Below are 55283 nucleotides of genomic sequence, written 5' to 3' on the forward strand. Positions count from 1 at the left end.
GGAAACAGGCTGGTCTGGCTGCGAGACTCTCCTTGGATGTAAGCCATAACGAAAAATGCTCCGTATCTTTCGATACGGAGCATTTTCATTGAGCGCTGCGCAGATTGCTAGGTTTTCACACAGTCTGTTCGGGAGGCCTTTTTTATTGCCCGTGATTTCATTGGCGACGCACCACCCTGGAGCGGGCTTGCTCGCGAAGGCGTCTTGTCAGTCACCATATCCTTCAGTGACCGACCGCGCTCGCGAGCAAGCCCACTCCCACAAGGGATTTTTGGCGGGCAAATAATCTCTGGATATGTCCAGGGTTGGGCCTACCGCAGCACCTGGCCTATGCTGCAACCCATCGCGTTCATTCCCGGTCGATTTCATGGGTCGCTTCTTTCTCTCCATCCTGCTGCTGATCGCCGTTCCCGCCGCCGCGCAGATCTACAAGTACACCGATGCCAACGGCAACACGGTGTACAGCGATCATTCGCCGGACGGCGTCAAGGCACAGCCGGTTGACCTGCCGCCGCTCAACACAGTCGAGCCTCCGTCACCGAGCGCACCCGCCGCGCCCACTACCGACAACCCGAAGCCGTCGCGCAATGCCTATGACATTCTCGAACTCGCCGGCCTGCCCACCGAAGAAGCCCTGCGCGCCAACAACGGCACCTTCACCGTCAATGTGTTGATCAAGCCGCGCCTGCAGCCGCCGCACCAATTCAGGCTGGTCCTGGACGACGAGCCTTACGGCCAGCCCAGCAACGTACCCATCCTGCAACTGGTGAACATCAATCGTGGCGAGCATCGACTCGCGGTGCAGGTGATCGATGGTCAGACGATCATTCAGCAGAGCCCTCCAGTGACCTTCACCGTGCAGCGGGTGCACACGCCATGATCCGCGCATGGCTGATCGTTGTGTTGGCACTGACGGCACTGCAAGCCACGGCGGAGGTGTTCACCTACGTCGATGGCCAAGGCAATCGCGTCTACACCGACCAGCCACGCGGGAACGCCAGGAAGGTTCCATTGGCGACCAGCAATCGCATGCCCGCCAATCCGACCGGCGCAGCACCGATCACCCCCGCGAAAAAGCCCCCGGAGCAACCGCCATTTCATTACGACATGCTGCGTATTCTGGTGCCCGAGCCTGACGCAACCATCCGCAGCAGCGCCGGCGAATTGATCGTCAGTGTCACCAACGAGCCAGGCCTGCAAGCCGGCGATCGATATCGCCTGTTGCTGGATGGTCAGGCCGCCGGCGAGCCCGGCGTCAGCCCGGTTTTTCCGCTAAGCAACATCGACCGGGGCAGCCACAACCTGTCGGTGGAAATCCTGGATGCCGCGGGCCGCACCGTCGAGCGCACCGCCAACCAGCCTTTCCACATGCTGCGCATTTCGCTGGCACAGAAACGCCAGGTCAAACCCTGCACAAAAGACGATTACGGTGTGCGCCCGGAATGTCCGCTGAAAGACAAACCTGAAGAGCCGAAAAACCCCTTCCTGCGTTTCTTCTAACGCCATTGTGCTTTGCGCACTATATTGGTGCAAAAAACTGCACACTTCCCACTTTCCAACCCATTTTGGTTCGAAAGTACCCGCAAGAGCTGGCAAAGCGCCACGCAAACGAGCGTCAAACGCCCGTTTCAGGGGCTGAACGCTTCTTTTCGGAGCCTTGGTTTGGTTTTTGCATTTTCCATCCAAACACGCTTGTTTCTTGCGCACGCTCCGCCCCCAAAAGAGGCCTTGATGACTATTAGCGACGCAATCCCACGCTTGCTGCTCGACAACCTGACCACCGCCACCATTCTGCTCAATGCCCAATTGCGCCTTGAGTACATGAACCCGGCCGCGGAGATGCTGCTGGCCATCAGCGGGCAGCGCAGCCATGGCCAGTTCATCAGCGAGCTGTTCACCGAATCCACCGAGGCGCTCAATTCGTTGCGCCAGGCGGTCGAACAAGCGCACCCGTTCACCAAACGCGAAGCGATGCTCACCGCCCTCACCGGTCAGACCTTGACCGTGGATTATGCGGTGACGCCCATCCTCAGTAACGGCGCAACCCTGCTGCTGCTGGAAGTCCACCCGCGTGATCGCTTGCTGCGGATCACCAAGGAAGAGGCGCAAATTTCCAAGCAGGAAACCAGCAAGATGCTGGTGCGCGGCCTCGCCCACGAGATCAAGAACCCTCTGGGCGGCATCCGTGGCGCAGCGCAATTGCTGGCGCGCGAGCTGCCGGAAGACAGTCTGCGCGATTACACCAATGTGATCATTGAAGAGGCCGATCGCCTGCGCAATCTGGTCGACCGCATGCTCGGCTCCAACAAGCTGCCGTCGCTGGCCATGTGCAACGTCCACGAAGTCCTGGAGCGCGTCGGGCATCTGGTTGAAGCCGAAAGTCAGGGCTGCATCACGTTGGTGCGCGACTATGACCCAAGCATTCCGGACGTGTTGATCGACCGCGAACAAATGATTCAGGCGGTGCTGAACATCGTCCGCAACGCGATGCAGGCGATCAGCAGCCAGAACGAGTTGCGCCTGGGCCGCATCAGCCTGCGCACCCGTGCCATGCGCCAGTTCACCATCGGCCATATCCGCCATCGCCTGGTGACCAAGATCGAGATCATCGATAACGGCCCGGGCATTGCGGCGGAACTCCAGGAAACCATTTTCTTTCCCATGGTCAGCGGCCGCCCGGACGGTACCGGGCTGGGCCTGGCCATTACCCAGAACATCATCAGCCAGCACCAGGGCCTGATCGAGTGTGAAAGCCATCCAGGCCACACCACGTTCTCGATCTTTCTGCCACTGGAACAAGGAGCCACATCGACATGAGCCGTAGTGAAACCGTGTGGATCGTCGATGACGACCGTTCTATCCGTTGGGTTCTGGAAAAGGCCCTGCAGCAAGAAGGCATGACCACCCAGAGTTTCGACAGCGCCGACGGCGTGATGAGTCGTCTGGCCCGTCAGCAGCCGGACGTGATCATTTCCGACATCCGCATGCCGGGTGCCAGCGGCCTTGATCTGCTGGCGCGGATTCGCGAGCAGCACCCACGGTTGCCGGTCATCATCATGACCGCTCACTCCGATCTGGACAGCGCCGTTGCCTCCTATCAGGGCGGCGCGTTCGAATACTTGCCAAAGCCGTTCGACGTCGATGAAGCCGTATCGCTGGTCAAACGCGCCAATCAGCATGCGCAGGAACAACAAGGCCTTGAAGTCGTTCCTTCGCTGACCCGCACCCCGGAAATCATCGGCGAAGCGCCGGCGATGCAGGAAGTGTTTCGCGCCATCGGCCGCTTGAGCCACTCCAACATCACCGTGCTGATCAACGGCGAATCCGGCACCGGTAAAGAACTGGTGGCCCACGCCCTGCACCGTCACAGCCCGCGCGCGACCTCGCCGTTTATCGCGCTGAACATGGCGGCGATTCCCAAGGATCTGATGGAGTCCGAACTGTTCGGTCACGAGAAGGGTGCGTTCACCGGCGCGGCCAACCTTCGTCGCGGTCGTTTCGAACAGGCCGACGGCGGCACGCTGTTCCTTGATGAAATCGGCGACATGCCGGCCGACACCCAGACGCGCCTGCTGCGCGTTTTGGCCGACGGCGAGTTCTATCGCGTTGGCGGGCATGTGCCAGTCAAAGTCGACGTACGCATCATCGCCGCGACCCACCAGAATCTGGAAACCCTGGTCCACGCCGGAAAATTCCGTGAGGACTTGTTCCACCGCCTTAACGTGATCCGCATCCACATCCCGCGTCTGTCGGACCGTCGCGAAGACATCCCGACCCTGGCCAAGCACTTCCTCAGCCGCGCGGCACAGGAGTTGGCGGTCGAGCCGAAACTGCTGAAAAGCGAGACCGAGCAATACCTGAAAAACCTGCCGTGGGGCGGCAACGTGCGTCAGCTGGAAAACACCTGCCGCTGGATCACTGTCATGGCGTCCGGGCGCGAGGTGCACATCAGCGACCTGCCACCGGAACTGCTGAACTTGCCACAGGATTCGGCGCCGGTGACCAACTGGGAGCAAGCCCTGCGTCAGTGGGCCGATCAGGCGTTGGCGCGTGGCCAGTCGAACCTGCTCGACAGCGCGGTGCCGGCATTTGAGCGGATCATGATCGAGACGGCGTTGAAACATACCGCCGGGCGTCGTCGTGATGCCGCGGTGTTGCTGGGTTGGGGGCGTAATACCCTGACGCGCAAGATCAAGGAACTGGGGATGAAGGTCGATGGTGGGGATGATGATGAGGGAGACGAAGGCTGATCAGCCACGACCCAATGTGGGAGTGGGCTTGCTCCCACATTTAGCCCTCCATGCACCAACCTAATGCACTTGGACCCGTGATCGGGCATCGCAACCTGTTCAAAACACACCCAGAAAAAACTGAAAACCCCAAGCTGCAGAAGCATGAAAGCCCCGAATTACGGGGCTTTCATGCTTCTGGGGACTTTTTTTGTTTCCGAATACTGAAAACTGGCACGCCCCCTGCAATATCGCTTACAGGTGATTCGATTCACCACCCGTTTCGGGGACCTTGGTACAGGCAGGCCGGGGATTCCCCTCTTTACACCGGGCTCATACCACAACGGATGCGCCTACCCTTTTGGGATCCTTGGTACAGGCAGGCCGGGGGTTCCCTCTTTACAGCGGACCGACGCCAACAGCGAAGTCCACCTTTTTGGGAACCCTGATACAGGCAGGTCAGGGATTCCCGCTTTTACACCGCTGGCCCGGTTTCGGGGTCAATTGACCCTCGGACGCTTGGGTAAATGATGCAAGGGGTGGTTCTGCCGCCCAGGATCAAACGCCTTTAACTCCTTTTCCAGCCTGTCCAGCATCTGTCCGGGACTGACCTCCTCCTTTGCGATGCTTCTCAAGCGCGACTTTTCGACAGCGCCTGCCTTTTCGAATTGTTCAAGGAACGCCCAGACCCGGCGCTGTAACAGCTGACGCTCGACGAAGAATTCAGGCGTACGGCTCAGATTTCGAATCCGTTTGAACAGGTTGTTTTCAGAAATGGTATTCAACCTGTCCCAAAGCGCCAGCTTCTCTGGCACTTGCGCTTGCGGTACATGCCGCAGCCAGAGATCCGCCGACGTATCGACGCTCTCTACTCCCAACCAGATATCGGTGCCCGTTTGCCGACGGGCGAATATCAATCGCCTCAGGGACGCCGGGTCGGAGACAGGATTACCGGTTAAATTGAAGCCTGCTCTAAGCTCCACGGACTCGGGAATCGATCTGATTCGATTATTCGCGAGATTCAAAACTGTACGGGGAATTTCAGACGTAATGCCTTCCGGAAACGTGTCGATATCGGTGTTGGAAAGATCGAGCTCCTGCAACTTGCTCATTCCTTCCAGCGAAGGCGTTTCAAGCAGCGCGTTCTCGCCAAGTTTCAGCACTTGCAACCCTTTGGGGCCATTCTCGGCGCCGAGCCCGACAGGCAACTGGTTGATTCCGGTGTGCGTCAAATCCAATATCCGCAGCTCGGACATCCCGGTAACGTCAGGAGCATTGCGTATATAGGGATTTCGTTGAAGGTCCAGTACCTCTAACCGTGACCGCACGGCCAGTTCACTCAGTCCGCCGGGCAGGTCTAAAAGCCCTGTGTTACCTAGTTTCAACACGCGCAGTTGCGCCATACCGCGCACCGAAAAACCGTACCCGACGGTTTGACCTTCCAGGTTCAGCTCCTGCAAGCGTGGCAACTTTTTCAACTGTTCGATATCGGCTGGCGCTATGTGGCCCCATGGGTCACTCAGATCAGCGACTCGCAATGCCTTGAGCATCCCGACGCCGTCAGGTAGTCCATTCATCTGGCCTGACGCACGCAGCACTTCAACGTTGGGAAACGCTGCAAAGAAATCCTTAACGACCAGCGGCGAAGGACCTCTCAGAGTAAGAGAAACAACGGAATTGATCGGTGTGGAAAAAACTGGAGTCATTTGCATTGGCCATGCACTCAGATCGATATACGCCTTGAAGCCCACCATTCGCCCACCGCGATAGACTCGCCCCCAAGGGTCGAGAGAGTCGCCTTGCCACTTATACAGTTGAATCAGCTTGCTACTCATTAACAGTCGACTAGCGCGCTCAGCGCCGGGAGAATCCTTGAGCGCATCCGTCCAGACGCTTAATTCACGCTCCAGTTGCGGCAAACCCGATTGAATACGCTTGAGTTCCGCCTCTACCGTCTCCTTGTCACCAAACCGGGATACAAAGTCATCCGCCTGTCGATCAGACAGTTGCGCAAGGTATTGTTTGACTTGCGCTCGAAGGGTCGAGTCAACCACCTCGCGCGCATGCCAGAGGCCGCTGTCATTGTCGCGCACCAACTCCGGTCCCGAGGCATACCGTTCACGGGATAACCGGGCACGAACCGTTGCCTCGACCAGATCCATTGCGACAAGAACAGTGCCGCCCTCTGACAGATCGACGTAAGTTTGCTTGTTAAAAACCCTGATGCCTCTACTGTCGGCACCCGGAAGCATTACGCCTGCGTTGATCACGTAATTCTCCAGCAGCGGCGCGGCTGCCGGAGGACGGATGTCATCGGGAGCCATGTGTACAACGACGGCCGGCGCCGGGCGGATGGCATCAACGCTTGCATCCCCGGAAGAGCCGGCTCGCGGATGAGGATTATCGAGAGAAATACCCGAATTGGCGCCTCGGCGGCCCGATGGGCCGGGGAGCAAAGTGTCCGCCTGAACCGATCGGCTCGAGCTACCTGGATCATCCACGTGGGTACTGCCACCGCGAGGTGGTTTTACTGGCATGTTTTTCATCCTTGAAGAACTCGCCCTTGGCTTTCGCTCAAGGGACGAAGGTTCCGGCATCCTGCCGGTTTGAAAGAGAAGCGCACGATAGCGCGCACAGGGGATGAAGAAGAGCGGAAAGGCAGACTTGTGTGGTAGGAAACGGCATCAATCAGCGTGGGAGTGAACCAGCAGGACGGTAAGCCTCGGCTCAGTTCGCGTGCAGTCGAATCTCCAGCCGCCAGCGGTCATCGAACTTGCTGCCGGCCCATTCTGCTTGCAGCGGCCGCGCCGCCAGTACTGTCAGCAGCAGCCCACCGTCACTTGCTCGCGTACGCCAATTCACATCTTTGCCATTGAGCTTGAGCTGACCTTTCTGCGCGCGGCCTTCGGCCTGAAACAACAACGCCACCGCACCATCGACGATCTCGCCGTGCAACTTGGGCTCGTTGTTGAACCACACCACCAGGCCATCGTCGGTGACGTCAACCTGCTGCAGCACGCTCGGATCCGGCGTGGTCAGGCGACCGATCATCAAACCGATCATCAAACCGACAATCGCCAGCGAACCGATCACCCGCGGGAATAGTTTCGAACGCGGGTCCGCTTGCGGCGTAGAATGCGCGTCATCTTTACCTTCGGAGCCGTGCATGTTTCACGTCATCCTTTTTCAACCAGAAATTCCGCCGAATACCGGCAACGTTATCAGGCTGTGCGCCAACAGCGGCTGCCACCTGCATTTGATCGAACCGCTGGGCTTCGAGATGGACGACAAGCGCTTGCGCCGGGCCGGTCTCGACTACCACGAATATGCCACGCTGCAACGTCACGCCGACCTTGCCAGTTGCCTGGAGAGCCTGGGCAATCCACGCTTGTTCGCGTTCACCACCAAGGGTTCGCGGCCATTCCATGATGCCGCGTTCGTCCCGGGCGATGCGTTCATCTTCGGCCCGGAAAGCCGTGGCCTGCCGCCAGAGGTACTCGACGCCCTGCCCACCGAACAACGCCTGCGCCTGCCTATGCGCGAAGGCTGCCGCAGCCTGAACCTGTCCAACACCGTGGCAGTGGCCGTGTACGAAGCCTGGCGCCAGAACGGTTTCAAATAACACCGCAAAACAAATGTGGGAGCGGGCTTGCTCGCGAAGGGGCCGTATCAGCTGACATCAATGTCGCCTGACACACCGCTTTCGCGAGCAAGCCCGCTCCCACAAGGGTGTTGCTTAACCGTTTACTGAACGGTCGGGGCCTCGCCGCTTTCCTGCATGCGCTGCAGCTCTTGCGCGTACAGGGCGTCGAAGTTCACCGGAGCCAGCATCAGTGCCGGGAACGAACCACGGGTCACCAGGCTGTCCAGGGTTTCACGGGCGTACGGGAACAGGATGTTCGGGCAGAACGCACCCAGGGTGTGGCTCATCGAAGCCGGGTCCAGGTTCTTGATCAGGAAGATACCGGCCTGTTGCACTTCAGCGATGAAGGCCACTTCGTCGCCGTTTTTCACGGTCACCGACAGGGTCAGCACGACTTCAAAAAAATCGCCTTCCAGCTCTTTCTGGCGAGTGTTCAGATCCAGACCGACGCTCGGATCCCACTGCTGGCGGAAGATCGCCGGGCTTTTCGGGGCTTCGAATGACAGGTCGCGTACGTAGATGCGCTGCAAGGAAAATTGCGGTGCGGTTTCTTCTTCGCTGGCTGCAGTGTTCTGTTGGTCAGTCATCTCAGATCCTTATCGATCTTGGGTCTTTAGGGAGTGCTGTACGTGGGTGCAGCCGTTCAGGCCTTGAGCAGCGCGTCGAGCTTGCCCGCGCGTTCCAGGGCATACAAATCGTCACAACCGCCAATGTGCTTGCTGCCGATCCAGATCTGCGGCACGGACGTGCGCCCGGCCTTCTGGGTCATTTCGGCGCGCACCTGCGGCTTGCCATCGACCTTGATCTCTTTGAAGTCCACACCTTTGTTCGCCAGCAGATACTTGGCTCGCGAGCAGTAAGGGCAGTAATCGCTGGAGTAGACGATGACTTCACTCATATCACTTCACCAGCGGCAGGTTGTCGCCTTTCCAGCTGGAGATCCCGCCGGACAGCTTCGCGGCAGTGAAGCCGGATTTCATCAGCTCGCGAGCGTGGGTGCCAGCGGTCTGGCCCAGTGCGTCGACCAGAATGATGGTTTTGGCCTTGTGTTTTTCCAGCTCGCCGATGCGAGCAACCAGCTTGTCCTGGGGAATGTTGATCGCGCCAACGATATGGCCAGCGGCGTAATCTTTCGCCGGACGGATGTCCACCACCACGCCTGCATCTTTATTGACCAGCGCGGTCAGCTCGCCGGTGCTCAGGCTTTTACCGCCGCCCTGCATCGTGTGCACCAGCAGCAGAGCCAGCAGTACGACGAAGATACCGACAAGAATGTAGTGGTTAGTGGCAAATTCAATCAGGTGAGCAACCATCGAAGGAGGTTCCAGGGCGTTAAAATGTCGGCCAGTATACACAGCCACTATGGTGGGCCAAACCCCGTCCGGCGGTGACGCCGTCGGAACTTCGCTTTAAACTCCTACTCCCTTTTCCATCTCCCCCTTCTTTATTAGCCACGAGTGGATTCCATGACTACCACGCCTAAACCTTTGGTTCTGATGATTCTCGACGGCTTCGGTCACAGTGACAGCCACGAATCCAATGCCGTTTATGCGGCGAAAAAGCCTGTACTCGATCACCTGTGGGCCACCGTGCCAAACGGTTTGATCTCGGGCAGCGGCATGGACGTCGGCCTGCCGGACGGCCAGATGGGCAACTCCGAAGTCGGCCACATGAACCTCGGCGCCGGTCGCGTGGTGTATCAGGACTTCACCCGAGTGACCAAATCGATCCGCGACGGCGAGTTCTTCGAGAACCCGACCCTCTGCGCCGCTGTGGATAAAGCCGTGGCCGCCGGCAAAGCCGTGCATTTCATGGGCCTGCTGTCCGATGGCGGCGTACACAGCCATCAGGATCACCTGATCGCCATGGCCGAACTGGCCTTCAAGCGCGGCGCCGAAAAAATCTACCTGCACGCCTTCCTCGACGGCCGCGACACCCCGCCAAAAAGCGCCGCTTCGTCGATCGAACTGCTCGATGCGACGTTCAAAGCGCTCGGCAAGGGACGCATCGCCAGCATCGTCGGCCGCTACTTCGCCATGGACCGTGACAACCGCTGGGATCGTGTATCCCAGGCCTACAACCTGATCGTCGACGGCCACAGCGAATTCAACGCCGCGACCGCTCAACAAGGCCTGGAAGCGGCTTATGCGCGCGGCGAGAGCGACGAATTCGTCAAAGCCACCACCATTGGCGAGCCGGTGAAGGTCGAAGACGGCGACGCGATGGTATTCATGAACTTCCGTGCCGACCGCGCCCGCGAGCTGACCCGCGTGTTCGTGGAAGACGATTTCAAGGAATTCGAACGCGCCCGCCAACCCGAACTGGCCGGTTTCGTGATGCTGACCCAGTACGCCGCGAGCATCCCGGCACCGTCGGCTTTTGCTCCCGGCAGCCTGGAAAACGTGCTGGGCGACTACCTGGCGAAAAACGGTAAAACCCAACTGCGCATCGCTGAAACCGAAAAATACGCGCACGTGACCTTCTTCTTCTCCGGCGGTCGCGAAGAACCGTTTCCCGGCGAAGAGCGCATCCTGATTCCGTCGCCGAAAGTCGCCACATATGACCTGCAGCCGGAAATGAGTGCGCCGCAAGTCACCGATCGCATCGTCGACGCCATCGAAAACCAGCGTTACGACGTGATCGTGGTCAACTACGCCAACGGCGACATGGTCGGCCACAGCGGCGTGTTCGACGCGGCGGTGAAGGCAGTTGAATGCCTGGACACCTGCGTCGGGCGCATCGTCGAAGCGCTGGAAAAGGTCGGCGGCGAAGCATTGATCACTGCCGACCACGGCAACTGCGAAAAAATGTCCGACGAAGAAACCCACCAGGCACACACCGCGCACACCACCGAGCCGGTGCCGTTCATTTATGTCGGCAAGCGCGACCTCAAGGTCCGTGAAGGCGGCGTGCTGGCGGACGTAGCGCCGACCATGCTGAAACTGCTGGGCCTGGAAAAACCGGCTGAAATGACCGGTACTTCGATTCTGGTCTGACCCTCAACAACAAAACACCGCAAACCCCTGTGGGAGCGGGCAAGCCCGCTCCCACATTGGTTTTGCGCTATTTTCAATAGCGAATCGGCTCCAGTTATCACACAGCCCCAATTGGGCGTTTTTTTTGCAGCGTCGGGCGGGCATACTAGGCCGTCCCTTACCCTGGTACCGCCCGCCCCTATGCTTCGCGTCCTGATCGCCCTTGCTCTGACATGCCTGCTCCAAACGGCCTTCGCTGACGAGCGCGCGCAAACCCAACAGCAACTGGACGCCACGCGCCAGGACATTGCCGAGCTGAAAAAGCTGCTGGGCAAGCTCCAGGAAGAAAAATCCGGCGTGCAGAAAGAGCTCAAGGGCACCGAAACCGAGATGGGCAAGCTGCAGAAGCAGGTCGATGCCCTGCAAAAGGAACTGCGCAAGAGCGAATCCGAGCTGCAGCGGCTCGATGAGGAGAAAAAAAAACTCCAGAGCGCGCGCACTGAACAGCAGCGACTGATCGCGATCCAGGCCCGAGCGGCCTACCAGAACGGTCGCCAGGAATACCTCAAACTGCTGCTCAACCAGCAGAATCCCGAGAAATTCGCCCGTACCCTCACCTATTACGATTATCTGAGCCAGGCCCGCCTGGAGCAGTTGAAGAACTTCAACGAAACCCTGCGCCAACTGGCCAGTGTCGAAAAAGACATCGCCATGCAACAAGCGCAGTTGCTGGTACAGAAAAGCAGCCTCGACACCCAGCGCGAAGCGCTGGAAAAAGTCCGCAAGGAGCGCCAGCAAGTCCTCGCCAAACTCAACGACGACGTGAAAGCACGCGATCAGAAACTCGCCGCTCGCGAGCAAGATCAGGCAGACCTGTCTAAAGTCCTTAAAACCATTGAAGAAACCTTGGCCCGCCAGGCCCGTGAGGCAGAAGAGGCGCGACAAAAAGCGCTGATCGCCCAGCAGGAAGCGGAAAAAAAGCGTTTGCGTGAGGCGCAAGCTGAAAACAGCGATGCCCCACGCAAACCCGCCAGATCATCCTCCGGCCCTTTGGTGTCCAGCCGCGGCGAGACCTTTGGTGGCCCTTTTGCTGCAACCCGGGGAAAACTTCCTTGGCCGGTTGATGGTCGACTGCTGGCGCGCTTCGGTGAAAGCCGTGGCGATGATGCCCGCACCAAATGGGACGGCGTGATGATCAGCGCCTCCGCCGGCAGCCAGGTGCATGCCGTACATGGCGGGCGCGTGGTGTTCGCCGACTGGTTGCGCGGTGCCGGGCTGCTGGTGATCCTTGATCATGGCAACGGGTTTCTGAGTCTTTACGGTCACAACCAGACGCTGCTCAAGTCGGCCGGCGACGTGGTAAAAGCCGGTGAGTCCATCTCCACTGTGGGTAACAGTGGCGGCCAGGACACACCCGCACTGTATTTCGCAATTCGTCAGCAGGGTCACCCGAGTGATCCGGCGCAATGGTGCCGCGCGCAAGGATAGGCGTTGAGTCACCAACTTTAGGAGTTCGTTCGACATGCTGCATTTGTCCCGTCTTACCTCGCTGGCCCTGACGATCGCCCTGGTGATCGGCGCGCCTCTGGCGTTCGCCGCTCAGCCGGCCCCGGTCGTCGCTCCGGCAGGCACTGCCGCGACCTCCAAGGCACCGCTGCCGCTGGAAGAGTTGCGCACCTTTGCCGAGGTCATGGACCGGATCAAAGCTGCTTATGTCGAGCCGGTGGACGACAAGACGCTGCTGGAAAACGCCATCAAGGGCATGCTCAGCAATCTTGATCCGCACTCCGCCTATCTGGGTCCTGAAGACTTTACGGAATTGCAGGAAAGCACCAGCGGCGAATTCGGCGGTCTGGGTATCGAAGTCGGTTCCGAAGACGGTTTCATCAAAGTCGTCTCGCCTATCGACGACACGCCCGCCTCGAAGGCCGGTATCAAGGCCGGTGACTTCATCGTCAAGATCAACGGCCAGCCGACTCGCGGCCAGACCATGACCGAAGCCGTGGACAAGATGCGCGGCAAGATCGGCCAGAAAATCACCCTGACCCTGGTGCGCGACGGCGGGACGCCGTTCGACGTGACCCTGGCGCGCGCGGTGATTCAAGTGAAGAGCGTCAAGGCGCAGTTGCTGGAATCGGGCTACGGCTACATTCGCATCACCCAATTCCAGGTCAAGACCGGCGAAGAGGTTTCCAAGGCCCTGATCAAGATGCGCAAGGACAATGGCAAGAAGCTCAGCGGTATCGTTCTTGACCTGCGTAACAACCCCGGTGGCGTGCTGCAGGCGGCGGTGGAAGTGGTCGACCACTTCATCACCAAAGGCCTGATCGTCTACACCAAAGGCCGGATCGCCAACTCCGAACTGCGCTTCTCCGCCACAGGCAAGGACGAAAGCGAAGCGGTGCCGATGGTCGTGCTGATCAACGGTGGCAGCGCCTCGGCCTCGGAAATCGTCGCCGGCGCGCTGCAGGATCAGAAACGCGCCGTGATCATGGGCACCACCAGTTTCGGCAAAGGTTCGGTACAGACCGTACTGCCGCTGAACAACGACCGCGCGCTGAAGATCACCACTGCCCTGTACTACACGCCAAACGGCCGCTCGATCCAGGCTCAGGGCATCGTCCCGGACATCGAAGTGCGCAAGGCGAAGATCACCAATGAGGCGGATGGCGATTACTTCAAGGAAGCCGATCTGCAAGGCCACTTGAGCAACGGTAACGGCGGCGCCGACAAACCGACCAAATCCGGCACAAAAGCCAAGGCCATGCCGCAGGATGACGATTATCAGTTGGCCCAGGCCCTGAGCCTGCTCAAAGGCCTGAGCATTACGTCCGGCCGTTGAGGATGTCTTTGCGTTTCGTCTTCGTCCTGTTGTGCTGTCTGGCGGGCGCTGTGCAAGCAGAGCCCGCCAGCTCAACGCCTCACAAAGCCTACCTGACACTGATCATCGACGATCTGGGGCAAAACCTGCCCCGGGATCGCCGTGTGCTTGCGCTACCCGGCCCGGTGACCACCGCGATCATGCCCGACACGCCGCATGCCACCGAGTTTGCCCGCGAAGCCCATCGCGCCGGCAAGATCGTTATCCTGCACATGCCCATGGATCCCGCGACCGGACCCTACGCCTGGCTTCCGGAACTGCCTATCGAAGAACTTGAGAAACGCCTGAACGCCGCTTTCAAAAAGGTCCCTTACGCGGTCGGCATCAATAACCACATGGGTAGCCGCATGACATCCCAACCGGCGGCGATGGCGTGGTTGATGGGCGAGTTGCAGCGCCGGCACAAATTCTTCGTCGACAGTCGCACCAGCGCGCAGACAGTGGCCGCACAACAAGCACAGAAGATTGATCTGGCGAGTGTTTCGCGGGATGTATTCCTCGATGACGAACGCACTGAAGCGGCGATCTTCACGCAGTTGCAGACTGCGATCACCCTGGCCCGCAAGCAGGGCTCGGCCGTCATGATCGGCCACCCTTATCCACAGACCCTCGCTGTGCTGGAGCGCGAGCTGCCCAAACTCGCAGCTCAGGGCATCGAGTGGATCGACATCAAGCAGATGATCAGTGTGCGCAGTAACCGCGCCATGGTCGGCCATGGCAAAGACGGCATTTATCGGTAACACCCTGATACGTTGCTCAATACATAGTTACCGCCAGACACTTGACCCAATTCCCGATAGTGAGACCTGCAACAGGTCGCGACTCCGCTGAGTCGCCTTTCTACTTTCAGGATTGACTATGACGACCCACGAACCAATCCCCTCGCCCGCAGGGCAGGTTGACTCCATAAAGATCGATAACCTTCTGATCAACTTCACGACGGAGTTTCTCCGTGTCTGGGATACCGCCGGTTTGCGTACAAAACCGGCCGCGTTCTGGCACCCCACTCCGGCACCCGATCTACTGCCAGGCTATTTCCCCTTGGGCGATGTCGCCGCTGCCGGCCATGGCAACATCAACGGAAAAAGAGTGGTGGTTGTGGCTCGCGAAGCTGACACACCCAGCGCTGACCCCACCAAAGGCAAGGCACTGCGCCGCCCCGACGATTTCGAGTTGATCTGGAAAGATGCAGGTTCAAGATCGAAGAAAGACCTCTCGATTTGGCGACCGATCCCCCCCGAAGGCTACGTGGCGCTGGGTTCGGTCTGTTCAAACGACCACGAAAAACCTTCGTTCAACGCTGTTCGTTGTGTCCGCGCCGACCTGGTGATCGCGTCAGCGACCAGCGAACTGGCATGGAACGACAAGGGGAGCGGTGCACGACAAAGCATCAGCGCCTGGCATGCCGTTCCGCCAACCGCCGCAACAGGTGAAATCCACCTGGCCCCCGGCACCTTTGTGGGATTTTCCGGTTACTCAAAACCCGAGAATTTCCTCGTCTACTCGCTACGCATGCAGATCCCGATCAAGGTCAATCCGAAGCCTGTGGCGCCGCTGCTTTGCGGGGAAGTACCGACCCTGCCGGAGGCACCGGATCAGCCTACATACATCGCCGAACTTCCGTGGTTCACGATAAAAGACCCGTTGCTGTCGCCACTCGAGCAGCTAAGCAGATCGCCTTTGTATCTTCTGGAGCGCACGGATCAGTATTTGCTCGTCGGCCATGCCCACAACGCCGAAAACGAGAGCAGAACGTTCAGGTGGGTAGCGCCTCGTGCGCAGCGAGCGGGAAGCCTGCGGTCATTCACCTACAACACCTCTGTCGAATTTGGTGCTCAATGGCAAACCAACTTGCCCAACCCGTTCCTGTTTTCGGCAAGGCTGAACCATGATTTCACCCAGTGCGAAATACACTCGAACGAATGGCTCAACGCAGCCGCCATTGACGTTGTAGCGGTTGTGGACAAACAAAAGTCCGTGGCGATTTACCTGATTCAGAGCGATTACAGACTGCTGCGTACCGATGGCACACCGGTGACCAGTGGTTTCAGTTACACCGATGGCAACAGCTTGCACATCAGCCAGTACGTACCTGAAAAGCCTGAAGTCATTGTCGTTCCCGAGCAGGAACCAGAAGCGGAAATGACCATCGACACTCAGGCAACAAACGACGAACCCGCCGCCCTGTTACCCGAGCCAGAATTGCCGACGGCTACAGATACCGCGCCATGATGTCGTCCACCACGCCTTCTTTGCGCAGTTGGTCCAGTGCGGCCTGAAGCCTGGCAACGACTTCGTCCGAGACATCTTTGTTCAATGCCAGATACAACTGCGCACTGTTGAAGCGCAGCACGGTCTTGAGTCCGCTCACACCATCCTGCCGCGCCAGATAACGCCCGGCAGGATCACCCGTAGCCCACAGGTCGATCTGGCCGCTGACCAGCTTCTTGGCGTTGTCCTGATCGCGCAGTACGACCACCGGCTTCAAGCCTTGTTTGGTCAACGTCTCGGCAATCGCGTCGCCCTTGTAGGCGCCGATCTTGTACTTGCGTGCGTCATTGAGCGTTTCGAGGGTGATCTTGCTGTCAGCCTTGGCCAACAGGATCCAGTCGTCGGGGCCGATCGGGCCGACCCATTTGAAGAGCCTCTCGCGATCCGGCAGTCGCGCCATCACGAAGGCACCGTATCCGGGATTTTCCAGCGCCAGTTTGTACACTCGCTCCCAAGGGAAGCGCAGGGTCAGGCTGTAAGTAATGCCGGCACGCTGGAACATCTCGCGCACGATATCGGTAGCGATACCGTTGATGTTCTCGCCCTGGGCGAAGTTCTTGCCGTTCTTCGCCATGTTGTACGGCGGGAAGTTTTCGGTGAGAAGCACCAGATCGGTATCAGGACTGGTTTCGGCCCGGGCCGGGCTGAGCAACAACACAGAGGCACTGGCGAGAACAAGAAGCAGGCGTTTGATCATGTCGGGCTACCGGAATCCATGGCGTGCCCAAGAGTGCCTTGGGTACGCCATGGTGTCCACTGGCCTGTACCGATTTTGGCGCTTAGCGCATCACGATGGCGCGATGAGCCATATACGCCTTGGCTTCCTGCACGGTGTATTCGCCGAAGTGGAAAATACTCGCCGCCAGCACCGCGCTGGCGTGGCCTTCAATAATGCCGTCGGCCAGATGCTGCAGGTTGCCGACGCCGCCGGAAGCGATCACCGGAATACCCAGTGCATCGCTGATGGCACGGGTCACGCCGAGGTCAAAGCCGTTTTTCATGCCGTCCTGATCCATGCTGGTCAGCAGGATCTCGCCGGCACCCAGGCCTTCCATTTTCTTCGCCCACTCGACCGCGTCGAGACCGGTCGGCTTGCGACCGCCGTGGGTGAAGATCTCCCAGCGCGGGGTTTCACCCGGGCCAGAAACCTTCTTGGCGTCAATGGCGACGACGATGCACTGCGAGCCGAAATGCTGCGCGGCTTCGCCGACGAACTCCGGGTTGAACACCGCCGCGGTATTGATCGACACCTTGTCGGCACCGGCGTTGAGCAGGTTGCGGATGTCCTGCACGGTACGCACGCCACCGCCGACGGTCAGCGGGATGAACACCTGGCTGGCCATGCGTTCGACGGTATGCAGCGTGGTGTCGCGACCATCGACGCTGGCGGTGATGTCGAGAAAGGTAATCTCGTCGGCACCCTGCTCGTCATAGCGACGGGCAATTTCCACCGGGTCACCGGCATCGCGGATGTTTTCGAACTTCACACCTTTGACGACCCGGCCGTTGTCCACGTCCAGGCAAGGGATGATGCGTTTGGCCAGCGCCATGGTCAGTCCTCAGCCTTGGTACGAATCGCAGAAAGCTTGCGCTTGGGCGACGTCGAGGGTGCCTTCGTAGATCGCCCGGCCAGTGATGGCGCCGATGATACCTGGCGCCTTGGCGTCGAGCAGCGACTTGATGTCACCCAGATTGTGAATGCCGCCGGACGCGATCACCGGGATCTTGGTAGCGGCAGCCAGCGCAGCGGTAAACGGTACGTTGCAGCCCTGCATCATGCCGTCTTTGGCGATGTCGGTATAAACGATCGAGGACACGCCGTCGGCTTCAAACTGCTTGGCCAGATCGATGACCTGGACGGTGCTGATTTCAGCCCAGCCATCGGTGGCAACAAAACCGTCTTTGGCGTCCAGACCAACGATGATCTTGCCCGGGAACGCTCGGCAGGCTTGAGCGACGAACGCCGGATCTTTAACGGCTTTGGTGCCGATGATCACGTAGCTCACGCCCGCCTTGACGTAGTGTTCGATGGTTTCCAGCGAACGGATGCCGCCACCGATCTGGATCGGCAGGTTCGGGTAGCGCTTGGCGATGGCGGTGACCACTTCGCCATTGACTGGCTGGCCTTCGAACGCGCCATTGAGATCGACCAGATGCAGACGACGGCAACCGCCCTCCACCCACTTGGCAGCCATGCTCACCGGGTCATCGGAGAACACTGTGGAATCTTCCATGCGGCCCTGGCGCAGACGTACGCAGGCACCGTCTTTAAGATCGATAGCGGGAATAATCAGCATCTGGCAAACCTTCAAATTTGAATGTTCAGCTTGGCTCGGAAATCAGTTTTTCTCGAGCGCCCACAGGTCGCTTTCGATGCTTTCAAACCGCTCTTTGAGGTGGGTCTGCACATCGAAAATCGCCCTGTTGTAATAATGCGGAGCGATTTCGCGGGTAAACAGCTCAAGAATCTCCGCCGCTTCGAATGACCCGAGGTCAAGTTCGAAACGATCCTCCATGAACCGCTTGATCTTGTGACTGGCCTCGCTCTCCTGCTCGGGAGTGAGGGTCAGGATCGGCGGTTTGGATTTCTTGACGGCCATTTACCAGCGACCATCCCACGCGGCGAAGTTCTGCAGCAATTGCAGGCCATGGGTATGGCTCTTCTCCGGGTGGAACTGCACAGCGAAACGCGAGCCATCGGCCAGCGCCGCAGCGAAATCAACGCCGTAATGACCGCCACCGACCACCTGCCGCGCATTGGCGGCGGCGATGTAGTAGCTGTGCACGAAGTAGAAACGCGCCATGTCCGGAATGTCATGCCACAGCGGGTGGCTGACCTTCTGCTTCACTTCGTTCCAGCCCATGTGCGGGACTTTCAGGTGTTCGCCGTCTTCGTGCAGGTCTTTGCCGAAGAACTTCACCGCCCCCGGAAACAGGCCGATGCAGTCGACGCCGTCGTTCTCTTCGCTGGTGTCGAGCAAGGCTTGCATGCCGACACAGATACCGAGGAACGGACGATCCTGACTGACTTCACGCACCAGCGAGTCGAACCCCAGACGACGGATCTCCGCCATGCAATCGCGAATCGCGCCGACGCCGGGGAACACCACGCGGTCGGCTTCGCGGATCACATCCGCATCGCTGGTGATCAGCACTTTGCCGGCACCGACGTGCTCAAGGGCCTTGGCCACCGAGTGCAGGTTACCCATGCCGTAATCGATCACTGCAACCGTCTGCATTACAGAACGCCTTTGGTCGATGGCATCTGCCCGGCCATGCGCTCATCCAGCTCGACGGCCATGCGCAGCGCGCGGCCGAAAGCCTTGAACACGGTTTCGATCTGGTGGTGAGTGTTGGTGCCACGCAGGTTGTCGATGTGCACACTGACCAATGCGTGATTGACGAAACCCTGGAAGAACTCCTGAAACAGGTCAACGTCGAAGCCGCCGACGGTGGCGCGGGTGTATGGCACATGCATCTGCAAGCCTGGACGGCCGGAGAAGTCGATCACCACACGCGACAGCGCTTCATCGAGCGGCACGTAGGCATGGCCGTAACGACGGATGCCTTTTTTGTCGCCGATGGCTTTGGCGAAGGCCTGGCCGAGGGTGATACCGACGTCTTCCACCGTATGGTGGTCGTCGATATGCAGATCGCCCTTGCATTCGATATCCAGGTCGATCAACCCGTGACGGGCGATCTGATCCAGCATGTGCTCAAGAAAAGGAACACCGATATCAAATCGGGCCTTTCCGGTGCCATCAAGGTTGATCGAGGCTTTGATCTGGGTTTCCAGAGTGTCGCGCTCGACAGACGCCTTACGTTCGGCCATCACCAGCTCCGCAAAATCATTGGGCGAAAAAGGCAGCCATTATAGGGGCGCGGGGCCGAAACAGAAACACGAGACGCAATATGGCTGACGGATAGAATCCCCGGCTGTCGCGGGTAGACATGTCCATACAAGCCATTGCAGGCCCCCCAAAACAACTGTGGGAGCGGGCTTGCTCGCGAAAGCGCTGGATCAGCCGACATTGATGTCGACGGACAGAACGCCTTCGCGAGCAAACCCGCTCCCACAGAAGTAAGTGCTGGCCTGAGAGATCTCAGGCCATTGACTCAGTGAAACAGTACCGCTGTCTTCTGCAGGGTCACCCACACACCCCACGCCAACGGAATACCTACCGCCAGCCACGCAGCAATCGCCAGCGGCTTGCTGCCCGGGGCGGCCTTCCACTCCAGAACGGTGGTCCCATCAGCACCTTTGTCGTGACCCAGCGCCTGTTCGGCAGCCAGTTCGGCGTCGGACATGAAGTACTTGTCGGCCACCGGGCGCACCATCAGATTGCACAGGAAGCCCAAGACCAACAGGCCTGCGAGGATGTACAGGGTAATGTCGTAAGCGGCCGCGCGTTCAACGCCGATGCTCAACTGATACTCACGCAGGTAGTTCACCAGCACCGGGCCGAGTACACCGGCCGCAGCCCAGGCAGTCAGCAGACGACCGTGGATCGCACCGACCATTTGCGTGCCGAACAGGTCGGCCAGATACGCGGGGACGGTCGCGAAACCACCGCCGTACATCGACAGAATGATGCAGAACGCCGCCACGAACAGCGCAACGTTGCCCAGGTGGCCGAGGTTGGGGATCAGCGCGTACAGCGCAAAACCGAGGGCGAAGAACACGAAGTAAGTGTTCTTGCGACCCAGGTAGTCCGAGAACGAAGCCCAGAAGAACCGGCCGCCGATGTTGAACAGGCTCAGCAGACCGGTGAAACCGGCAGCAATCGCGGCAATCGAAGCCAGTTGCCCGGCGTCCAGTTGACCAAACGGCACGTCAACACCCAGCAACTTGCCGCCGAACACTTCCTGCAGCAGCGGCGAAGCCATGCCGAGGATGCCGATACCGGCCGACACGTTCAGGCACAGCACCAGCCACACCAAACGGAATTGCGGGGTTTTCCACGCCACATTCACATGTACGTGACGGTGGGTGATCATCGAGTTGGAGGCTTTTTTCGCCGGAGCGGTCCAGCCTTCAGGCTTCCAGCCGGTTGGCGGTACGCGGTAGGCCAGGGCGCCACCGATCATGAACACGAAGTAGATCGCTGCCATGACCGCAAAGCTCTGCCACACACCGACACTTTCAGGCGAGGCGAAGTGACTCATCAGTGCCGTTGCCAACGGTGCACCCACCATCGCGCCACCACCGAAACCCATGATCGCCATGCCAGTCGCCATGCCGCGCTTGTCCGGGAACCACTTGATCAGGGTCGACACTGGCGAGATATAGCCCAGACCCAGGCCGATACCACCGATCACACCGGAGCCGATCCACATCAGCCAGATCTGGTGGGTATAGATACCCAGCGCCGAAATCAGCAGACCGCCGCACCAGCACAACGCCGATACAACACCCGCCTTGCGCGGCCCGGCGTGTTCAAGCCAGCCACCCCAGATCGCTGCCGAGCAGCCGAGGAAGATGAAGAACAGGGTGTAGATCCAGCCGAGCATCGAGATCGGCCAGTCGCATTGCGAGGAAAAAACTTGTGCGATGAAGCTCATGTCCGGTGCGCAAGCCACCGGAGCGGTAATGCCCAGCGCCTTGGACAGCGGCAACCAGAACACCGAAAAGCCGTAGGCCATGCCGATGCACAGGTGGATGGCCAAGGCGGCCGGTGGCACCAGCCAGCGGTTGAAACCGGGCTTGGCGATGATGCGCTCCTTGGACAGGAACGCGGGCTGGTCGGCTTTGAAGCCGTCCGCCGTTATGCTCGTGCTCATTGTGTATCCCCCAATTATTAGAATGGTTCGCCAGCCACTGCTCACCCTCGGCCTTATGCACGCAGGCACGACCGTTTTTTAAGGTGAAGCTCCCTGAAGGCGCGACGTTAAGTCGCAGAAGGACGGACGAACGCGCGAAGGTTACCATTTGCAGATGACAGAAAAACCAAACTGATATCACCTTTTTTCAGTTGTCTGATCTCTTGCACAAAGCATTTCTTGCCGATAACGCCATGCCGGTCATCCTTCAAACCCTTGAAAACGTCCGTTATCAGGATCAGCAGGACTTGCAGAAAACCTGCCGCGATGTTCCCGAATCGCTGTTTGCGCCGTTTTCCGGAGGAGTTCATCTGATCGAAAGCGCCTTGGCTGGGGGTTCATTTATTGCCGGACGTTTCAATCACCGCTTACTCGGCACGGGACGCCTGCAAAGGCACGGCAGCGTCTGGTATCTGTTCCATTTGTGCGTGCGAAAAGTTACCCCACGCCGTGGCGTCGCTGAACGATGGGTGAACCAAGCGCAGAAAATGGCGTCGCAAGCGGAGGCCGGACTGCGCCTGCCGGCACCCGCCGGACATCTTCAAACTCAGGCCACCGCCGCCACGTTGCCTGTGCCGCTGGAGGTGCTGGCAACATAGCTTCACACCGAACCGGGCAGATGCGGCGCTATACTCCCCGGCTAAATTACGAATTCGACTAACTACAAGGACTCGCCCATGAAAGCGTTCGGCAAAATCCTGGGTCTGGTACTTCTCGGGCTGTTGCTGATCATTGTGGCGGCAGGTTTTGCCCTGACCCACCTCTTTGATCCCAATGACTACAAAGACGAGATCCGCCAGATAGCCCGCGACAAGGCCCACATCGAGTTGACGCTCAATGGCGATATCGGCTGGAGCCTGTTCCCGTGGCTCGGGCTGGAATTGCACGACGCCAGCGTTGCAACCCTGATCAAGCCTGCCGAACCGTTTGCTGACCTGCAGATGCTCGGCCTGTCCGTGCGCGTGCTGCCGCTGCTGCGCCGCGAAGTGCAGATGAGCGACGTGCGCGTCGAAGGCCTCAACCTGCGCTTGAACCGCGACAAGAACGGCCACGGCAACTGGGAAGACATCGGCAAGCTGCCGACAGCCGCCGCACCGGCGGGCAGCCCGCCGCCTGCCAGCGAACCCGCTGCCGAGACAACCGCCAAAGCGGAAAAACCACCGCAGCCGATCCGGCTCGACATCGACAGCCTGACCGTCAACAACGCCCGCGTTGAGTACAACGACGAGCAGACCGGCAAGCAGTTCAGCGCCGAAAGCATCCAATTGAGCACCGGCGCGGTGCACGATTCGACCAATATTCCGCTGAAGGCCACCGCATTTCTCAGCACCAATCAGCCAATGCTACGGGTACGCACCGAACTCAATGGTGAACTGCGCATTGAGCGCGCGCTGCAGCGCTACAAGTTCGAAGACTTGAAGCTCTCCGGTGAACTGACCGGCGATCCGCTGCAAGGCAAAGCCATGACCTTCTCCGCTCAGGGCCAGATGTTGCTCGATAAAGCAGCAAACGTCGCCGAATGGACCGGGATCAAAATCTCCGCCAACCAGTTGCGCGCCTTGGGCGAACTGAAAGCCAACAACCTCGACAAGACCCCACAGATCACTGGCGGCCTCTCGATCGCCCAGTTCGATCTAGCAAAATTCGTCGACAGCATCGGCCAGATCCTGCCAGCCATGGCTGAAGGCAGCCTGAGCAAGGTCGAACTGGTCAGCCGCGTGTCCGCCACGCCAACCAGCGTCGCGTTCGACAACATCAACCTGAAACTCGACGACAGCAGCTTCAGCGGCCGAATCGCCGTCGACGACTTTGCCAAGCAATCGCTGCGGGCGACGCTCAAGGCTGACACCTTCAACGTTGACCGCTACCTGCCGCCGAAATCGGCTCAGGCCACAAGCGCCACGCAAGTGCGTCAGGCTGAAGTCGCCAGTACCGAAGCCAATGCCGTGGCCGGCGGCGGCACGACGCCACTGCCGGACAAACCGAGCAAAAGCGCCTGGAGCACCGAGCGCCTGCTGCCGGTGGAACGTCTGGCCAAGCTCGACGTGGATGCCGACCTGACCTTCGGCCAACTGACGCTCGACAAACTGCCCATCCAGAACGCTTCGCTCAAGGCCAACGGCCAGGGTGGCCTGCTGACCCTGACCAATCTGAGCGGCGAACTGTACAACGGCACTTTCGAAGCCAAAGGCACACTCGACGTCCGTCCGAGCGCACCCGTGCTGAACATGCAGACCAAAATCAACCGTGTGCCGGTGGAAAAAATCCTTGAGAGCCAAGGCAAGAACCCGCCGGTCAAAGGTCTGGTAACCCTCAACAGCAACGTCACTGGCAGCGGCAACAGCCAGCAGGCACTGATTGACTCACTCAACGGCAACGCCAGTTTCGTGATCAACAACGGCGTGCTGCTCAACGCCAACCTTGAACAGCAACTGTGCAAAGGCATCGCCACCCTCAACCGCAAAACCCTCAGCGGCGAGCCAAGGGGCAAGGACACACCGTTCCAGGAACTCAAAGGCAACCTGACGTTGCGCAACGGCATCGCCAGCAACCCCGACCTGAAAGTGCGCATCCCCGGCTTGACCGTCAACGGCGACGGCGACATCGACCTGCGCGTGCTGGGCATGGATTATCGCGTTGGCATCATCGTCGAGGGCGACACCAGCGCTATGCCCGACCCGGCCTGTCAGGTGGGTGACAAATTCGTCGGTATCGAGTGGCCGCTGCGCTGCCGTGGCCCTCTGGAACTGGGCGCCAAGGCTTGTCGCATCGACAACGAACGACTCGGCCAGGTCGCGACCAAACTGGCCGGCGACAAGCTCAGCGAAAAAATCGAAGAGAAACTGGGCGACAAGGTCAGTCCGGAATTGAAAAACGCATTGAAGGGGCTGTTCAAGCGATGAAAGCGGAGCAGTTTTCCACGGCGGTGCTGGATTGGTTCGACCGCCACGGCCGCCACGATCTGCCCTGGCAGCAAGACATCAACCCGTATCGGGTGTGGGTGTCGGAGATCATGCTGCAGCAGACGCAGGTCAGCACCGTGCTCAATTACTTCGACCGTTTCATGGCCGCGCTGCCGACCGTCGAAGCCCTGGCCGAAGCGCCGGAAGACGAAGTGCTGCACCTGTGGACGGGCCTGGGTTACTACACCCGCGCGCGCAATTTGCAGAAGACCGCAAAAATCGTCGTCAGCCAGTACGGTGGCGAGTTTCCGCGTGATGTCGAAAAGCTCACGGATTTGCCGGGCATCGGTCTGTCCACGGCTGGCGCCATCGCCAGCATCAGCATGGGCCTGCGCGCGCCGATCCTCGACGGCAACGTCAAACGCGTGCTGGCGCGTTTTACCGCGCAAGAGGGTTATCCGGGCGAGCCGAAGGTCGCCAAACAGCTGTGGGCCAACGCAGAGCGCTTTACGCCGCACGATCGGGTCAACGCCTACACTCAGGCGATGATGGATCTCGGTGCGACGCTATGCACGCGCAGCAAGCCGAGTTGCCTGCTGTGCCCGCTGGAACGTGGCTGCGAGGCGCACATGCTGGGTCTGGAAACTCGCTACCCGATTCCCAAGCCACGCAAATCCATCCCGCAGAAACGCACGCTGATGCCGATGCTCGCCAATGGCGACGGTGCGATTCTGCTTTATCGCCGCCCGTCCACAGGCTTGTGGGGCGGTTTGTGGAGCCTGCCGGAACTCGATAACCTCGACGACCTGCAACATCTGGCCGATCAACACTCACTGGCGCTGGGCGAGCAACAAGCATTGCCCGATCTTGTCCACACGTTCAGCCACTTCCAGTTATCCATCGAACCCTGGCTGGTTCAGGTGCAGGAGGCCAGCCATCACGTGGCCGAGGCCGACTGGCTCTGGTATAACCTCGCCACCCCGCCGCGCCTGGGCCTCGCCGCCCCGGTCAAAACCTTGCTCGAACGCGCGGCCGCCGTATTGAATACAGGAGAGTCGCCATGACCCGCACCGTAATGTGCCGCAAGTACAAAAAAGAATTACCCGCTCAGGAGCGCCCTCCGTTCCCGGGCGCCAAAGGTCAGGATATTTTTGACCACGTCTCGGCCAAGGCCTGGGACGACTGGCAAAAACACCAAACCCTGCTGATCAACGAAAAACGCCTGAACATGATGAACGCCGAAGACCGCAAATATCTTCAGGGCGAAATGGACAAGTACTTCTCCGGCGAGGAATACGCCCAAGCCGAAGGCTACGTTCCGCCAGCCGAGTAACCCCGCAAAATCGGGGGGCGGGTCGTAAGCAACGGAATTAATTTAAGAAATTTTAAAAAAGTCGTTGACGAGAATCCGAAAAACCCTTTTAATGCGCCCCGTTGCCCAGATAGCTCAGTCGGTAGAGCAGGGGATTGAAAATCCCCGTGTCGGCGGTTCGATTCCGTCTCTGGGCACCAAATACCGAAAACCCTGAATCGCAAGATTCAGGGTTTTTTTATGCCTGCGATTTGATGAGGACTGTTATCGACCTCTGGATTCGCGATAACTTGCCCCCCCTTACGGAAGAGGGTCGCCCCGTCGATGAACCAGAAACGAACCCGCATACCCCTGCCACATCCGCCGCCGTATCGCCCAAGCCGCGCAACTTACTGGCTGACAGTGTTCGTTGCCGTGATGATTGCTTTCGCCATCGGCGCATCGATCTACATGCTGATCGACAGCTGGGTCACTGGCTCCATCACCACCAACAATCGCGGCCCGCGCAGCACCTACACCCTGGCCCTGCAACCTCGGCGGTTTTGGTTCGAGTTCGTTTGGCAAAGCATCGGTACTGTATTTCTGCTGGTTATCGGGGTGTTCGGGCTGTGGGTTTATCGCAAAGTGCAGGAGCCTGTGGAAAAACCCAAAGGCAAGCGCCAACGCTAAGCACAGGTCGCATTCAAAGAGTGTTGACGTAATCGACCGGCAGCAAGACCGTGTCCAAAGCAGCGTCTACCGGCAGAGATACGACTGTAATCAGCGGGCAGACGATCATGAAGTAGCAGATGACAGCATGTGGCATGCCGTCCCCTCCTCTCACGCCAAGCAAGTGCAAGTTGCCATCGACGCCTTTGTAGTAAGGCTCTGCAGAGTCACCGTTCAATCGCCCGATCATCGTTCCACAACCGGCCAACATCAAAACCAGACTGGCTACTGAGCCAATACGCAAAATTCCTTTCAAACCAGCGCTCCCTTACGTCACAAAACATGAGGCGCGGGATTGTACCTGCGTCCATTCCATGCGAATGGATTATCGCTACGGCACGGTTGCGTGCCATCGAACGTCTGCTCGACTACTTCAGCAACGCGCCAAAAACACACTTGCGCATCGAGCCGCAGGACATCGGCGAACAACAAGTCGGACATTTCGCCTTTTTTCGCAGCGCATACCAAGCCACACTATGGCCCATCGCTCTGACCTGGCTGCATACCGGCGAACTGGCCCCCGACACACCCGGACGGCACCTGCCGCGCAGCTGAGCCCCTCCAACGCACGATGGAACACATCATGGCCTCCGCCAACAAGCAGCAAAAACGCGCCGCCCGGGCCAAGACCAAGGCCAAGCAGAACCGCACCAAACGCGCCGAGGCGCCGGTCGAACTGGATCCGAACGATGACCGCATTGATTTCGAATCAGTGGACCTGACCGAGCTGTTCAAGAAAATGATCGACGCCGAGAAGATCAGCCAGCAAGCCCTGTGCGCCGCGTTCCTCGAAGACCCGCTGCTGGAACTGGTCTACGAGCAGGAAGGCGAAGAAGGCGCGATGGACTTCATCCTCGCCGCGCTGATCGAGTATCGCCAGTGGTCGCAGGACACCGACGAAGCCGGCGCGCTGGCGTGGATTGAATCGCCGGCCTTCCAGGCCGACTATGTGGCGGCGTCCGACGCAATCGCCGCACAAACCCAACAGAAGAACTGAGTTCCCATGGCATCCCTGAACAAGCAACAAAAACGCGCCAAACGCGCCAAGGCCAAAGCCAAGCAAATCCGTATGGTTGGCCGCAAGCCGCTGGAGCAGGAGGACGACCTCGGCCACCTCGCCGAGCCGATCCCGGAATACACCCTGGCGATGTTCAGCAAAATGCGCGACGCCGAAGCGGTCAGCCGTAACGAGATGCTGCTGACGCTGCTCAGAGAACTGGCGTTCATCATCGTCGACCACCCCGACCTGCTGGACATGGAGAACGCCGAAAACGAAGGCATGGCCGCCACCCATCTGGCCGCCGACATGTTGATCGACTACCGCATGTGGGCCGATGGCATGGACATCGAGACAGCCCAGGTCTGGCTGACCGAACCGCAGTTCATCACGGACTTCGGGATTGCGCTGGACACTTACGGCAAGTCGCTCGATACCGCCGAAGCCAAAGACGAGTCAGTCTGAAACGCTGAAATCTCAGGCAAAAAAAAAACGGGCGCAATCAGTCATGATTGCGCCCGTTTTTTTGCCTGATCGAAGCGTTGAACCTTAGGCTGCGGCAACGCTCAGGCGCGGGATTTCAATGCCCAGCTTGGCTGCGGCGTAATCCAGTTCACCCTTGGCGATGGATTGAGCCTTGTAGCCTGCAGCGATCAAGTCCTGCACGTACAGCTTGTTGTAGATGAACATGAACACGATATTGCTCAAGCCCAGAGTGAAGCTCGCCGCGAGAAACATGATCGCAGCCCACTTGATATCACCACGGAACAATGGCGGAAAAAAACCAAAGAAAAACACGGTCCACGAGAAGCCGATTGGCGCTTCTTTCATGGCACCGGTGTTAGGGTTTTTGAACACAACCGATGTAAACGCCATGCTTATCTCCTTGAAGCCCCAATGAGTTGGCTGAACGGCCGGGCTAACTCCATGCAGCTCTTTTTAACGGCAAGCACGCAAAATCGCATCTGTACGTAGCGTCAGATGAGGGAGCAGACAAGGAAGAATCGTAAGCTTTAGCCAGAAAGGCTGAGGGCGTCGAACAATCCATGTCCTGAAACTCCATCGCATCCCGCAACAGCGAGATACATATTCGTCGCGCAGGCTACTATTTAGCCACCACTGTGTCCATCAAATTGCCAAGTAAAAACGACCGCGATCATCTCTGATGGCGGTCGTCTCTGTGGGCGAGCAACGTTTGACGTGGAGTCAGAACACTCAGCGAGCCACAGCTGCGCTCAACTTCTCGTGACGACGCCGACGCGCCACCAGCAAACCGGTAGCCACCACCAGCAGGCTCAGCAGGCCGGTCGCAAGGATTTCCACGCGGTGGGCTTCCTGGAACAGCATGATGGTCAAAGCCGCGACGATGAAGATGATCACCGCGTAGGTCAGGCCCGGGAAGAGCCACATGCTGAAGACGATTTTCTCGCCGCGAGCCATGCGCTGCTTGCGCATACGCAGTTGCGAGAACGCGATCACCAGGTACACCAGCAGTGCGATCGCGCCGGAGCTGGCCAGCAGGAACTCGAACACGGCCGCCGGCGCCACATAGTTGGCGAAGGTGCACAGGAACGCCGCACCGGTCGACAGCATCACCGCCCAGTAAGGCGTACCGCTTTTGTTGACCCGAGTCGACATGGCGGGCGCATCACCGCGTTTGCCCAGTGAGAACAACATGCGCGACGACGTGTAGAGGGCCGAGTTCAGGCAACTGGTGACAGCGACCAGCACCACGATGTCGACGATCATTTTCGCGTTCGGGATGCCCATGCGCTCAAGCACAGTCTGGTAGGAACCGAGGTTGGCCAGGGTCGGATCGTTCCATGGCACCAAAGCCACAACGATGAAGATCGATACGAGGTAGAACAGGCCGATCCGCCAGATCACCGAGTTGGTGGCCTTGGAGATTTGTTTGCCCGGGTTCTTCGATTCCGCGGCCGCGATGGTCACGATTTCGGTACCCATGAACGAGAACATGGTGGTCAGGATCGCGCCCAGCACCGCGCCCATGCCGTTAGGCAGGAAGCCACCGCTGTCGAACAGGTGCGAAACGCCACTGACCTGGCTGTTTGGCAGGTAGCCAAAGATCGCCGCGAGACCGAGGGCGATGAAGCCGATGATCGCCAGCACTTTGATCAGGGCGAACCAGAATTCGAACTCGCCGTAATTCTTCACGCTGAACAGATTGGTGACGGTCAACAGCAGCGTGATGACCAGTGCAAATGCCCAGATCCCCACACTTGGGAACCACGCGTGCAGGATGGTCGCGGCGGCGTTGGCTTCCAGAGGAATCACCAGCACCCAGAACCACCAGTACAACCAGCCGATGGTGAAACCGGCCCAGTGCCCGATGGCACGGTCGGCGTACGTCGAGAACGAGCCGGTGTCCGGCGATGCAACCGCCATTTCACCGAGCATACGCATCACCAGCACCACAAGGGTGCCGGCGGCGGCATAGGCCAAGAGCACAGCGGGGCCGGCGGCGGCGATAGCGTGGCCGGAGCCAACGAACAGACCGGCGCCGATCACACCGGCGATCGACAACATGGTCACATGACGCGGTTTGAGCCCCTGTTCGAGGCCGTTGGAGCTTGGGGTACTGCTCATTGAAACTACCTTTGCGAGGAAAGCGATTGCGTCCGGCCTGTCTGGTTTGTTCTTTCTCGTAAAAAGAATCCAACAGGGCGTTCCTTATTCTGCACGCAATATTTGCGCCAAAATGTTTCAACCTCTTTGCTGCCGCGGCTTTGCGCGCGACCGGACGGTCATCGCAAGTCATTGAGAACAATGGCAATTCGCCAGAACGTTACCCTGCGACTCACTTTCAAGACGAATCAGCGCACCAAAAACACACTTGAAAAGTGTGGGATGCACAATAAAAGGGCGAATCAGGAACGTTCGGCCGGATAGCGCTTCCAACACCCCGCCAAAGCTGGCAACATCGCGCCTTTTTTTACGCGACACCCACGGGAATCCACGTTTAAACACCCGTTCGGTTGTTGATGGGGCGACAGTCTGCTGCGCCAATGCGACAACCTGCCACACGCCATCCGTTTACCGCTCGTAGCGCTGTTGGCTGCCATTGAAACGCTATGCTAGCTTGGCCGCCTCGCCAGGAAGGCCAACCAACAGCAGGAGCGCAACATATATGAGGAACGCACATGGCTGAGGCCACGCCCGCGCTTGAAATCCGTAACTTGCACAAACGCTACGGAAAGCTTGAGGTGCTTAAAGGCATCTCGCTGACCGCCCGCGACGGCGATGTGATCTCGATCCTCGGTTCCTCCGGTTCCGGCAAGTCCACGTTCCTGCGTTGCATCAATCTTCTGGAAAACCCGCATCAGGGCCAGATTCTGGTGGCCGGAGAAGAACTCAAGCTCAAGGCCGCCAAGAATGGCGAACTGGTTGCCGCTGACGGCAAGCAGATCAACCGCCTGCGCTCAGAGATTGGTTTTGTGTTTCAAAACTTTAATCTGTGGCCGCACATGAGCGTGCTCGACAACATCATCGAAGCCCCGCGCCGCGTACTCGGCCAGAGCAAAGCCGAGGCAATCGAAGTCGCCGAAGCGCTGCTGGCCAAGGTCGGCATCGCCGACAAGCGCCACGCCTACCCGGCGCAATTGTCCGGCGGTCAGCAACAACGCGCGGCCATCGCCCGCACGCTGGCGATGCAGCCCAAGGTGATCCTGTTCGACGAGCCCACCTCCGCCCTTGACCCGGAAATGGTTCAGGAAGTACTTAGTGTCATCCGCGCATTGGCCGAAGAAGGCCGCACCATGCTGCTCGTGACCCACGAAATGGGCTTCGCCCGTCAGGTCTCCAGCGAAGTGGTGTTCCTTCACCAGGGCCTGGTGGAAGAGCAAGGATCGCCACAGCAGGTGTTCGAAAACCCGCTTTCGGCGCGCTGCAAACAATTCATGTCCAGCAACCGCTAACGGAGCAACATGCATGCAGAACTATAAAAAGGTCTTCCTGGCTGCGGCCGTCACCCTCGCATTCAGCGCCGGTGCCATGGCTGAAACCCTGAAGATGGGCATCGAAGCGGCTTACCCGCCGTTCAACAACAAAGACGCCAGCGGCAACGTGGTCGGCTTCGACAAAGACATCGGCGACGCCCTGTGCGCGAAGATGAAAGTCGAGTGCACCGTGGTCACGTCCGACTGGGACGGCATCATCCCGGCCCTGAACGCCAAGAAGTTCGACTTCCTGATCTCCTCGATGTCGATCACCGACGAGCGCAAAGGCGCGGTGGACTTCACCGACCCGTACTACTCCAACAAACTGCAATTCATCGCGCCGAAAGACAAAGAGTTCAAGACCGACAAAGACTCTCTGAAAGGCAAAGTGATCGGCGCCCAACGCGCGACCCTGGCCGGCACCTTCATGGAAGACAACATGCCGGACGTCGAACTGAAACTTTACGACACCCAGGAAAACGCCTACCTGGACCTGACGTCCGGTCGTCTGGACGGCATCCTCGCTGACAAATACGTCAACTACGAATGGCTGAAAAGCGAAGCCGGCAAAGCCTACGAATTCAAAGGCGACCCGGTGGAAGAAAGCGACAAGATCGGTATCGCTGTGCGTAAAGGCGACCCGATCCGCGAGAAGCTGAACGCTGCGTTGAAGGAAATCGTCGCTGACGGTACCTACAAGAAGATCAACGACAAGTACTTCCCGTTCAGCATCTACTGATCCTGACCTGCCGGACTGACGCCGTGATCCGACGGCGTCGGCTCCCGGCCCTGCCTGCCGCGATTTGAACAGAAATCCATGATTATCGACCTCTACGGATTCGGCCCGGCGCTCGCCGCTGGCGCGCTGATGACCGTCAAACTGGCACTCTCGGCCCTGTGCCTCGGGCTGGTGCTCGGTCTGCTCGGCGCCTTGGCCAAGACTTCCCCGTACAAGCCGCTGCAATGGCTTGGCGGCTTTTATTCAACGCTGGTGCGTGGTGTCCCGGAATTGCTCTGGGTGCTATTGATCTACTTCGGTACGGTCAACCTGATGCGCGCCCTCGGTGAGTTCTTCGGCAATCCCGACCTGGAACTCAGTGCCTTCGCCGCCGGTGTGATTGCGCTGGGCCTGTGTTTCGGCGCCTACGCCACGGAAGTGTTTCGTGGCGCGATCCTCGCCATTCCCAAAGGTCACCGTGAGGCCGGCGTGGCCCTGGGCCTGTCGAAATGGCGGATCTTCACCCGGCTGATCATGCCGCAGATGTGGCGCATCGCCCTGCCGGGCCTGGGCAACCTGTTCATGATCCTGATGAAAGACACCGCACTGGTGTCAGTGATCGGCCTGGAAGAAATCATGCGTCACGCGCAGATCGGTGTGACCGTATCCAAACAGCCCTTCACCTTCTATATGGTCGCCGCGCTCATGTATCTGGGCCTGACCGTGCTGGCAATGACCGGCATGCACTTGCTGGAAAAACGCGCCGCTCGCGGCTTCGCGAGGAGCACCCAATGAACTGGGAAGTCATCATCAAATGGCTGCCGAAACTGGCGCAGGGCGCGACCCTGACTCTGGAACTGGTGGCCATCGCCGTGATCGCCGGTCTGCTGCTGGCCATTCCGCTGGGCATCGCCCGATCTTCGAAGCGGTGGTACGTGCGCGCGTTGCCCTACGCCTACATCTTCTTTTTCCGTGGCACACCGTTGCTGGTTCAGTTGTTCCTGGTCTACTACGGGCTGGCGCAGTTCGACGCCGTCCGTAACAGCCCGATGTGGCCGTACCTGCGCGATCCGTTCTGGTGCGCCACCGCCACCATGACCCTGCACACCGCCGCGTACATCGCCGAGATCCTGCGCGGCGCGATTCAGGCGATTCCACCGGGCGAAATCGAAGCGGCGCGGGCCTTGGGCATGTCCAAACCCAAGGCGATGTTCTACATCATCCTCCCCCGCGCAGCGCGCATTGGCCTGCCGGCCTACAGCAACGAAGTGATTCTGATGCTCAAGGCCAGCGCCCTGGCCAGCACCGTGACCCTGCTGGAATTGACCGGTATGGCCCGCACGATCATTGCCCGTACCTACCTGCCGGTGGAGATCTTCTTCGCCGCGGGCGTGTTCTATTTGCTGATGTCCTACGTGCTGGTGCGCGGCTTCAAGCTGCTGGAGCGCTGGCTGCGCGTCGATGCCTGCCAAGGGCGCTGACACTTCCCACGTGCTGACGGGCGAGGACCTGCTCGCCCGCTTCACGGCGCTGGATACGTTTCTCACAACGCATCAAGCGCTGTGGAAACCTCGACCTTTCACGCATCTTTCGCTGGCCTGGGAAGCGTCCTACCCGGAGTTGGCCTTGTGGCTACGCGGACGGTCGCTGGACGATGCGGAAAACGCACACAACCAACCTGCTGATCTTGTGGATGCGCCGGAGCCTTTTGCCTCACTGGCGGCGATATCGGCTGAGCTGAGCGCTGTCGGTGAGTTGCCCGGGCATGCGCTGGAAGCTGCGGGCCATCGCTTGAATGTCGATGTGCCGGGGCGCAAGTGGCTGCAGATTGAAGCGTTTGCCAGTCGTCTGTCTTTTGCCTCGCAACCGACGCATTGGCTCGACTGGTGTTCCGGCAAGGGGCACTTGGGTCGACGCCTGTTGTGTGAAGGGCAACAACTGACGTGTGTTGAGTACGATCCGGCGTTGGTTGCCAGCGGTCAGGCGCTGAGCCAGCGCCATCGTCTGCATGCCTTGCATGTCGAGCAGGATGTGTTGGCGGCAGATGCAGCGACTGTGTTGAACGCCCAACACACCGGTCGCCTTACACGCCTGCGGCGATCTGCATGTGCGCCTGATGCAACTCGCCTCCGCCAGCGGCTGCAAACAACTGGCCATCGCCCCGTGCTGTTACAACCGGATCAATCGCGCCACCTATCAGGCATTGTCCTGCGCCGGTTTGAAATCCGCTCTACAGCTGTCGCAGGAAGATCTGGCCCTGCCAATGAGCGAAACCGTCACGGCCGGCGCGCGAGTGCGACGTCAGCGCGACACCTCCATGGCCCGACGACTGGCGTTCGACCTGCTGCAACGGCAATTGCGCGGCCTCGACGAATATTGGCCGACACCTTCGCTACCCAGTGCCTGGCTGGATAAACCGTTCGCCGATTACTGTCGCGATCTAGCCGCTCTCAAACAGTTATCCACAGTCGGTACGCCAGATTGGTCGGCACTGGAAGCTGCCGGTTGGCAGCGGTTGGCCGAAGTTCGCAACCTGGAGTTGTTGCGCGGATTATTCCGACGACCGCTGGAGCTATGGCTGACTCTGGATCGGGCACTCTTCCTCGTCGAACAGGGCTACGCCGTACGCCTTGGCAGTTTCTGCGAAACACCCCTCACCCCTCGGAACCTGCTGCTATTGGCCGAACGCGAATAATTCATCGCCGCCCTGTGGATAACTCTGTTGATGAATTTCGTTCGGATCCAATAATTACGGCTGTTTCGGGGCATTAACCACCCTGGTCATTTTTTGTTCACATTAATAAAAAACCGATAAAACAGGGATTTGCGAACAAAATGAGAACGCGTCCACAAAAATCCGCCTAAGCACGGTTTCAGGCCAGCCAGTTGTGCATAAGCCGCCAATCAAAACGACATAACCGCCGAAATTCCCCCGTTAGCCGCGAATCATTGCGGCGTCCTGTCAGCCTTGCTATACAAGGCCACAACGTGCCGCCAGCACGCGTCCCGACAAGCACAAATCAAACCGACAGGAAGCGACCGTGACGTTCATTTCTTATGCACAGAATTTCGAAGACGTCCGCTTGTGGCGTGCTCTCAAGCAAGTCGAACAGGGCTTCTATATCGATGTCGGTGCCAACGACCCGAATCACGACTCGGTCACCAAAGCCTTCTACGATCACGGCTGGCAAGGCGTGAACGTCGAACCGATGCAGAACTACTACGACGCCCTCTGCCAGCAGCGTCCGCGCGACCTCAATGTGCAATGCATCGCCAGCGATCAGCCCGGCGAAATGACCTTCTACGCCATCCCCGACACCGGCCTGTCCACCGCCGACCCGGCGATCGCCCAGCAATACAAAGATCAGGGCATGGACGTGCGCAACCTCACCGTAAAGTCGCGCACCCTCACATCGATCTGCGAACAATATGCCGCCGACCGGCCAATCCACTTTCTGAAAATCGACGTCGAAGGCCACGAAGAGAGCGTCCTGCGCGGCATGGACTTCACGCGCTTGCGACCTTGGATCATCGTCATCGAAACCCCATGGCAACGCGACCACACCTGGGAACCGCTGGTCACCGACGCCGGTTATCAAGCGATCCTGTTCGACGGCCTCAACACCTGGTTCCTCGCCGACGAATACCTCAAGCTCAAACCCGCCTTCGACATCCCGCCGTGCAACCTCGACAACTTCCAACTGTGCAAAGGCCACGCCTTCGCACACCCGATCAGCGCCAGCGAACTCGACACCGCCCAACAACTGGCCAACGCTCTGCAACGCGCCGAACAGGCCGAAGCACAACTGTCGGCCCTGCAAAACAGCCGCACAGTGAAGGCGGTGCAAACGCTGCGAAATGTGCTGCGCAGGGCTTGATTCGAGCGAATGCAAAAATAGTCTGAATTCAGGGGTTTACAGGATCTTCCCAGTCGCTATAATCGTCGCCCACACGCCGGTATAGCTCAGTTGGTAGAGCAACTGACTTGTAATCAGTAGGTCCCGGGTTCGACTCCTGGTGCCGGCACCATACAAAACAAAGCCCTCGTAGAAATACGAGGGCTTTGTTGTTTCTGGTACGTCCACTTTTTGTCCACACACTGGAATCCGTGAGAGCGAGCCTGCTCGCGATGAGTCCGTCAAACCCAACGACGATCTGATAACCAAGACAAAGGGCTGACTTTCCAAGGCACCAGAAAACGAAGCAACCTCAACCAAACAGCATCTTTTGCCAATGATCCTCACCCACAATGGAAATCGAAGCTCCTGCCTCCCGCAACTCCACTGCCTTCATGATCTTCGTTCCATAAGTGCTGTGGCGCCACTGCTCATTACCCACGCTACCGACCACCAGGTAATGCACCTTCTTACTCACACCGCCCCCAATCAAACCACCTCGTTCTTCGACCAGCGCCTGACAATCTTTACGCGGCCCAAAGGCCATGACACCCGTAAATACAAACATCCGGCCATTCCACACCAAATCAGGGGGCGGTGAATCGAAAGGAAGGTCCGTAGGAGCAACGGCAACAGCACCGCCGACCTTCGCTCCCTCAATGTCCACTCCAGAAAAACCACGCAGTATGTTAAGCAGCTCCAGGGACTCATCCTTGTCTAGAGCATCGTCCTGAAGCATGCACGCCAAACGCGAATACAGCAGATTGATCACCGGATCATTCAGATGCGCGAGATTGTTTTCCAACCATTGCTTTAGAAAAACCGCTTCTGTGATGTTCACAACACCGTCGGCCGCAATCCCAGCGGCCAACCCGACCAAGGCATCGGCGGCACGTCGATCGATACGGGCGCGATGGAAAAATTTGCTGCTCTCGAACTCGTTATGTAGATCCATTACGGGTTTTCCTTTGAGGTGGGTACTGGTTCGATACCGAAGCATCAGCGGATAGATGTTGTGTTCAACGCTAGCACCACTGCGGTTTTTGATTACCTTGTGGCAAGTCCTGATTGTAGACTTTACCCTTTTTATAAGTCGATTTTCAGTGGAAACCACTACAAAACCATGAAAACTACAGTTGAAAACCGCGTATTGAAATCATAACTTTTGGATTACAGGCTTCCGCTCTGGTTCGTACCTGGATCGCGTAAGAGGGTGCGAACCAGAAGTGCGAACCTGGTGCTGATACGCATCGGAGGGCGCGCACCAATCGTGCGTACCTGACTGCGCACCAACGCCAAACAGTTCGCTCTCACAGGCGTTTCCAGCTCCCCGTGTGCGTGAAAACTTGCCGGGCGATGACTTCGCGCCCTGACCAGATGCGCGACGAACTGCGCGAAGCACGCCGGCCAGAACTAGGCGCCAGCCTTCCGTGGGGCGTTTCGGCAAAGAGGATTTGGTGCGTCGGTGACCAAGGGAGAGCGGTCACCATTGGTGGTCACCGCATATGGTCACCGCCAAGGTATCCACGCCGGATCTAACCAAAACGTGGACACCGGCCTTGAACTGACTGTGTGACCTCTACGACGTGACGAGTTGTTACTCGCTCTTGAACCCTGGCAAACCCTGCGCCGCTCGCCAGTCCTTCACGATTTGCGTGACGCCCTTCGGGGAGTTATCAGCACCAGGCTCCGGATAATAGATCAGGTCCGAGCCTGCTGGGTGTTCGCTGATTTTCTCGAAGTGCAATAGCAGCAAGTCAGCACGATCATCGTTTTCGGCCTCTTCATCTTCTATAGCGAGTTCTTCCAGCAGGGCGATGAACTCGGCCTCTGTGTACTCCGAAAAGCTGTTTTTCAGTAGTGTGTCTGTCATGGCTGACCTATTCGTTCCGGTGAATATCGATGTGGTTTCGCGGAGTGTTCACTCGCAGATTATCTACGTCGTAGACGCCGCCTCCCTCGGATACCTTCTCGAGGTGGTGAAGTTCGTATGACATTCTGCCGCCGACTCTATCGGCCTTGCGCACGCGTGGAGCCTTACCTTTACGCATACGCCCGACGTTTTGTTTGATGAACTGATCCGCCGCGCCTGACTCTGAAACGGCTTTCCAGAGGGCGGCCCTGAACGAGTCGAAGCTCTTGAATTCTCGTCCCCGCAGAGAATCTGCCACGTCTTTTGGAATTGGAACGCCCATTCCCGAGCTAGCCCCAATGAGCCATATCCCAAACACATCTTCGCCCTGTCCTGTGACTGTGCCCGGGGTTTTACGAACATTCATCACAATGTACAGCGGCTGCACACCTGAATCGGCCGGGAACACGAGGATGAAGTCTTTGTATTGGTCTGGGTAGATCGGGCTGACGATGATGCTGTCGGCCTGTTCGGTCGGCGGGTAGATCCAGATCTGTGGCGCTTGAGGTGCGCTCTCTAATGGCGGGATGCCGGAGGTGCTCGAGGGGTCAATCGCCGGCGTCCAGATGAGGGTTACGCCGTCGCCGAAGTCGGCTACTTGCTGAGATCCTTGCTGGACAAATTGCACGACAGGAATCATTTCCCAGTCACTGCGCTTCTGGGTGTTGTACCCGTACCCCTTCAGTGTTCCGTCGGCCTGCTCCTCAACATGGAGGCGGACGCGTGTGCGGGCCTTCGCCAGCGACTGAAGCTGTTCTTCGTTGTAGAGAGAACTGTCACCAAGGTTCGACGGCCACAATAGAGCGACTATCCCCGCCAATGTACCAGCGGCCACGCCGGCGGTGAGAACGCCGGTACCACCAGCAGCCCCCGTTGCAGCAGAGCCGGTTGCAACGCCCGCGCCCCCAGCAACTCCAGCCGTACACAGCCCGCCGCAAGAGGCAGCCGCGGCGCCAGCGCCACCCAATAGGAGAGTTCCTAGGGCGGCGGGTAAAGCACTACCACTGATTTTTTTCAGCGGGATGTTTCCCGCGGCATCGGTCTCACGCCCCCCGAGGAGGGAGAACTCTCCGTAGTTGGCCAGGGTCTCGACCGGGATAAATCCGGCAGGCTTTTTGTGATTGATCACACCGTCCGCGAGATCGCAGCTCTTGGCGAAGACACACCCTTTGCTGGCAGGTTTCGTCTCATTCTTCGTCGGGAGATCTTTGTATTCAGCCCAGCGCTGGGCGTGTATATCGACGGGCGAGACAAAGCACCAGCTATTGGAAATTGCTCGTTAGGCTAGCGACCTCGTTCGGTCTCGTTTTCCTGTACTTCGTTTTCACGCCAATTGCTTTCCGCGACAGGCAATTGACCATGCCACGTGGCCTAGCTTTTTGCATCGCGATTGCATGTGCATTTGGAAGTGTTGGAACGGTCAGTCAAAACCTCGATCAAGTGTTGTCTGGCTTGCCTTACGCGAAACAATCGTGCTTCTTGATAGGGCTTGGAGTAACCCTGGTCATGGCGTATCTGGCACTCAGATACACGCGTCACTTAATAGAAACAGGTCGATTGAAGGACTAATTGTCGCAACTAGACCTTAGTGTGGAAATTAAGGGGCAGACCCATTTATAACCTCCACTGACCGCTACCGTTCGTCTGGTGCCGCACCATACAAAACGACGCCCCTGCAGAAATGCAGGGGCTTTGTTGTTTCTGGGGTGTTTAAATTCCTGGCAGTTTCACCCTCAGTGAAAATAGCTTCTCCCCTCTGCACACGTCGATCTAATCGCCTGACGCCCTTCTCCCACAAAGCACAGCTTTTGCCCAAAACGCGCGAATTTCCGCTTTTATGCCAAATTATGAACTGGCAATAATTATGGCGTGCCCATAAAACGTGTAATTGCATGAGCAGCGTTTCTCAGCTCACTGAACCGGCGGAGTCAATGGCAACCTGGTTTCCCAGTCCAAGAGTGCTTGATGCCTCGACGCTTTGTTCCTCCGCCGCAGAGAGCAGCATCTGCGTTACGCGCGCGGCCTCACCGGCCTTCATCTGACGTACAGACTCCAGTAAATCCTGCTGGAATTGGTCCAGTTCATCGACCATCGCTGATCTCCTCGTTCTGGTGTTTAGGAAGGGCTAAGGGCAAGTCGTAACCGACAAAACGCACGCCGCTAAATCCTGAGAAATGTGTTGTAACGACAAGCCAAGCAAAGCCACTACTGGCCACGATTGCGCGCCTGCCACTCCCCAAGCTACCGTCAAACCCGTCGCTGCCAATTCAGCGACCGGGCCTGAGAACCCGCGTAAGATACAGGCGCACCAGCGCCCCACCCACAATTGCCGGCGCTTTTTTTAGTGTCCGCATTCACGTGTTATGGCGGCTGTGCGTGGGAGACCTTCGGGTCTGCCGGGTTCCTGTATCTCCGGTTTCTCAGCCTGCGCATAGCTGCCACCCTTTCGCCTGAGAACGAAAATGGCGGCTCTCATTTGATACAGGGAGTTTCACAAATGAATGTCATTGATCCATCCGTAATCCGCCGCGCTGCCACACCGGTCACCTCACTCCACGCCTTCCGTACGGCAGGTGAAACGAAATGACCGACTACCTCGATTTGAAAACCCCAGGCCTTACGCACTTTTCCTTCCAGGCCAATCAGGCGCTGTTCCGCACCAATCATGGTGTTCCAGTGATCGCCGCCCTCTCACACGCCTCACACTTGCTTCACATCTCCAAACTACTGACCGCCGACTCCACAGTCTCGCGCGATCCTGATCTTCACGCTTATGCCTCGCAGTATTTGCAGGAGTTGAGCAAGGCGCTGATCGACGACGTGGTGAAAGTGCTGGATGCGCCAACAGCAAGCCATTGACGAAAACCATCGATATTAAGCCCTCACTATTTCGAGGGCTTGTTTGCGTTTCAAACCTGACTGATCTCAAACACAAACGAAATCCTGCGCTGACTCGCACTCCACACATACCGCAGATGCTTGCCCTGTTTCGGAATCGACACCGCCGGCGGCCTAAACGCGGCGACACATTCATGGCCCGGCAGGCGGACGCTGTTGTAGAGCAGGCCCCAGGATTCGGACTCGCGCAGTTGCCGGGCAAATGCCTGGGACGGGCCATAGGCGTCTGGATCAGGTTGATGTAAGTCGGGAAAGCCGTGGCGAATATCGTGTAACGGTTTAACCACCCGATTAACGTAAGTCCGCATGGTCAACTCAAGGTCCGCTTCTTGGGTCGCCGCAAGAAATCGCTCCTGGTGATAACAAGTCTCGGCAATGGCCGCAGCCTGACTGCTCGCAGCGTAGTAGACGCCGAAGGTGCCATCGGTGAAGCGACTGCTTTTGCCGATGTGGGTGAACGCGGCCATTACCGGGGTCGAACCGGGGCCGGAGAGTCGGTCTTCGGGGCGTACGCGGGCGAGGACGCCGGCCTGTTCGATCAGGCGATCATTGGTCAGCGCTTCCAGCGCATAGGCGATTTCCAGGTCTTCGGGGTCGAGCACGTCCTCGAACAACGCAATCGGCGGGAAGCTGCTGTTGACGATCCGAAAGGCTTTCGGCCATTGCGGCTCCACCAGCGGCGGGGGCTTCAACCGCGCACCCCGTCGAGGTAACGGCGAACGTCAGCGATGTCGACCACCCTCCCCGCCAGCATGTAATCCAGCGCCGTCCGGCCATTGAATGGCGCGGCAGCATTGGGGCTGCTGACCCAGGTGTAGGCGCGTTCGCGGCTGTTGCTGAAGATGATGCTCAACGCCTTGTGAATGCCCATCAGATACGAGATGCGCTCCAGCGTGTCATGCGGCAGGCGTATGTTCGGCGGCAGGTGTTTGTACTTGTAGAACGTGGTGTTGCCGACGCCCCCCAGCAGTGTGCGCTGCTGCTCGGCGTTGCAACCCCAGCGCTCCATGAGGTTGAAGAAGAACTTCAACGCAACACGCCCGGCTTCGGGGACGTCGAGCTGTTCGCGCGGGGTGAGGACTGGGGATGAGGTAGGCACGGTCGCCTCCATTGATGGGTCACATACGATCCAGCCTAGTACAGGTATGGATATTTTTTATCTATTAATCCGCAAATGAATCAATTCGTCCCTTTTATCAAATCCTCGAAAGAGCCAAGAATTGTTATTCCGAGTCAGCTTTTTTTGACCTTCATCACCCCAACGTCACCAAAAACCCCGATCCTGTGTCAGCCTCCAGCCATCGGTGGAGACATCAATTCGCTACTAAACCCGCGACAACTATGCTCAGGTGCTGGAATATAGCCGGCATAAGACGCCGGACCGGCAGTCTCGTAAACAACAATACCCAGCCCACTTTAGAGGGCATTACCCATGGATAGCAGAACCTTACGCAACCTCATGCGCATCGTGCAGACCGGCTCTTTGTCGGCCGCAGCCGAGCATTCGTGCCTGACTGTGCAGGCGTTGGCCGCGCAGTTGAACAAGGTCGAAGAGCAGTTCGGTTTCCGCTTGTTTCGTCGTTCCAACAAAGGGCTGACGCTGACGCCGCAAGGCACTGAGCTGACGCCGTATATGGACAGAGTGCTGATTGCCACGCGACAGATGGAAGATAAAGTCGAGGCTCTGAAAGTGCCGGGGCAGCGTACGTTGAAGGTCGCGTTGAACAACACGTTGTCGCCGGACTTCAACCGGCGAATGATCGGGCGCCTGATTGAGGTGTTTCCCGATTATCAGATGGAGTTCAGCTACGCCGAGTCGATGGAAAACCTCAGCAAGCTGAAAAATGAGGACTTTGACCTCGCCGTGCTGATTGGCCCGCAGCGACCGGGTTTGCCGAGCATCGTCCTGCCCGAGGTGCAGGTGCAGGTGGTCGGGGCACATTGCGGTCAGGAGAATGATCCGCTGACGTTGCTGGGGGACAAGTTTCAGGTGCGTCCTGCGGAAGACTGTCCGTATTCCCACAGCTTCTTGCGTTTTCTCGACGCCGGTCTGGGCAATCACGAGAACGGACAGCGCATGGTCTACTCGTGCAGCGAAACCCTGACGCTGTCGCTCATCACGCAGATGGACGCGGTGGGCATGGTCTCGCGTGAGGCCGCGCAGAAAAACGGCCTGACGATTTTCCCCGGGTTCGAGGATTTCCTCGAGGTGCGCCTGGCGGTGAACAATCCTGAGTTGTCGAGCCAGGCGTTGAGCGATGTCGCCGCACTACCGCTACATGAACGAGCCGAGCGCAATGTACGCAGCCGTGCCAACCGCCACACTGAGAAAGAGGTTTTTGCTGAAATACGCACATAACAGCGTCGGAATCGCGGCATAGAATTCCGGGCGATCGAGTTGCAGGTGCTGATCCTTGATCAACAAGGGTGTCAGGCTGATCGCAGCGACGATCGCCACCGGCAAGTATTCCAGCGCCCGTGCAATAAACGGCGGCCAGTGCTCGGTATTGACTTGCAGTGGCAGCGCGCGTGGCAGGAAGGTCACGGCCATCATCAGCGCGACCACCAGAATCAGGAACGTTTGGTCAGGCATACACCGACTCCGCAGCCCACAAACGTGGCGATAAACACATTAAACGGCGAGCTGCTGACTAGGCTCAGTGCACCCATGCACAGCACGGCCGCCGCGGCGGCGATGAGTTTGTTGCGGGTGTTGCACAGTGACACCAGCACGTAGAGCATCATTGCGGTCAGTGCGTAATCGAGCTGGTATTTGATCAGGTGCGCCGCGTACTGCGCGCACACCGCTCCCAACAGGCCTCCGAGCACCCACGAGGTGTGGCAAAACAGGTTGAAGCCAATCAGATACCGCACGTTCACCGGTGCGCCGGTGCCCAGTTTCACGCTGTGAAAAGCAAAGGATTCGTCGGTCAGGCCACCGGCGTAACACCAGCGCTCCATGCGACTGAGACCCATGGCGCGCAGGGCCTTGGCCATGTACACCGACATCAGCATGTGCCGTGCGTTGATCAGGAACGTGGTCAGCACAATGGTGGTCAGCGACGCACCGCTTGAGATCAACGCCAACGCCGCAAACTGCGAAGCCCCGGCATAAACAAACAAGCACATCGCCACCGGCAGCCACATGGGCAACCCGGCATTCACAGCCATCAAGCCGAATACAAACGACACCGTGAAATACCCGGCCACCACCGGACTGGCTTCGGCAAAGGTGCGCGACGGCTGATGATTGACCATCAGCGGCGCACTGCCGGACGTTTCATTCATAGGTCCCTCTCAAATGTCCGTTCGCCGTGAGGCTCGCAAAAACCCTGGGCAGTCCAGAAACGCTTGCCCGCGAGGTTAGCATCGTCGACGAACAGAAACATCCGCAACACACCGACCCGCTTCATGTCGGACGACGCCGCTTCAACCAGACGTTGACCGACGCCCTGGCTGCGATAGCACGGGCTGACGGCCAGATGGTTGATCGTGCCGCGGCTGCCGAGCATGCCGCCCAACACCGCGCCGACGATTTCGCCGGCCACGTCGAAGGCGAGATAGGCCGTGGTGGTTTTCTGGATCAACACACCGCGCAGACATTTGGCGTCCTGCCATTCGCAGAACGACACTTCGTCGAACTGGCGGAAGAAGCGCTCCATGGGTTGCGCATCCTTGGCCGTGGCGCGTCGCAGCACCACGGGCGTCGAACACTCGACGCCGTCGATTGGGGTGATCTGATTAGCGAACAATGTCGAAAGCGGTCCCGGGCCGCGAGAAGGAAATCGCCAGAATCTGCCGGTACGCCATGGCATGGGTGTGCGTGTTGCGCGCCGGGGTCACGTAGTGGCGCATGTCGCGGTCGAGGAAGTAAGTGGTGTCGAGAATTTCCTGGTAGGTGGTCGACGCCAATTGATGCTCGTGAATGTCGTACAAACGGCTCTCTGCCCCCTCGACATTGTTGCGCCCCCAGAAGTGCACACCGCTGAACGGATAACCGTCGCAGTGAATCCCTTCGGGGGTAATTTCCAGTTGTTTGCCGGGTTTGATCTCGATGCGGATCTGATGGATCTGGCACTGCCAGATTTCATCGTGCAGTTCTTCCGGCAACACGCTTTTGTACACTTCGAAATCGGTGTCGATCAGGCTGCGCATCACCGGCGACTCGATGACTTCATCAGAGAAATCCTGAAAGTGGCGCACCAAACCGCCGACATAAGCGTTGTTTTCCTTGGACTGCACGTAGGCGCGATGCTCGAGTTGCTTCAGTTCGCGCGTCTTGGGGTTGTACTCAAAGTCGCTGTAACGACGGTAACGCATGCCGGCTTCGGCCTGACCGTAGTAGCTGTCAGGCTCCATGTTTTCCCAACTTTTGGTCAGTCTGACGAAGTCGGCAAAATGACCGTAGAGATTGAAGTCACCACCCTGGACGTTGACATATTTGTCGCGCCGTAGCGATTCGCCCACTTCTCTGTTCAAAACGATCATTACCAAATTCTCCGCTGCGTTGAGCGGCCTAATCTATTAGGTGGAGAATTTGCGTCCATGAGAAAGAATTTCAGGCATTTAAAGCCCTGCTTGAAACGAAGTTTGAAGTGGCTGAAAAACAACTTTCACATGACAAAAACACGGTTTTTTTCTGGTTTTCACCGGGAAACAGTCGAAAAAAAACCCCGACCAGTCGGGGTTTTTCTCAGATGTATTACACCTGTTCGATCATCAGAAGATGTTGATCGGGTAATCGACGAATACACGCACTTCGTTGCCGCTGACGTTGTACTCGCTGGATTTTTGCGAAACACGCAGGATCGAGCTGCGCAGTTTCACGCTCAGGTCTTTGGCCGGGCCGCTTTGCACGACGTACTTGAACTGGTTGAAGATTTCGCGCTCGGTGCCGCCTTCGCTGGTGGAGGTGGTGATGTTATCGCCACGCACGTACGCGAAGTTGTAGCTCAGACCCGGTACGCCGAAGGCGCCGAAGTCCAGGCCGTAGCCCAGTTGCCAGCTGCGTTCGTCTTCAGCGTTGAAGTCCGACCAGTAGGAATTGGCCAGGTAGATGGTGTTGCCACCGTCGCCGACGCGACCCTGACCTTTCTGATAACCGCCGTAGGCGTAGCCCAGGTTGCTGTCGCCGGTGGAGCGCTGGTGCGCCACGGTGAACGAGTGCGGACCGGTGGCGAAAGTGGCTGCCAGGCTCCAGATCTTGTTGTCGTCACCGGTTACACCGTTTTCGCGGACATAAGAGTTGTCCAGCTTGGTGCGATAACCGTTGAAATCCAGGGTCAGGGACTGATCCTTGTCGATCGGGAACACGTAGTTGGCGTTCACGTATTGTTTCTTCAACACGTCTTCAACGTCGGATGCGTAGAGCGCCGCCTTGAACTGTTCGGTGAACTGGTAGCTACCGCCCAGTACGTTGATCGATTTCAGACCACCGCTGTCACGGCCTTCAGCGCTCTTGCGCGATTCGGCGGTGAAACGACCGGCGTTCAGCTCCAGGCCTTTGATCTCTTTAGAGGTGATCAAGGTACCGGTGTAGCTTTCCGGCAGCAGACGCGAGTTGTCGTAGTTCAACACCGGCAGGGCCGGCATCTGGTCACCGTAGGTCAGTACGGTGTTGGACACACGGAATTTGACCGCTGCACCAAACCTGGACAGATCGTCAGCCGCGTTGCCGCTGTCGCCCTGTTTGAAAAAGTCGATACCACCGGCGCCGCTGCGGCCCTTGCCGCCGTCCAGACGCAGTGCGTAAAGACCGAAGGCGTCAACGCCAACACCGACGGTGCCTTGGGTGAAACCGGACGAGAACGTACCGATGGCCGCTTGGCCCCACTCGGCTTTGTCTTTGTTACCGTCTTTGTAATCACGGTTGATGTAGGCATTGCGCAGCAGCACTTTGAGGCTGCTGTCTTCTTGAAAACCCTTGGACTCGGCCTGGTCGTTAGCCATGGCCGACGTGGCGCTCAACATCCCCAGAGCGATCAGGCTGATTCGCTTGTTCAACATTTTGTTTTCCTTATTACGGGTTGAAACGCACTGTGTCGAACGGCTGAAACGGCGCTCATGCGCTCTTTTTTCACTCCGAAACAAAAAGACCCGCCCACGATAAAGTCGTGTCGGGCCTTCTTGTTATTTTTGAGTCATGGCGGTTGGCCACAGGCGTTGGGGCGAATCCTAGCCGCGCCCGGAACAATGTGTCAATTTCAAGAATCGTCTTTAAATAGGCAAAAATCGTCTAAGAAACGTAAATTTTCCGCTGACTGGTTGCTCGAAAATGCTTGCAGCCAGTGAATCGCGCGCGTATCAGGCGCAACCGTCCAGTCCACAGAGGGCTGAAGCCTCGCCAACCCCTTCGCGGCCAATGGCCTCCCCCAACCATTGGGCAAAAGCCTGCGGCTTGCCCAGCCAGGGACTGATGTCGATGAGGGTAAATTGACCGTTCTGTTCCAACGCAAAAGTCGGAAATCCCTGCCCTCCCAGTTGGGCCAACAACCCACGACTGGCTTTTATGTGTGCCTCGGTATCAACCGATTCAACCCTGGACTGAAAGGGTTCCCCGACGTATCCCATTTGCTCCGCCAGTTCCAGGAGAACGGATTGATCGGCAATTCGCCGCCCCTCCACGTAATGCGCTGTCTGCAACCGCCCGAGCATCTGCAAACCACGCGCGTCGATGGCCTCTGCGGCCAGGACGGCGGCAATCGGAGGCGTCGAATCGAAAACGGCGGTGTGATCGCGCAGCAAACCTTCGAAATACGCCTCGCCAAACGGCTGCCCGGTGTATTCGGCGATGCGCCGGTCGTGGGGCATGACGTAATTGCGCAACTGTGGCGTCACGCGCTGGCGGTTGGTGCCGCTCATCATGCCGCCCGCATGGGCGATTACCGGCAACACGTGTTGCGCCGCTTGCACCAGCGGTTTGGCGCCGTAACACCAACCGCACAACGGGTCATAAATGTAGTGAAGGATCATCAGAGCGCTCCGGCAGGAAAGTGGGAAAAATCGATGCCGGCAGACTAGTGCTCAAGCTGTTGCAGAAAAACGCCGGAATGGCTTTCAGACTGTTTCGTGAATCGGGCGAATGATCGGGTGTATCCAGATAGACATAAATTGAAACAATCAGACCAGGGAACTTCTTCAGAATAATTAACGGAAGCAAATGCAAAGCATTACCATTCGCGCGCTCGATATTCTTCCCACCTTTCGGATGCGCTTTTCAATGCCTGCCCCGTTTCGTCTTACGCCCGTAACCCTTGGGCTTTCTGCTTTCCTGTCCAGCGGTTTTGCCTACTCGGCGACTGAACTGCCCGCCACCGCCATCAGCGCTGAAGCGCAAGCGGATGACCCGCGCGTCACCATCAGCAACACCGCGACGCGCACATTGACGCCGGTGCGCTATGTGCCGCAGGCCATCGACTCGATCAAAACCTCGAACGTCGCCCAATACGGCACCCACGACATCGGCGACGCCTTGAGTGGCATGCCCAACGTCAGCAGCAGCGCCGATACCCGCTTCGACAGTTTGCGCATTCGCGGCTTCGACGCCAGCAACGATTTCTATCTGGATGGCATTCGTGACGACAGCCAGTACAAGCGCGACCTGCACAACGTCGAACGGGTTGAAGTGCTCAAAGGCCCGGCCGCCGTGCTGTACGGCCGAGGCAGCCAAGGCGGGATCGTCAACCGGGTGAGCAAAATGCCGGTGCCCGGCCGCCGCTCGACCATCGAAGCCCAGGGCGGCAGCGAGGATCTGCGCAGTTTGTACGCCGATCTCAGCGCCGATCCGAGCGAGAACATCAGCCTGCGCCTGAACATGGGCAACATGGATGAAAACAGTTTCCGCGACGGCGTCAGCGGCAACCGTCAACTGTTCGCGCCGTCGATGAGCTGGCAACTGACACCCGACCTGAACTGGCTGGTGCAGTACGAATACAGCCGCTACAACCGCACGCCGGATCGCGGTATTCCGGGGGTCAACGGGCGTCCGGCGGAGGTGGGCCGCGACACGACTTACGGCAACGAACACGACTTCATCGACGACAAGACGCAGTCCTTGCGTTCAAAACTCACTTACGAACTCAACGACAACTGGCAGCTGCGCCAGACCCTGGGTGTGTTCAAGCTCGACAGTGATTTCGACAACACCTACCTCACCGGATATACGCCTGCGACCCACAAGGTCACGCGCCAGCACTGGCAGCAGGACCTGACGACTCGCAACGTCTACAACAACCTGGAACTGGAAGGCGCGTTCGACACGTTCGGCCTGGAGCATCGCCTGCTCACGGGTATCGAAACCGGCAGTCAGCGCCGCGATCCAAAGCTGTATAACGCGGCCACCGGCCGGACGCCGGGCGCGCAAGCCGTGCCAGCGCTTGATCTGTTCAACCCCAATCGCGACCGGCGCCACACCGGCGCGATGCAGCGCTCAAGCAGTAGCCACACCGAAGTCGAAAGCCGCGCGGTGTACGTGCAGGATCAACTGCGCCTGAACGATCAGTGGCAAGTGCTCGCCGGCCTGCGCTACGACACCTTCGATATCGAGTCGACCAACAAACTCAAGAACATGTCCGAAGACCGCGACAGCCACAGCACCAGCCCGCGCGTGGGTCTGGTCTGGACGCCGCTGCACGATCATTCCTTCTACGCCTCGTGGTCCAAGACCTTCTCGCCAGTGGGCGGCGGTCTGATCGGCATCACGCCGGGCGCGGCCGGTAACAGCAACGACCTGAGCCCCGAGCTGACCAGGCAGAAAGAAATCGGCGTGAAGAGTGACTGGCTCGATGACCGTTTGAGCACCACCCTGGCGATCTATGACCTGGAGCTCTACAACCGCCGCACCACCGATCCGAACGATCCAACCCTGACCATCATGACCGGCCTGCAACGATCTCGCGGGATTGAGCTCACCGCCACCGGCAAGATCGTCGGCAACTGGTATGTGCGCGGTGGCGTTGGTGTGCAGGATGCGAAGATCGAGAAGGACAACAACGGCCTCAAAGGCAAGCGCATCAACAACGTCGCCAAGCACAACGGTAGTCTTTTCCTGACCTGGAAACCGGAGATGGGCTGGTACGGAGAAACCGGTCTGACCCTGGTTGGCCAGCGCTATGCCGATAACGCCAACACCACCGTGCTGCCAGGCTATGGCCGTTGGGATGCGCTGGTCGGCTATCGCTTCAAGGACTGGGATTTGCGCGCGGCGCTGAACAACATCACTGATCGCGAGTATTACGCATCGGCCACCAGTCAATATCAAATCCAGCCGGGGGCGCCGCGTAGCGTGGTGATGACGGGCACCTACAGCTTCTAAATCAGCGCAAATCCCTGTGAGAGGGGGCTTGCTCCCGAAGGCGTCCTGTCAGTGTTCACACTGGATTTTGCAACGCCCATAAAAAAGCGCCGCCATCCCGGCAGCGCTTTTACCCATCGCTGTTGTTTTTCTTATCCTTGCATCACAGCCCACAACGCATCCAGTTCTGCTTCGCTGAACAGGTCAGCGGGGTAACGCTCGATCATCATCCGGCGCGGATCAGCTTCCCTGATCTGACGCGTTCCATTGGATTTCAACCAGTGCGCGACTACCTGGAGCGATTTGCCGTTTACGGCCATGGGGCGCAAAGTTCGTGCTCTGACTGTGTTCACTTCGGCGTTCATTTCGGCGCTCTCCCCCCGTTAATGAGCGGCTAAGTTATCCAAGGTTTATGACAGAACTGTTGAAGTTCTCCTCCCTCCCTAGTACTCAAGATTCAATACAAGAGCTATGCCAATGTTTCGCACTTGTCGACAAGCGGATACAAAGAAGCCCGCCGTCCAACAGGGCGGCGGGCTTCTTTGTCTATCAGGCAAGCAAATCGTCGCCCGGCTGATTGTCCAATCAACTCAAGCTGTTACGACTCAACTCACTCTTTGTGCGGCGCTGGCTGCTGTTGGGTAAGGCAGTGAATATTGCCGCCACCCAGTAACAGTTCGCGGCCCGGCACCATCACCACTTCGTGCTGCGGGAACAGGTTCTGCAGGATTTCCCTGGCCGGGCCGTCCATCGGATCGTCGAAGCTCGGCGCGATGATGCCGCCGTTGACGATCAGGAAATTCACGTAGGAACCCGCCAGACGCACGCTCGGGTTGCGCTCTTGCGTGCCGTCCACCGGATCAACGCCAGCGCACTCTTCTTCGGTGGCAAACAGCGGCCCCGGAATCGGCATTTTATGCACCGTGAACGGGCGTCCCTTGGCGTCGGTGCTGTTTTGCAGCACGTTCATCGCCGCCTGGCAGCGTGGGTAGTTCGGGTCCTGTGGATCGTCGGTCCACGCCAGCAGCACTTCGCCCGGACGCACGTAGCAGCAGAAGTTATCCACATGGCCGTCGGTTTCGTCGTTGAACAAACCGTCCGGCAGCCAGATGATTTTATCCACAGCCAGGTTGGCGCTGAGCACCGCTTCGATTTCTTCGCGGCTCAGGTGCGGGTTGCGATTGCGGTTGAGCAGGCATTCTTCGGTAGTGATCAGCGTGCCTTCGCCATCGACGTGAATCGAACCGCCCTCGAGCACAAAACCTTCGGTGCGGTAACGCGGACTGCGCTCGATCTCAAGGATCTTGCCGCCGACTTGCGCGTCGCGGTTCCATGGCGAGTACAAGCCGCCGTCAAAGCCGCCCCAGGCGTTGAAGGCCCAGTTCACGCCGCGCACTTCGCCGCTGTTGTTGATGACGAACGTCGGGCCGCTGTCGCGTACCCAAGCATCATCGCTGGACATCTCGACCACGCGGATATTCGGCACGTCCAGACGCGCACGGGCGTTTTCGTACTGGCCGGCAGAAACGGCCACGGTCACCGGCTCGAAACGGGCGATGGCTTTAGCCACTGCCGCGTGTGCGGCTTGCGCCGGTTTTCCGCCCAGACGCCAGTTGTCCGGGCGCTCGGGCCAGATCATCCAGGTCTGAGTCTGGGGTGCCCACTCGGCCGGCATGTGGAAGCCGTCGGCGCGCGGGGTACTTTTCAATGTGGTCATCGGGATCAGGACTCCAGGGAACCGTCGAGGGTTTTCAACGCGCCGTACAGATTCGGCCGGCGGTCACGGAATGAACCCCACGCGCTGCGAATATGTTCGAGCTCGTCGAGGTTGAAAGTGTGCACCAGAATACCTTCTTCGGTTTTATTCAGCTCCTGCACTTTTTCGCCGAACGGGTCGGCGATGAATGATGAGCCGTAAAAGGTGATGTCGTAGCCGTCTTGCTCTTCATTGCCGATGCGGTTGCTGGCAATCAGCGGCATCAGGTTGGCGCCGGCATGACCCTGCTGCACGCGCTGCCAGTGATCGCGCGACGAGATGGTTTTGTCGTGCGGCTCGCTGCCGATGGCAGTCGGGTAGAACAGGATTTCCGCGCCTTGCAACGCCATGCTCCGTGCGGCTTCCGGGAACCACTGATCCCAGCAGATGCCCACGCCGATCTTCGCGTAACGGGTGTTCCACACCTTGAAGCCGGTATCGCCCGGGTTGAAGTAGTACTTCTCGTGGTAGCCCGGGCCGTCCGGAATGTGGCTTTTACGATAAATCCCGAGGTTGCTGCCGTCGGCGTCGATGATCGCAATGCTGTTGAAACGCGCACGCCCGGCCAGTTCGTAGAAGCTGATCGGCAATACAACCTGCAGCTCTTTGGCGACTTTGCGGAAATGCTTGATCGCGACGTTTTCTTCAACCGTCGTGGCCAGTTGCAGATAGTCCGGGTTTGGCTTCTGGCAAAAGTACGGCGCCTCGAACAATTCCTGGATCAGGATGATCTGCGCGCCTTGGGCGGCCGCTTCGCGCACCAGCCTTTCAGCGGTTTCAAGGTTGGCTTCCAGATCCCACGAACAGGCCATCTGAGTGGCGGCGACGGTAACGATACGGCTCATGAATCATCTCCGGGCAAGGGCTTTGACGGTCGAGGATTCGACCGAAGAGAAAAAACGCGCGCACCGGACAAAAAATCGCCATGCCGGAGCAATGGCGACTTTATAGCCGATAAATATCGGCTTTAGAAGCTACAAAAATGTATTCCGTCTGATTTTAAAGACTTAATACCGATAGAAATCGAATTAAACCACCAAACGAAAGGTGTGGGCTTGCTCGCGAAAGCAGTGTGTCAGTCACTTTGGATGTCGACTGATGCATCGCTTTCGCGAGCAAGCCCGTTCCCACAGGGGGTCGTGGGTTTACAAGCCTTCGGTGAGCACCCGGTCGAGCATGTCGACAAAGAAGTCCACACTGCGCCGCGGCGTCACCATCGGCGGTTTGATTTTGAGGATGTTCAGGTCATCGCCGGTCGGCTGCATGAAAATCCCCAGTTGGCGCAGACGATCACACAGCAACGCGGTCTCTTCGGTCGCGGGCTCCAGCGTCTCGCGGTTGCGGATCAACTCCAGCCCCAGGTAGAACCCCGACCCATGCACCGCGCCCACCAGCGAATGTTTATCGATCAAGGCTTCGAGCCGCGCCTTGAAGTGGCCGCCCACCACTTGGGCGTTCTCCCAGAGTTTTTCTTCCTCCATCACGTCCAGCACGGCCATGCCGATCTGGCAGCTCACCGGACTGCCACCGGCCGACGAGAAGAAGTAACCCTCAGCCTCCAGCGCCTCGGCGATTTCCCGGCGGGTGATCACCGCGCCCAGTGGCTGGCCATTGCCCATGCCTTTGGCCATGACGATGATGTCCGGTACCACGCCTTGCTCTTCAAACCCCCAAAAGAAATGGCCCATGCGCCCGTAACCGACCTGCACCTCATCGGCAATGCACACGCCACCCTGTGCGCGGACCCGCGCATACACCTGCTGCAGATACCCCGGCGGCAGCGAGATGCCACCGGCATTGCCGTACACCGGTTCGCAGATGAACCCGGCCAGTTGGCGCTTTTGCTCGGCGATTTTCGCCAAATGATGTTCGACGCTGCGCACATAGTCGGGCGCCGAATCGAGGCCACGAAACTCGCCGCGATACATGTTCGGCGCGGTCACTGGATGCACCCAGTCCGGACGGCTTTCGAGGGCTTTGGGGTTGTCGGCAATCGAGGTCGACACCGCATCGGCGCCCACCGTCCAGCCGTGGTAGGCCTCCAGCACGCTGACCATGTCGCGACCGCCGCTGTAAGCCCACGCCAGGCGGATCGCCAGGTCATTGGCCTCGCTGCCACTGTTGACCAGAAACACCCGATCCATGCCCTCCGGCGCCAGCTTCAGCAAACGCTCGGAAAACTCGGCGACCGCCGCATAGTTGAAGCGTGAGTTGGTATTGAGGAGCGACCATTGACGGGCGGCGACCGCCGCCATGCGCGGATGGCCGTGACCGAGCACTGCCACGTTGTTGAGCATGTCGAGATAGGAACGGCCCTGCATGTCGATCAGATGGTTGCGCCAGCCGCGCTCGATGCGCGGCGGATCGACGTAATAGTGTTTTTGTGTGCGGGCGAAACTGGCATCGCGGCGTTCAAGCAGGGTCTTGGCGTCCAGCTCTGGCTCGGCATCGCAGGCCAGCCCCAATAACCCCGCAGGAGACGGGCACAACGCTTGCCACGCGGCGGCGCGCGATGGCGTACAGAAGAGCGGCGCATTCAGTTGCGCAGCGCGATTCAGTTGCACGATCAACGGCCCGCTGACCGCGCCCAGCACCTGACCTTTGACCAGCGCTGCGCCGCTGTGCAGCGAAGGCGTCACGCCCCACAAGCGCACGCTGAGCTGTGGGCCGTCGAGTTGCAGCACGCCATCTGCGTGCTGATGAACCACACCGGCAAACGGCGACTCCACGGGTGTGCCAGTGGGCACGCGCAATTCGACGTGCAGCGCGAACGTGTCCGGTTCTTCAGCGCTGTCCGGCCGGGTGCGCGACAAACGGTATTGGCCATAACGGCTCGCCGCCAAACCATGGGCCGCCGCCGCGTCGTTCAACAGACGCTGATCGATGCCGTCCTGCTCCCAGTTCCCAGCCTCGAAATGCGCGCTCAACACGCCGAGGTCGATCAACGCAAATTCGCGTCCGACCAGACTCGGCAGCAACGGTACAAATCCTTCGCTGTTGATCGTCGGCAACGGCTGACCGACGGCGCTGAGAATCGCCGCTTCCATCAGTGCCAGCGGCACCGAGGTGGCCACGCGGAAGATTTCCCACTCATGGGTCAGGTTGTCGCGGCTGTA

Annotated in this window: 56 protein-coding genes, 2 tRNA genes and 3 pseudogenes (1 of these 61 running past the window's edge); 29 read left to right on the forward strand and 32 right to left on the reverse strand. The window is 58.7% G+C overall.

Annotated elements, in window-relative coordinates:
* Positions 1 to 367 precede the first annotated feature (367 nt).
* The 4 genes from AACY50_RS02855 (at position 368) to ntrC (ending at position 4250) form a co-directional block, all read left to right on the forward strand.
* Entirely contained in the window at positions 368 to 880 is a 513-nt protein-coding gene (locus AACY50_RS02855; RefSeq protein WP_339432993.1) for a DUF4124 domain-containing protein, read from the forward strand.
* On the forward strand, positions 877 to 1500 hold the full coding sequence (locus AACY50_RS02860) for a DUF4124 domain-containing protein (RefSeq protein ID WP_339432994.1): 624 nt from the start codon (positions 877 to 879) through the stop codon (positions 1498 to 1500). Before AACY50_RS02855 ends, AACY50_RS02860 begins: the two co-directional genes overlap by 4 nt.
* A 231-nt stretch (positions 1501 to 1731) precedes the next feature.
* Complete coding sequence (gene glnL / locus AACY50_RS02865; protein WP_339432995.1) at positions 1732 to 2817, forward strand: nitrogen regulation protein NR(II); 1086 nt, start codon at positions 1732 to 1734, stop codon at positions 2815 to 2817.
* Positions 2814 to 4250: a nitrogen regulation protein NR(I) gene (ntrC, locus tag AACY50_RS02870; protein WP_339432996.1), complete on the forward strand. Its 1437-nt coding sequence runs from the start codon at positions 2814 to 2816 to the stop codon at positions 4248 to 4250. Before glnL ends, ntrC begins: the two co-directional genes overlap by 4 nt.
* Before the next feature lie 479 nt (positions 4251 to 4729).
* Here the strand turns inward: ntrC and AACY50_RS02875 are convergent, their stop codons facing one another.
* Positions 4730 to 6553, reverse strand: coding sequence for a leucine-rich repeat domain-containing protein (locus AACY50_RS02875; RefSeq protein WP_339538124.1), 1824 nt, complete (start codon positions 6551 to 6553; stop codon positions 4730 to 4732).
* A gap of 403 nt (positions 6554 to 6956) precedes the next feature.
* Positions 6957 to 7397 (reverse strand): hypothetical protein, encoded by a 441-nt coding sequence (locus AACY50_RS02880; RefSeq protein WP_339433525.1) that lies wholly within the window; start codon positions 7395 to 7397, stop codon positions 6957 to 6959.
* On the opposite strand from AACY50_RS02880, the gene AACY50_RS02885 reads away from it, so the two are divergent.
* Positions 7396 to 7851: a tRNA (cytidine(34)-2'-O)-methyltransferase gene (locus AACY50_RS02885; RefSeq protein WP_339433526.1), complete on the forward strand. Its 456-nt coding sequence runs from the start codon at positions 7396 to 7398 to the stop codon at positions 7849 to 7851. The two genes, AACY50_RS02880 and AACY50_RS02885, sit on opposite strands and share 2 nt — an antisense overlap.
* A gap of 122 nt (positions 7852 to 7973) precedes the next feature.
* On the opposite strand, the gene secB is transcribed toward AACY50_RS02885, so the two are convergent.
* Genes secB through AACY50_RS02900 form a run of 3 tightly spaced genes read right to left on the reverse strand, consistent with a single transcriptional unit; the run spans position 7974 to position 9185 of the window.
* Positions 7974 to 8459: a protein-export chaperone SecB gene (gene secB, locus AACY50_RS02890; RefSeq protein ID WP_339433527.1), complete on the reverse strand. Its 486-nt coding sequence runs from the start codon at positions 8457 to 8459 to the stop codon at positions 7974 to 7976.
* Positions 8460 to 8515: 56 nt separating this feature from the next.
* Complete coding sequence (gene grxC, locus AACY50_RS02895; RefSeq protein ID WP_339433528.1) at positions 8516 to 8770, reverse strand: glutaredoxin 3; 255 nt, start codon at positions 8768 to 8770, stop codon at positions 8516 to 8518.
* A gap of 1 nt (position 8771) precedes the next feature.
* Positions 8772 to 9185, reverse strand: coding sequence for a rhodanese-like domain-containing protein (locus AACY50_RS02900; protein WP_339433529.1), 414 nt, complete (start codon positions 9183 to 9185; stop codon positions 8772 to 8774).
* A 153-nt stretch (positions 9186 to 9338) separates the two neighbouring features.
* Between AACY50_RS02900 and gpmI the strand changes: the two genes are divergently transcribed.
* From gpmI to AACY50_RS02925, 5 genes are all read left to right on the forward strand, one after another.
* Complete coding sequence (gene gpmI, locus AACY50_RS02905) at positions 9339 to 10868, forward strand: 2,3-bisphosphoglycerate-independent phosphoglycerate mutase (protein ID WP_339433530.1); 1530 nt, start codon at positions 9339 to 9341, stop codon at positions 10866 to 10868.
* 180 nt (positions 10869 to 11048) lie between these two features.
* The gene (locus tag AACY50_RS02910; protein WP_339538125.1) at positions 11049 to 12335 is read left to right on the forward strand and encodes a murein hydrolase activator EnvC family protein; all 1287 of its coding nucleotides are present in this window, start codon (positions 11049 to 11051) and stop codon (positions 12333 to 12335) included.
* Between the two features lie 34 nt (positions 12336 to 12369).
* Positions 12370 to 13689 (forward strand): S41 family peptidase, encoded by a 1320-nt coding sequence (locus tag AACY50_RS02915; RefSeq protein ID WP_339433532.1) that lies wholly within the window; start codon positions 12370 to 12372, stop codon positions 13687 to 13689.
* 2 nt (positions 13690 to 13691) lie between these two features.
* Complete coding sequence (locus AACY50_RS02920; protein ID WP_339538126.1) at positions 13692 to 14468, forward strand: divergent polysaccharide deacetylase family protein; 777 nt, start codon at positions 13692 to 13694, stop codon at positions 14466 to 14468.
* Between the two features lie 118 nt (positions 14469 to 14586).
* Positions 14587 to 15960 carry a Vps62-related protein gene (locus tag AACY50_RS02925; protein ID WP_339538127.1) on the forward strand — a complete coding sequence of 458 codons (1374 nt, stop codon included), beginning with the start codon at positions 14587 to 14589 and terminating at the stop codon, positions 15958 to 15960.
* Here AACY50_RS02925 and AACY50_RS02930 read toward each other — a convergent pair.
* From AACY50_RS02930 to AACY50_RS02960, 7 genes are all read right to left on the reverse strand, one after another.
* Positions 15941 to 16696, reverse strand: a complete 756-nt coding sequence (locus tag AACY50_RS02930; RefSeq protein ID WP_339433535.1) for a substrate-binding periplasmic protein — start codon at positions 16694 to 16696, stop codon at positions 15941 to 15943. The two genes, AACY50_RS02925 and AACY50_RS02930, sit on opposite strands and share 20 nt — an antisense overlap.
* Before the next feature lie 82 nt (positions 16697 to 16778).
* Positions 16779 to 17549: an imidazole glycerol phosphate synthase subunit HisF gene (gene hisF / locus AACY50_RS02935; protein WP_095058287.1), complete on the reverse strand. Its 771-nt coding sequence runs from the start codon at positions 17547 to 17549 to the stop codon at positions 16779 to 16781.
* Positions 17550 to 17558: 9 nt separating this feature from the next.
* Complete coding sequence (hisA, locus tag AACY50_RS02940) at positions 17559 to 18296, reverse strand: 1-(5-phosphoribosyl)-5-[(5-phosphoribosylamino)methylideneamino]imidazole-4-carboxamide isomerase (protein ID WP_339433536.1); 738 nt, start codon at positions 18294 to 18296, stop codon at positions 17559 to 17561.
* A gap of 42 nt (positions 18297 to 18338) precedes the next feature.
* A complete protein-coding gene (locus tag AACY50_RS02945; RefSeq protein ID WP_221733149.1) occupies positions 18339 to 18599 on the reverse strand; it encodes a DUF2164 domain-containing protein in 261 nt (86 codons plus the stop codon).
* Positions 18600 to 19238 (reverse strand): imidazole glycerol phosphate synthase subunit HisH, encoded by a 639-nt coding sequence (hisH, locus tag AACY50_RS02950; RefSeq protein ID WP_025110934.1) that lies wholly within the window; start codon positions 19236 to 19238, stop codon positions 18600 to 18602.
* Positions 19238 to 19831, reverse strand: coding sequence for an imidazoleglycerol-phosphate dehydratase HisB (gene hisB / locus AACY50_RS02955; RefSeq protein WP_016772125.1), 594 nt, complete (start codon positions 19829 to 19831; stop codon positions 19238 to 19240). Before hisB ends, hisH begins: the two co-directional genes overlap by 1 nt.
* Positions 19832 to 20115: 284 nt before the next feature.
* The gene (locus AACY50_RS02960; protein ID WP_339433538.1) at positions 20116 to 21780 is read right to left on the reverse strand and encodes an OFA family MFS transporter; all 1665 of its coding nucleotides are present in this window, start codon (positions 21778 to 21780) and stop codon (positions 20116 to 20118) included.
* Between the two features lie 233 nt (positions 21781 to 22013).
* Between AACY50_RS02960 and AACY50_RS02965 the strand changes: the two genes are divergently transcribed.
* The 6 genes from AACY50_RS02965 (at position 22014) to AACY50_RS02990 (ending at position 26703) form a co-directional block, all read left to right on the forward strand.
* Positions 22014 to 22418 (forward strand): acetyl-CoA sensor PanZ family protein, encoded by a 405-nt coding sequence (locus tag AACY50_RS02965; RefSeq protein ID WP_339433539.1) that lies wholly within the window; start codon positions 22014 to 22016, stop codon positions 22416 to 22418.
* A gap of 78 nt (positions 22419 to 22496) precedes the next feature.
* Positions 22497 to 24722 carry an AsmA family protein gene (locus tag AACY50_RS02970; RefSeq protein WP_339538128.1) on the forward strand — a complete coding sequence of 742 codons (2226 nt, stop codon included), beginning with the start codon at positions 22497 to 22499 and terminating at the stop codon, positions 24720 to 24722.
* Positions 24719 to 25786 carry an A/G-specific adenine glycosylase gene (mutY, locus tag AACY50_RS02975; protein WP_339433541.1) on the forward strand — a complete coding sequence of 356 codons (1068 nt, stop codon included), beginning with the start codon at positions 24719 to 24721 and terminating at the stop codon, positions 25784 to 25786. The genes AACY50_RS02970 and mutY overlap by 4 nt, the downstream gene beginning before the upstream one ends.
* Complete coding sequence (locus AACY50_RS02980) at positions 25783 to 26055, forward strand: oxidative damage protection protein (protein ID WP_339433542.1); 273 nt, start codon at positions 25783 to 25785, stop codon at positions 26053 to 26055. The genes mutY and AACY50_RS02980 overlap by 4 nt, the downstream gene beginning before the upstream one ends.
* Before the next feature lie 103 nt (positions 26056 to 26158).
* Positions 26159 to 26234, forward strand: a tRNA-Phe gene (locus AACY50_RS02985).
* Positions 26235 to 26358: 124 nt separating this feature from the next.
* On the forward strand, positions 26359 to 26703 hold the full coding sequence (locus tag AACY50_RS02990; protein WP_339433543.1) for a hypothetical protein: 345 nt from the start codon (positions 26359 to 26361) through the stop codon (positions 26701 to 26703).
* 13 nt (positions 26704 to 26716) lie between these two features.
* On the opposite strand, the gene AACY50_RS02995 is transcribed toward AACY50_RS02990, so the two are convergent.
* Positions 26717 to 26998 carry a YceK/YidQ family lipoprotein gene (locus AACY50_RS02995; protein WP_260456031.1) on the reverse strand — a complete coding sequence of 94 codons (282 nt, stop codon included), beginning with the start codon at positions 26996 to 26998 and terminating at the stop codon, positions 26717 to 26719.
* Positions 26999 to 27090: 92 nt separating this feature from the next.
* Here AACY50_RS02995 and AACY50_RS03000 point away from each other — a divergent pair.
* The 3 genes and pseudogenes from AACY50_RS03000 to AACY50_RS03010 form a co-directional block, all read left to right on the forward strand.
* Positions 27091 to 27297, forward strand: a pseudogene (locus tag AACY50_RS03000) (alpha/beta hydrolase); the annotation flags it as partial.
* A 28-nt stretch (positions 27298 to 27325) separates the two neighbouring features.
* A complete protein-coding gene (locus AACY50_RS03005) occupies positions 27326 to 27739 on the forward strand; it encodes a hypothetical protein (RefSeq protein WP_339433544.1) in 414 nt (137 codons plus the stop codon).
* Positions 27740 to 27745: 6 nt separating this feature from the next.
* Complete coding sequence (locus AACY50_RS03010; RefSeq protein WP_339538129.1) at positions 27746 to 28204, forward strand: hypothetical protein; 459 nt, start codon at positions 27746 to 27748, stop codon at positions 28202 to 28204.
* Positions 28205 to 28288: 84 nt separating this feature from the next.
* Here the strand turns inward: AACY50_RS03010 and AACY50_RS03015 are convergent, their stop codons facing one another.
* The 3 genes from AACY50_RS03015 to AACY50_RS03025 form a co-directional block, all read right to left on the reverse strand.
* On the reverse strand, positions 28289 to 28615 hold the full coding sequence (locus AACY50_RS03015; protein ID WP_339433546.1) for a hypothetical protein: 327 nt from the start codon (positions 28613 to 28615) through the stop codon (positions 28289 to 28291).
* Positions 28616 to 28954: 339 nt separating this feature from the next.
* Complete coding sequence (gene gabP / locus AACY50_RS03020) at positions 28955 to 30346, reverse strand: GABA permease (RefSeq protein WP_339433547.1); 1392 nt, start codon at positions 30344 to 30346, stop codon at positions 28955 to 28957.
* A 168-nt stretch (positions 30347 to 30514) separates the two neighbouring features.
* Complete coding sequence (locus AACY50_RS03025; RefSeq protein ID WP_339538130.1) at positions 30515 to 30766, reverse strand: hypothetical protein; 252 nt, start codon at positions 30764 to 30766, stop codon at positions 30515 to 30517.
* Positions 30767 to 30900: 134 nt separating this feature from the next.
* Here AACY50_RS03025 and AACY50_RS03030 point away from each other — a divergent pair, with 134 nt between their 5' ends.
* The 7 genes and pseudogenes from AACY50_RS03030 to AACY50_RS03060 all read left to right on the forward strand — a co-directional run bounded on the left by AACY50_RS03030 (position 30901) and on the right by AACY50_RS03060 (position 36442).
* Positions 30901 to 31674 carry an ABC transporter ATP-binding protein gene (locus AACY50_RS03030; protein ID WP_221733167.1) on the forward strand — a complete coding sequence of 258 codons (774 nt, stop codon included), beginning with the start codon at positions 30901 to 30903 and terminating at the stop codon, positions 31672 to 31674.
* A gap of 13 nt (positions 31675 to 31687) precedes the next feature.
* Positions 31688 to 32434, forward strand: a complete 747-nt coding sequence (locus tag AACY50_RS03035; RefSeq protein WP_339433548.1) for an ABC transporter substrate-binding protein — start codon at positions 31688 to 31690, stop codon at positions 32432 to 32434.
* A 78-nt stretch (positions 32435 to 32512) separates the two neighbouring features.
* Complete coding sequence (locus tag AACY50_RS03040) at positions 32513 to 33208, forward strand: ABC transporter permease (RefSeq protein WP_221733169.1); 696 nt, start codon at positions 32513 to 32515, stop codon at positions 33206 to 33208.
* Positions 33205 to 33894, forward strand: coding sequence for an ABC transporter permease (locus AACY50_RS03045; RefSeq protein WP_339433549.1), 690 nt, complete (start codon positions 33205 to 33207; stop codon positions 33892 to 33894). The genes AACY50_RS03040 and AACY50_RS03045 overlap by 4 nt, the downstream gene beginning before the upstream one ends.
* A pseudogene (locus AACY50_RS03050) lies at positions 33875 to 35108 on the forward strand (methyltransferase). The gene AACY50_RS03045 and the pseudogene AACY50_RS03050 overlap by 20 nt, the downstream one beginning before the upstream one ends.
* Before the next feature lie 346 nt (positions 35109 to 35454).
* Positions 35455 to 36291, forward strand: a complete 837-nt coding sequence (locus AACY50_RS03055) for an FkbM family methyltransferase (protein WP_339433551.1) — start codon at positions 35455 to 35457, stop codon at positions 36289 to 36291.
* A 75-nt stretch (positions 36292 to 36366) separates the two neighbouring features.
* A tRNA-Thr gene (locus AACY50_RS03060) sits at positions 36367 to 36442 on the forward strand.
* A 180-nt stretch (positions 36443 to 36622) separates the two neighbouring features.
* On the opposite strand, the gene AACY50_RS03065 is transcribed toward AACY50_RS03060, so the two are convergent.
* The 4 genes and pseudogenes from AACY50_RS03065 to AACY50_RS28650 form a co-directional block, all read right to left on the reverse strand.
* Positions 36623 to 37264 carry a BRCT domain-containing protein gene (locus AACY50_RS03065; RefSeq protein ID WP_339538131.1) on the reverse strand — a complete coding sequence of 214 codons (642 nt, stop codon included), beginning with the start codon at positions 37262 to 37264 and terminating at the stop codon, positions 36623 to 36625.
* Between the two features lie 642 nt (positions 37265 to 37906).
* Positions 37907 to 38182, reverse strand: a complete 276-nt coding sequence (locus AACY50_RS03070) for a bacteriocin immunity protein (protein ID WP_339434270.1) — start codon at positions 38180 to 38182, stop codon at positions 37907 to 37909.
* Between the two features lie 7 nt (positions 38183 to 38189).
* Positions 38190 to 39458 carry an S-type pyocin domain-containing protein gene (locus AACY50_RS03075; RefSeq protein WP_339434271.1) on the reverse strand — a complete coding sequence of 423 codons (1269 nt, stop codon included), beginning with the start codon at positions 39456 to 39458 and terminating at the stop codon, positions 38190 to 38192.
* Positions 39459 to 40202: 744 nt separating this feature from the next.
* Positions 40203 to 40313, reverse strand: a pseudogene (locus tag AACY50_RS28650) (helix-turn-helix domain-containing protein); the annotation flags it as partial.
* A 491-nt stretch (positions 40314 to 40804) separates the two neighbouring features.
* Between AACY50_RS28650 and AACY50_RS03085 the strand changes: the two are divergent.
* Positions 40805 to 41080, forward strand: coding sequence for a DUF3077 domain-containing protein (locus tag AACY50_RS03085; protein WP_339434269.1), 276 nt, complete (start codon positions 40805 to 40807; stop codon positions 41078 to 41080).
* Between the two features lie 50 nt (positions 41081 to 41130).
* On the opposite strand, the gene AACY50_RS03090 is transcribed toward AACY50_RS03085, so the two are convergent.
* Positions 41131 to 41811, reverse strand: a complete 681-nt coding sequence (locus tag AACY50_RS03090) for an RES family NAD+ phosphorylase (protein ID WP_339434268.1) — start codon at positions 41809 to 41811, stop codon at positions 41131 to 41133.
* Positions 41808 to 42218, reverse strand: coding sequence for an MbcA/ParS/Xre antitoxin family protein (locus AACY50_RS03095; protein ID WP_339463974.1), 411 nt, complete (start codon positions 42216 to 42218; stop codon positions 41808 to 41810). Before AACY50_RS03095 ends, AACY50_RS03090 begins: the two co-directional genes overlap by 4 nt.
* A gap of 333 nt (positions 42219 to 42551) precedes the next feature.
* Here AACY50_RS03095 and AACY50_RS03100 point away from each other — a divergent pair, with 333 nt between their 5' ends.
* Positions 42552 to 43478 carry a LysR family transcriptional regulator gene (locus tag AACY50_RS03100; protein WP_339434266.1) on the forward strand — a complete coding sequence of 309 codons (927 nt, stop codon included), beginning with the start codon at positions 42552 to 42554 and terminating at the stop codon, positions 43476 to 43478.
* On the opposite strand, the gene AACY50_RS03105 is transcribed toward AACY50_RS03100, so the two are convergent.
* The 6 genes from AACY50_RS03105 to AACY50_RS03130 all read right to left on the reverse strand — a co-directional run bounded on the left by AACY50_RS03105 (position 43395) and on the right by AACY50_RS03130 (position 48091).
* Complete coding sequence (locus tag AACY50_RS03105) at positions 43395 to 43712, reverse strand: AzlD domain-containing protein (protein WP_339434265.1); 318 nt, start codon at positions 43710 to 43712, stop codon at positions 43395 to 43397. The two genes, AACY50_RS03100 and AACY50_RS03105, sit on opposite strands and share 84 nt — an antisense overlap.
* On the reverse strand, positions 43691 to 44407 hold the full coding sequence (locus AACY50_RS03110) for an AzlC family ABC transporter permease (RefSeq protein ID WP_339434264.1): 717 nt from the start codon (positions 44405 to 44407) through the stop codon (positions 43691 to 43693). Before AACY50_RS03110 ends, AACY50_RS03105 begins: the two co-directional genes overlap by 22 nt.
* Positions 44404 to 44781, reverse strand: a complete 378-nt coding sequence (locus AACY50_RS03115; protein ID WP_175555635.1) for a GNAT family N-acetyltransferase — start codon at positions 44779 to 44781, stop codon at positions 44404 to 44406. The genes AACY50_RS03110 and AACY50_RS03115 overlap by 4 nt, the downstream gene beginning before the upstream one ends.
* Before the next feature lie 79 nt (positions 44782 to 44860).
* Complete coding sequence (locus tag AACY50_RS03120; RefSeq protein ID WP_166218415.1) at positions 44861 to 45607, reverse strand: 2OG-Fe dioxygenase family protein; 747 nt, start codon at positions 45605 to 45607, stop codon at positions 44861 to 44863.
* Positions 45608 to 45838: 231 nt separating this feature from the next.
* On the reverse strand, positions 45839 to 47125 hold the full coding sequence (locus AACY50_RS03125; RefSeq protein ID WP_339434263.1) for an OprD family porin: 1287 nt from the start codon (positions 47123 to 47125) through the stop codon (positions 45839 to 45841).
* 297 nt (positions 47126 to 47422) lie between these two features.
* Positions 47423 to 48091 (reverse strand): DsbA family protein, encoded by a 669-nt coding sequence (locus AACY50_RS03130; RefSeq protein ID WP_339495495.1) that lies wholly within the window; start codon positions 48089 to 48091, stop codon positions 47423 to 47425.
* 247 nt (positions 48092 to 48338) lie between these two features.
* On the opposite strand from AACY50_RS03130, the gene AACY50_RS03135 reads away from it, so the two are divergent.
* Entirely contained in the window at positions 48339 to 50432 is a 2094-nt protein-coding gene (locus AACY50_RS03135; RefSeq protein ID WP_339538132.1) for a TonB-dependent receptor, read from the forward strand.
* Between the two features lie 131 nt (positions 50433 to 50563).
* Here AACY50_RS03135 and AACY50_RS03140 read toward each other — a convergent pair whose 3' ends face one another.
* The 4 genes from AACY50_RS03140 to AACY50_RS03155 all read right to left on the reverse strand — a co-directional run.
* Positions 50564 to 50776 carry a hypothetical protein gene (locus AACY50_RS03140; protein WP_339434260.1) on the reverse strand — a complete coding sequence of 71 codons (213 nt, stop codon included), beginning with the start codon at positions 50774 to 50776 and terminating at the stop codon, positions 50564 to 50566.
* A 245-nt stretch (positions 50777 to 51021) separates the two neighbouring features.
* The gene (gene aguA, locus AACY50_RS03145; RefSeq protein WP_339463969.1) at positions 51022 to 52128 is read right to left on the reverse strand and encodes an agmatine deiminase; all 1107 of its coding nucleotides are present in this window, start codon (positions 52126 to 52128) and stop codon (positions 51022 to 51024) included.
* Between the two features lie 5 nt (positions 52129 to 52133).
* Entirely contained in the window at positions 52134 to 53012 is an 879-nt protein-coding gene (gene aguB, locus AACY50_RS03150; protein ID WP_339463968.1) for an N-carbamoylputrescine amidase, read from the reverse strand.
* Between the two features lie 300 nt (positions 53013 to 53312).
* On the reverse strand, positions 53313 to 55283 hold the 3' portion of the coding sequence (locus AACY50_RS03155) for an aminotransferase (protein WP_339463967.1). It continues 942 nt past the right edge of the window; 1971 of the gene's 2913 nt are visible here — the last part of the coding sequence; its start codon lies off the right edge, out of view; the stop codon is at positions 53313 to 53315.

This window comes from Pseudomonas sp. RA_15y_Pfl2_54, from assembly GCF_963971015.1.
Classification (GTDB): Bacteria; Pseudomonadota; Gammaproteobacteria; order Pseudomonadales; family Pseudomonadaceae; genus Aquipseudomonas; species Aquipseudomonas baetica_A.

Excerpts from the sequence above, each read along its gene's own strand:
- AACY50_RS03040 (WP_221733169.1), top strand. The coding sequence starts at position 32,513 with ATGATTATCGACCTCTACGGATTCGGCCCGGCGCTCGCCGCTGGCGCG.
- AACY50_RS03005 (WP_339433544.1), top strand. The coding sequence starts at position 27,326 with ATGGCCTCCGCCAACAAGCAGCAAAAACGCGCCGCCCGGGCCAAGACC.
- AACY50_RS03120 (WP_166218415.1), bottom strand. The coding sequence starts at position 45,607 with ATGATCGTTTTGAACAGAGAAGTGGGCGAATCGCTACGGCGCGACAAA.
- AACY50_RS03015 (WP_339433546.1), bottom strand. The coding sequence starts at position 28,615 with ATGGCGTTTACATCGGTTGTGTTCAAAAACCCTAACACCGGTGCCATG.
- hisH (WP_025110934.1), bottom strand. The coding sequence starts at position 19,238 with ATGCAGACGGTTGCAGTGATCGATTACGGCATGGGTAACCTGCACTCG.
- AACY50_RS03135 (WP_339538132.1), top strand. The coding sequence starts at position 48,339 with ATGCCTGCCCCGTTTCGTCTTACGCCCGTAACCCTTGGGCTTTCTGCT.
- AACY50_RS03085 (WP_339434269.1), top strand. The coding sequence starts at position 40,805 with ATGACCGACTACCTCGATTTGAAAACCCCAGGCCTTACGCACTTTTCC.
- AACY50_RS03125 (WP_339434263.1), bottom strand. The coding sequence starts at position 47,125 with ATGTTGAACAAGCGAATCAGCCTGATCGCTCTGGGGATGTTGAGCGCC.
- AACY50_RS02910 (WP_339538125.1), top strand. The coding sequence starts at position 11,049 with ATGCTTCGCGTCCTGATCGCCCTTGCTCTGACATGCCTGCTCCAAACG.
- AACY50_RS02945 (WP_221733149.1), bottom strand. The coding sequence starts at position 18,599 with ATGGCCGTCAAGAAATCCAAACCGCCGATCCTGACCCTCACTCCCGAG.
- AACY50_RS02885 (WP_339433526.1), top strand. The coding sequence starts at position 7,396 with ATGTTTCACGTCATCCTTTTTCAACCAGAAATTCCGCCGAATACCGGC.
- AACY50_RS03140 (WP_339434260.1), bottom strand. The coding sequence starts at position 50,776 with ATGAACGCCGAAGTGAACACAGTCAGAGCACGAACTTTGCGCCCCATG.
- hisA (WP_339433536.1), bottom strand. The coding sequence starts at position 18,296 with ATGCTGATTATTCCCGCTATCGATCTTAAAGACGGTGCCTGCGTACGT.
- AACY50_RS03030 (WP_221733167.1), top strand. The coding sequence starts at position 30,901 with ATGGCTGAGGCCACGCCCGCGCTTGAAATCCGTAACTTGCACAAACGC.
- AACY50_RS03070 (WP_339434270.1), bottom strand. The coding sequence starts at position 38,182 with ATGACAGACACACTACTGAAAAACAGCTTTTCGGAGTACACAGAGGCC.
- gabP (WP_339433547.1), bottom strand. The coding sequence starts at position 30,346 with ATGAGCAGTACCCCAAGCTCCAACGGCCTCGAACAGGGGCTCAAACCG.
- AACY50_RS03065 (WP_339538131.1), bottom strand. The coding sequence starts at position 37,264 with ATGGATCTACATAACGAGTTCGAGAGCAGCAAATTTTTCCATCGCGCC.
- AACY50_RS02990 (WP_339433543.1), top strand. The coding sequence starts at position 26,359 with ATGAACCAGAAACGAACCCGCATACCCCTGCCACATCCGCCGCCGTAT.
- AACY50_RS03110 (WP_339434264.1), bottom strand. The coding sequence starts at position 44,407 with ATGAATGAAACGTCCGGCAGTGCGCCGCTGATGGTCAATCATCAGCCG.
- secB (WP_339433527.1), bottom strand. The coding sequence starts at position 8,459 with ATGACTGACCAACAGAACACTGCAGCCAGCGAAGAAGAAACCGCACCG.
- AACY50_RS03100 (WP_339434266.1), top strand. The coding sequence starts at position 42,552 with ATGGATAGCAGAACCTTACGCAACCTCATGCGCATCGTGCAGACCGGC.
- AACY50_RS02925 (WP_339538127.1), top strand. The coding sequence starts at position 14,587 with ATGACGACCCACGAACCAATCCCCTCGCCCGCAGGGCAGGTTGACTCC.
- AACY50_RS03045 (WP_339433549.1), top strand. The coding sequence starts at position 33,205 with ATGAACTGGGAAGTCATCATCAAATGGCTGCCGAAACTGGCGCAGGGC.
- AACY50_RS02980 (WP_339433542.1), top strand. The coding sequence starts at position 25,783 with ATGACCCGCACCGTAATGTGCCGCAAGTACAAAAAAGAATTACCCGCT.
- AACY50_RS03130 (WP_339495495.1), bottom strand. The coding sequence starts at position 48,091 with ATGATCCTTCACTACATTTATGACCCGTTGTGCGGTTGGTGTTACGGC.
- AACY50_RS03035 (WP_339433548.1), top strand. The coding sequence starts at position 31,688 with ATGCAGAACTATAAAAAGGTCTTCCTGGCTGCGGCCGTCACCCTCGCA.
- AACY50_RS02900 (WP_339433529.1), bottom strand. The coding sequence starts at position 9,185 with ATGGTTGCTCACCTGATTGAATTTGCCACTAACCACTACATTCTTGTC.
- AACY50_RS03115 (WP_175555635.1), bottom strand. The coding sequence starts at position 44,781 with ATGGAGCGCTTCTTCCGCCAGTTCGACGAAGTGTCGTTCTGCGAATGG.
- AACY50_RS02860 (WP_339432994.1), top strand. The coding sequence starts at position 877 with ATGATCCGCGCATGGCTGATCGTTGTGTTGGCACTGACGGCACTGCAA.
- grxC (WP_339433528.1), bottom strand. The coding sequence starts at position 8,770 with ATGAGTGAAGTCATCGTCTACTCCAGCGATTACTGCCCTTACTGCTCG.
- aguA (WP_339463969.1), bottom strand. The coding sequence starts at position 52,128 with ATGACCACATTGAAAAGTACCCCGCGCGCCGACGGCTTCCACATGCCG.
- AACY50_RS02970 (WP_339538128.1), top strand. The coding sequence starts at position 22,497 with ATGAAAGCGTTCGGCAAAATCCTGGGTCTGGTACTTCTCGGGCTGTTG.
- AACY50_RS03105 (WP_339434265.1), bottom strand. The coding sequence starts at position 43,712 with ATGCCTGACCAAACGTTCCTGATTCTGGTGGTCGCGCTGATGATGGCC.
- gpmI (WP_339433530.1), top strand. The coding sequence starts at position 9,339 with ATGACTACCACGCCTAAACCTTTGGTTCTGATGATTCTCGACGGCTTC.
- AACY50_RS02960 (WP_339433538.1), bottom strand. The coding sequence starts at position 21,780 with ATGAGCACGAGCATAACGGCGGACGGCTTCAAAGCCGACCAGCCCGCG.
- glnL (WP_339432995.1), top strand. The coding sequence starts at position 1,732 with ATGACTATTAGCGACGCAATCCCACGCTTGCTGCTCGACAACCTGACC.
- AACY50_RS02915 (WP_339433532.1), top strand. The coding sequence starts at position 12,370 with ATGCTGCATTTGTCCCGTCTTACCTCGCTGGCCCTGACGATCGCCCTG.
- ntrC (WP_339432996.1), top strand. The coding sequence starts at position 2,814 with ATGAGCCGTAGTGAAACCGTGTGGATCGTCGATGACGACCGTTCTATC.
- AACY50_RS02930 (WP_339433535.1), bottom strand. The coding sequence starts at position 16,696 with ATGATCAAACGCCTGCTTCTTGTTCTCGCCAGTGCCTCTGTGTTGTTG.
- AACY50_RS02880 (WP_339433525.1), bottom strand. The coding sequence starts at position 7,397 with ATGCACGGCTCCGAAGGTAAAGATGACGCGCATTCTACGCCGCAAGCG.
- AACY50_RS02875 (WP_339538124.1), bottom strand. The coding sequence starts at position 6,553 with ATGGCTCCCGATGACATCCGTCCTCCGGCAGCCGCGCCGCTGCTGGAG.
- hisB (WP_016772125.1), bottom strand. The coding sequence starts at position 19,831 with ATGGCCGAACGTAAGGCGTCTGTCGAGCGCGACACTCTGGAAACCCAG.
- mutY (WP_339433541.1), top strand. The coding sequence starts at position 24,719 with ATGAAAGCGGAGCAGTTTTCCACGGCGGTGCTGGATTGGTTCGACCGC.
- aguB (WP_339463968.1), bottom strand. The coding sequence starts at position 53,012 with ATGAGCCGTATCGTTACCGTCGCCGCCACTCAGATGGCCTGTTCGTGG.
- AACY50_RS02920 (WP_339538126.1), top strand. The coding sequence starts at position 13,692 with ATGTCTTTGCGTTTCGTCTTCGTCCTGTTGTGCTGTCTGGCGGGCGCT.
- hisF (WP_095058287.1), bottom strand. The coding sequence starts at position 17,549 with ATGGCGCTGGCCAAACGCATCATCCCTTGCCTGGACGTGGACAACGGC.
- AACY50_RS03010 (WP_339538129.1), top strand. The coding sequence starts at position 27,746 with ATGGCATCCCTGAACAAGCAACAAAAACGCGCCAAACGCGCCAAGGCC.
- AACY50_RS02855 (WP_339432993.1), top strand. The coding sequence starts at position 368 with ATGGGTCGCTTCTTTCTCTCCATCCTGCTGCTGATCGCCGTTCCCGCC.
- AACY50_RS02965 (WP_339433539.1), top strand. The coding sequence starts at position 22,014 with ATGCCGGTCATCCTTCAAACCCTTGAAAACGTCCGTTATCAGGATCAG.